The sequence below is a fragment of the Gardnerella sp. KA01002 genome (genome assembly GCF_049244015.1).
In the GTDB taxonomy this organism is placed as follows: domain Bacteria; phylum Actinomycetota; class Actinomycetes; order Actinomycetales; family Bifidobacteriaceae; genus Bifidobacterium; species Bifidobacterium vaginale.
The window spans coordinates 1614801-1672471 of sequence record NZ_CP058365.1 but is presented as its reverse complement, the minus strand read 5'-3'; the positions used below and the strand labels follow the sequence as shown (position 1 = coordinate 1672471).

49 protein-coding genes and 3 tRNA genes (2 of these 52 cut by a window edge) are annotated in these 57671 nt (G+C 39.0%); 17 read left to right on the top strand and 35 right to left on the bottom strand.

The window, feature by feature from the left end; all coding sequences use genetic code 11:
- Positions 1-956: the 3' portion of a lipase family protein gene (locus tag HXT60_RS06605; RefSeq protein WP_421791083.1), read on the top strand. 235 nt of this gene lie to the left of the window's left edge; only the last 956 of its 1191 coding nucleotides appear in the window; the start codon falls outside the window, past its left edge; the stop codon is at positions 954-956.
- Between the two features lie 562 nt (positions 957-1518).
- On the opposite strand, the gene HXT60_RS06600 is transcribed toward HXT60_RS06605, so the two are convergent.
- Both HXT60_RS06600 and HXT60_RS06595 read right to left on the bottom strand, forming a co-directional pair.
- Positions 1519-2172, bottom strand: a complete 654-nt coding sequence (locus tag HXT60_RS06600; protein WP_048653109.1) for a hypothetical protein — start codon at positions 2170-2172, stop codon at positions 1519-1521.
- 436 nt (positions 2173-2608) lie between these two features.
- On the bottom strand, positions 2609-3865 hold the full coding sequence (locus HXT60_RS06595; protein ID WP_421791081.1) for an ATP-binding protein: 1257 nt from the start codon (positions 3863-3865) through the stop codon (positions 2609-2611).
- Between the two features lie 396 nt (positions 3866-4261).
- Here HXT60_RS06595 and HXT60_RS06590 point away from each other — a divergent pair, with 396 nt between their 5' ends.
- Positions 4262-5152, top strand: a complete 891-nt coding sequence (locus tag HXT60_RS06590) for a Fic family protein (RefSeq protein ID WP_004116510.1) — start codon at positions 4262-4264, stop codon at positions 5150-5152.
- A 392-nt stretch (positions 5153-5544) separates the two neighbouring features.
- Here the strand turns inward: HXT60_RS06590 and HXT60_RS06585 are convergent, their stop codons facing one another.
- From HXT60_RS06585 to HXT60_RS06515, 15 genes are all read right to left on the bottom strand, one after another.
- A complete protein-coding gene (locus tag HXT60_RS06585; protein WP_020761573.1) occupies positions 5545-5856 on the bottom strand; it encodes a hypothetical protein in 312 nt (103 codons plus the stop codon).
- Between the two features lie 17 nt (positions 5857-5873).
- Positions 5874-6431, bottom strand: a complete 558-nt coding sequence (locus HXT60_RS06580) for a DUF2599 domain-containing protein (protein WP_248902733.1) — start codon at positions 6429-6431, stop codon at positions 5874-5876.
- A gap of 235 nt (positions 6432-6666) precedes the next feature.
- The gene (locus HXT60_RS06575) at positions 6667-6903 is read right to left on the bottom strand and encodes a hypothetical protein (protein WP_020760850.1); all 237 of its coding nucleotides are present in this window, start codon (positions 6901-6903) and stop codon (positions 6667-6669) included.
- A 516-nt stretch (positions 6904-7419) separates the two neighbouring features.
- Positions 7420-7493, bottom strand: a tRNA-Gly gene (locus tag HXT60_RS06570).
- A 74-nt stretch (positions 7494-7567) separates the two neighbouring features.
- Positions 7568-8641: a M48 family metalloprotease gene (locus HXT60_RS06565; RefSeq protein WP_013399376.1), complete on the bottom strand. Its 1074-nt coding sequence runs from the start codon at positions 8639-8641 to the stop codon at positions 7568-7570.
- 176 nt (positions 8642-8817) lie between these two features.
- On the bottom strand, positions 8818-10299 hold the full coding sequence (locus HXT60_RS06560; RefSeq protein ID WP_004116498.1) for an FAD-dependent oxidoreductase: 1482 nt from the start codon (positions 10297-10299) through the stop codon (positions 8818-8820).
- Between the two features lie 212 nt (positions 10300-10511).
- Complete coding sequence (locus HXT60_RS06555) at positions 10512-12884, bottom strand: heavy metal translocating P-type ATPase (protein ID WP_421791077.1); 2373 nt, start codon at positions 12882-12884, stop codon at positions 10512-10514.
- 273 nt (positions 12885-13157) lie between these two features.
- Positions 13158-13230: transfer RNA gene (locus HXT60_RS06550), tRNA-Ala, on the bottom strand.
- A 32-nt stretch (positions 13231-13262) separates the two neighbouring features.
- A tRNA-Ile gene (locus HXT60_RS06545) sits at positions 13263-13336 on the bottom strand.
- Positions 13337-13433: 97 nt separating this feature from the next.
- Entirely contained in the window at positions 13434-13913 is a 480-nt protein-coding gene (locus tag HXT60_RS06540; protein WP_004573592.1) for a Dps family protein, read from the bottom strand.
- 50 nt (positions 13914-13963) lie between these two features.
- Positions 13964-15265: a hemolysin family protein gene (locus HXT60_RS06535; RefSeq protein ID WP_032834318.1), complete on the bottom strand. Its 1302-nt coding sequence runs from the start codon at positions 15263-15265 to the stop codon at positions 13964-13966.
- A gap of 69 nt (positions 15266-15334) precedes the next feature.
- Entirely contained in the window at positions 15335-16165 is an 831-nt protein-coding gene (locus tag HXT60_RS06530; RefSeq protein WP_004113975.1) for a TIGR03943 family putative permease subunit, read from the bottom strand.
- Positions 16162-17283 carry a permease gene (locus HXT60_RS06525; protein WP_421791074.1) on the bottom strand — a complete coding sequence of 374 codons (1122 nt, stop codon included), beginning with the start codon at positions 17281-17283 and terminating at the stop codon, positions 16162-16164. Before HXT60_RS06525 ends, HXT60_RS06530 begins: the two co-directional genes overlap by 4 nt.
- Positions 17277-17936: a carbonic anhydrase gene (locus tag HXT60_RS06520; protein WP_415685833.1), complete on the bottom strand. Its 660-nt coding sequence runs from the start codon at positions 17934-17936 to the stop codon at positions 17277-17279. The genes HXT60_RS06525 and HXT60_RS06520 overlap by 7 nt, the downstream gene beginning before the upstream one ends.
- A 188-nt stretch (positions 17937-18124) precedes the next feature.
- A complete protein-coding gene (locus tag HXT60_RS06515) occupies positions 18125-20881 on the bottom strand; it encodes a phosphoenolpyruvate carboxylase (RefSeq protein ID WP_004113978.1) in 2757 nt (918 codons plus the stop codon).
- Between the two features lie 204 nt (positions 20882-21085).
- Between HXT60_RS06515 and HXT60_RS06510 the strand changes: the two genes are divergently transcribed.
- Positions 21086-22858 carry a threonine/serine ThrE exporter family protein gene (locus tag HXT60_RS06510; protein ID WP_421791071.1) on the top strand — a complete coding sequence of 591 codons (1773 nt, stop codon included), beginning with the start codon at positions 21086-21088 and terminating at the stop codon, positions 22856-22858.
- A 126-nt stretch (positions 22859-22984) separates the two neighbouring features.
- Here HXT60_RS06510 and trpS read toward each other — a convergent pair whose 3' ends face one another.
- Entirely contained in the window at positions 22985-24076 is a 1092-nt protein-coding gene (gene trpS / locus HXT60_RS06505; protein WP_246943469.1) for a tryptophan--tRNA ligase, read from the bottom strand.
- A 156-nt stretch (positions 24077-24232) separates the two neighbouring features.
- On the opposite strand from trpS, the gene HXT60_RS06500 reads away from it, so the two are divergent.
- Entirely contained in the window at positions 24233-24640 is a 408-nt protein-coding gene (locus HXT60_RS06500; RefSeq protein ID WP_004116478.1) for a DUF3073 domain-containing protein, read from the top strand.
- 48 nt (positions 24641-24688) lie between these two features.
- Here the strand turns inward: HXT60_RS06500 and HXT60_RS06495 are convergent, their stop codons facing one another.
- On the bottom strand, positions 24689-25138 hold the full coding sequence (locus tag HXT60_RS06495) for a sterol carrier family protein (RefSeq protein WP_004116474.1): 450 nt from the start codon (positions 25136-25138) through the stop codon (positions 24689-24691).
- A 265-nt stretch (positions 25139-25403) separates the two neighbouring features.
- On the opposite strand from HXT60_RS06495, the gene HXT60_RS06490 reads away from it, so the two are divergent.
- Complete coding sequence (locus tag HXT60_RS06490) at positions 25404-27887, top strand: glycogen/starch/alpha-glucan phosphorylase (protein ID WP_004113991.1); 2484 nt, start codon at positions 25404-25406, stop codon at positions 27885-27887.
- 200 nt (positions 27888-28087) lie between these two features.
- Here HXT60_RS06490 and HXT60_RS06485 read toward each other — a convergent pair whose 3' ends face one another.
- On the bottom strand, positions 28088-28300 hold the full coding sequence (locus HXT60_RS06485; protein WP_004113993.1) for a hypothetical protein: 213 nt from the start codon (positions 28298-28300) through the stop codon (positions 28088-28090).
- A 170-nt stretch (positions 28301-28470) separates the two neighbouring features.
- On the opposite strand from HXT60_RS06485, the gene HXT60_RS06480 reads away from it, so the two are divergent.
- On the top strand, positions 28471-29172 hold the full coding sequence (locus tag HXT60_RS06480; RefSeq protein ID WP_004116470.1) for a rhomboid family intramembrane serine protease: 702 nt from the start codon (positions 28471-28473) through the stop codon (positions 29170-29172).
- Between the two features lie 213 nt (positions 29173-29385).
- The gene (locus HXT60_RS06475) at positions 29386-30693 is read left to right on the top strand and encodes a THUMP-like domain-containing protein (RefSeq protein WP_048730949.1); all 1308 of its coding nucleotides are present in this window, start codon (positions 29386-29388) and stop codon (positions 30691-30693) included.
- 63 nt (positions 30694-30756) lie between these two features.
- Here the strand turns inward: HXT60_RS06475 and crgA are convergent, their stop codons facing one another.
- Positions 30757-31158 (bottom strand): cell division protein CrgA, encoded by a 402-nt coding sequence (gene crgA / locus HXT60_RS06470; protein ID WP_004113997.1) that lies wholly within the window; start codon positions 31156-31158, stop codon positions 30757-30759.
- Positions 31159-31234: 76 nt separating this feature from the next.
- Here crgA and HXT60_RS06465 point away from each other — a divergent pair, with 76 nt between their 5' ends.
- Positions 31235-32032, top strand: a complete 798-nt coding sequence (locus HXT60_RS06465) for a DUF881 domain-containing protein (protein WP_004113998.1) — start codon at positions 31235-31237, stop codon at positions 32030-32032.
- Positions 32033-32041: 9 nt separating this feature from the next.
- Positions 32042-33157 (top strand): class E sortase, encoded by a 1116-nt coding sequence (locus tag HXT60_RS06460; protein WP_004114002.1) that lies wholly within the window; start codon positions 32042-32044, stop codon positions 33155-33157.
- A 233-nt stretch (positions 33158-33390) separates the two neighbouring features.
- Here HXT60_RS06460 and pknB read toward each other — a convergent pair whose 3' ends face one another.
- From pknB to HXT60_RS06425, 7 genes are read right to left on the bottom strand one after another with little or no spacing between them, the layout of a single operon-like run.
- Positions 33391-35475 carry a Stk1 family PASTA domain-containing Ser/Thr kinase gene (pknB, locus tag HXT60_RS06455; RefSeq protein ID WP_004114004.1) on the bottom strand — a complete coding sequence of 695 codons (2085 nt, stop codon included), beginning with the start codon at positions 35473-35475 and terminating at the stop codon, positions 33391-33393.
- Positions 35472-36437, bottom strand: coding sequence for a serine/threonine-protein kinase (locus tag HXT60_RS06450; RefSeq protein ID WP_004114005.1), 966 nt, complete (start codon positions 36435-36437; stop codon positions 35472-35474). The genes pknB and HXT60_RS06450 overlap by 4 nt, the downstream gene beginning before the upstream one ends.
- Positions 36434-37900, bottom strand: a complete 1467-nt coding sequence (locus tag HXT60_RS06445; RefSeq protein ID WP_004573601.1) for a peptidoglycan D,D-transpeptidase FtsI family protein — start codon at positions 37898-37900, stop codon at positions 36434-36436. The genes HXT60_RS06450 and HXT60_RS06445 overlap by 4 nt, the downstream gene beginning before the upstream one ends.
- Positions 37893-39317: an FtsW/RodA/SpoVE family cell cycle protein gene (locus tag HXT60_RS06440; protein WP_016827129.1), complete on the bottom strand. Its 1425-nt coding sequence runs from the start codon at positions 39315-39317 to the stop codon at positions 37893-37895. The genes HXT60_RS06445 and HXT60_RS06440 overlap by 8 nt, the downstream gene beginning before the upstream one ends.
- On the bottom strand, positions 39314-40993 hold the full coding sequence (locus HXT60_RS06435; RefSeq protein ID WP_421791066.1) for a PP2C family protein-serine/threonine phosphatase: 1680 nt from the start codon (positions 40991-40993) through the stop codon (positions 39314-39316). Before HXT60_RS06435 ends, HXT60_RS06440 begins: the two co-directional genes overlap by 4 nt.
- Before the next feature lie 4 nt (positions 40994-40997).
- Entirely contained in the window at positions 40998-41522 is a 525-nt protein-coding gene (locus HXT60_RS06430) for an FHA domain-containing protein FhaB/FipA (protein WP_009994535.1), read from the bottom strand.
- Positions 41523-41555: 33 nt separating this feature from the next.
- Positions 41556-42248: an FhaA domain-containing protein gene (locus HXT60_RS06425; RefSeq protein ID WP_004114015.1), complete on the bottom strand. Its 693-nt coding sequence runs from the start codon at positions 42246-42248 to the stop codon at positions 41556-41558.
- A 201-nt stretch (positions 42249-42449) separates the two neighbouring features.
- Between HXT60_RS06425 and HXT60_RS06420 the strand changes: the two genes are divergently transcribed.
- Entirely contained in the window at positions 42450-43130 is a 681-nt protein-coding gene (locus HXT60_RS06420; RefSeq protein ID WP_004114017.1) for a phosphatase PAP2 family protein, read from the top strand.
- Positions 43131-43143: 13 nt separating this feature from the next.
- Positions 43144-43551, top strand: a complete 408-nt coding sequence (gene mscL / locus HXT60_RS06415) for a large conductance mechanosensitive channel protein MscL (RefSeq protein WP_421791064.1) — start codon at positions 43144-43146, stop codon at positions 43549-43551.
- Between the two features lie 91 nt (positions 43552-43642).
- On the opposite strand, the gene HXT60_RS06410 is transcribed toward mscL, so the two are convergent.
- From HXT60_RS06410 to dnaA, 7 genes are all read right to left on the bottom strand, one after another.
- A complete protein-coding gene (locus HXT60_RS06410; protein WP_020759666.1) occupies positions 43643-44134 on the bottom strand; it encodes a DUF3566 domain-containing protein in 492 nt (163 codons plus the stop codon).
- Positions 44127-46766, bottom strand: coding sequence for a DNA gyrase subunit A (gene gyrA / locus HXT60_RS06405; protein ID WP_004116461.1), 2640 nt, complete (start codon positions 46764-46766; stop codon positions 44127-44129). Before gyrA ends, HXT60_RS06410 begins: the two co-directional genes overlap by 8 nt.
- 69 nt (positions 46767-46835) lie before the next feature.
- The gene (gene gyrB / locus HXT60_RS06400; RefSeq protein ID WP_004114024.1) at positions 46836-48911 is read right to left on the bottom strand and encodes a DNA topoisomerase (ATP-hydrolyzing) subunit B; all 2076 of its coding nucleotides are present in this window, start codon (positions 48909-48911) and stop codon (positions 46836-46838) included.
- A gap of 150 nt (positions 48912-49061) precedes the next feature.
- Positions 49062-49553, bottom strand: coding sequence for a DciA family protein (locus HXT60_RS06395; RefSeq protein ID WP_020759664.1), 492 nt, complete (start codon positions 49551-49553; stop codon positions 49062-49064).
- Between the two features lie 10 nt (positions 49554-49563).
- The gene (gene recF, locus HXT60_RS06390; RefSeq protein ID WP_020760298.1) at positions 49564-50832 is read right to left on the bottom strand and encodes a DNA replication/repair protein RecF; all 1269 of its coding nucleotides are present in this window, start codon (positions 50830-50832) and stop codon (positions 49564-49566) included.
- Positions 50833-50842: 10 nt separating this feature from the next.
- Complete coding sequence (gene dnaN / locus HXT60_RS06385) at positions 50843-51961, bottom strand: DNA polymerase III subunit beta (protein WP_004114027.1); 1119 nt, start codon at positions 51959-51961, stop codon at positions 50843-50845.
- 425 nt (positions 51962-52386) lie between these two features.
- A complete protein-coding gene (dnaA, locus tag HXT60_RS06380) occupies positions 52387-53994 on the bottom strand; it encodes a chromosomal replication initiator protein DnaA (protein WP_004114028.1) in 1608 nt (535 codons plus the stop codon).
- Positions 53995-54403: 409 nt separating this feature from the next.
- Here dnaA and rpmH point away from each other — a divergent pair, with 409 nt between their 5' ends.
- From rpmH to rsmG, 6 genes are all read left to right on the top strand, one after another.
- Entirely contained in the window at positions 54404-54538 is a 135-nt protein-coding gene (gene rpmH / locus HXT60_RS06375; protein ID WP_004114029.1) for a 50S ribosomal protein L34, read from the top strand.
- Positions 54539-54558: 20 nt separating this feature from the next.
- Positions 54559-55086 (top strand): ribonuclease P protein component, encoded by a 528-nt coding sequence (rnpA, locus tag HXT60_RS06370; protein WP_421791061.1) that lies wholly within the window; start codon positions 54559-54561, stop codon positions 55084-55086.
- Positions 55087-55092: 6 nt separating this feature from the next.
- Positions 55093-55413, top strand: coding sequence for a membrane protein insertion efficiency factor YidD (yidD, locus tag HXT60_RS06365; RefSeq protein ID WP_016827106.1), 321 nt, complete (start codon positions 55093-55095; stop codon positions 55411-55413).
- On the top strand, positions 55413-56420 hold the full coding sequence (gene yidC, locus HXT60_RS06360) for a membrane protein insertase YidC (protein WP_004114035.1): 1008 nt from the start codon (positions 55413-55415) through the stop codon (positions 56418-56420). The genes yidD and yidC overlap by 1 nt, the downstream gene beginning before the upstream one ends.
- A 106-nt stretch (positions 56421-56526) precedes the next feature.
- Positions 56527-57084, top strand: coding sequence for a protein jag (locus HXT60_RS06355; protein WP_004114037.1), 558 nt, complete (start codon positions 56527-56529; stop codon positions 57082-57084).
- A gap of 116 nt (positions 57085-57200) precedes the next feature.
- On the top strand, positions 57201-57671 hold the 5' portion of the coding sequence (rsmG, locus tag HXT60_RS06350) for a 16S rRNA (guanine(527)-N(7))-methyltransferase RsmG (protein ID WP_101889967.1). Its footprint extends 240 nt past the window's final position; the window shows 471 of its 711 coding nt (coding positions 1-471); its start codon is at positions 57201-57203; its stop codon lies beyond the right edge, outside the window.

Here is a 57671-nt window from a genome sequence, read left to right as displayed (position 1 = left end):
ATTTAGATGGCGACGGCTTAACTAATAGACAAGAAATTTACACTTATACTAAAAACGGTAAAACTTATTATGGGTACAATTCTCACCCTATGATGAATGACACTGATGGCGATGGTATTCCAGATAATCAAGACAGCAATCCTCGCAGATGGGATATAAGCCCACGAGATATGACGCTATTTTCTGAACTTTCTTATCGCGATGATAGTTATATAAACAAGGTTCTTGATTACACTAAACCACTTCATGACATTTATAAGAACCGCAATGAATATCGTCTTATGCACAATGAGATAGCCCCGTTCTGGAAAGTTAAAGAAACCTACCACAATAGGGGTGGTTTTGACGCTGTCTTGTTTGAAAATGTAAGTCCTTATCCGTTCTTAGAGCAAGGAACTGTTCAAGTTCTTGCAATTCGTGGAACTTCTCAATTCAATGATTATGACGATGATTTTGCAATAGCTGTAGGTCGCAATCCAGATCAGGCTTACGATGTTGAACAACTTATTGAGCGTTATGGCAGAGAACACACTGTAAATAATCTATATATTACTGGTCATTCTCTTGGAGGCTATTTAGCTCAACGAGCTTTGATTCGTGCAGACGGTAAAGGATATTCTTGGCTTAAGAAAATCTACACTTTCAATGCTCCTCAAATTTGGGGAAATATCTTCAACCGTTGGCTTCGCACTGCAGCAAACGCAGGGAATCGTCTGACTCGCGAAGGTTATGCTGTTCATTACAAAGTAGACAACGACAGAGTTATTCGTTCTGTCGGCAATTTTGCAGGAGCTATAAGTGTTGGCAATTCTGCAGAAGGGCATGGCTCTCGAAGCTACTTTGAACCACGAATGAACAATTTCCCAGGGTTTACCGTAGGAACTAGAGGAGATATATCTGGTACTGGGCGTTGGATGGAAGAGCTTAATAATTTCTACAATGTTCGCACGTTCTAATTTATTGCTAATTGTTAATTAGTGATTTGTAATTAGCAATAGGCAACTGGTGCGTGTAATTTACTAACAATAAACTAAGCGCTGACTTACAAAATGTGTATTAACGCATAAATAAGTCAGCGCTTTTTATGTTGATTAATCCAATATATGGGTTATAGGCCAAAACTGTGTAAGAAATCATGTCTTAGGCCTTGCGATACAAGCGTTTTGCAGCAATCGAATCTGGGCTATTCTTTACTTGCACAATCACTCTAAAACAAAAATATCCAAATACTTAGCGCATTGAGCAACAAAACACAGAAAAGAAAAAGGCTTGTTAGAAACCTAACAAGCCTTTAAAACTAAAGAACAGAATCCCGTCCCTAGCGGAAAACCATCTCTAGCAACAAGCATTAAGCACTCGCAAGCAGAATAAAGAACCTACACGGTAAGAAAAGGAAATTTCGGCAAACCGAGCAAACTCTAAACCTGTGTGCAAGCTGCAGCACAAAACACGCGCCGCCGCCTAACGCAAGCCTATTTTTTACACGCGCACCAGCGAACACCAGTGCGCGCGCAATGCTTAGTGACGAGCCTTGCGAACAACAGCACCCATACCAGCAAGCATAGAAGCAGCCAAAGCAGTCAAAGCAACACCAACACCAGTAGTAGGCAACTTCTTACCGCCATCCTTCTTCTTCTCAACCACAGTGGTCTTAGCACCAGCAGCAGCATTAGCGCCAGCCTGGCCAGCAGCCTGACCTGGCTTAGCACCTGGCTTGCCTGGCTGAACTGTTGCATCCTTAGAAGCCTCAACTGGCTTTGTGCCCTGAGGATTCTTTGGATCAGCTTCAGATGGAGCAGGCTTAGCGTCATTCAATTCCTTCTGAGCTTTCTCAAGCTTCTCCTGAGCTTCGCTCAATTCCTTCTGAGCTTTCTCTACAGCAGCCTTCTTCTTTGCACCATCAGTATCATCAGCATAGGCAGCTGTCTGAGCATCATTTGCTGCCTTTGTCTTCTCTGCAACAGTAGCCTCAGCTTCTGCAACAGCAGCCTCGAGCTTCAAGATCTCAGCTTTAGTATAAGTCTTAGCAGCCTTCTTCTGAGTAGTACCCCAAGAACCGTCATCATTCAATCCAACATTAAAATCAAATGCCATTGCTGGGGTTGCCATTGCAAAGCCAGCGAGCAAAGTTGCGCCAGCAGCGAAAGCGGCGATAGCCTTCTTATTCATCATTTTATTTCCTTTCTTCTTCTCCTCTGCGTTAGGGGCGCAGAGAAAAATTTGCTCCACAATCCACAACATATGGATAGTGGTTTAAACACCAGCCAAAACTAGGAGCAGCTAGCGTTTGCTTATTAACATACCCCCCCCCGTTTAAAAAAGTCAAGAGGCAACCACACAAAACAAACAGAAAAAAATAATGTCACACACAAACTAATCCACAATTAAGCAACACTCATCGTAAAATTTGTGGATAAACAACACTTAAACCGTAAAAATACGCATTTCAAGGTTTTTGAAGAATTTTCCCAGGTTTTTTTAAGGAAAGGCTTTTCGCGCGTGTCGCACAACAAACGCACTACAAGGTTGCGCAAAATCGAGAATCTCGGTGATGAAAATCACGCTTTGAAGGAGCCAACGCGGATTATTCCCCAAGACTTATGCAATATCACTCAAACGCATCGCATTCCCACAGAGCGCTTAACGGTATTGCCCACAAATTATCCTCCCACTGCATAATTTTTTGACCCATGTAAACAACATATCCGCGCTTAAATTCAGGTTTTTGCGAAAGAGCTACAAGTCCCTTAAAATCGTTACGATTCACCATGCTAGAGCTTTTTACTTCCACTCCAACCAGATTTCCACGGAAGCTTAGCACAAGGTCAACCTCTTTAGGGCTGCTACCAGGTTCACGCCAGTAGAAGCAATCTGGATGCGTTTTAGACCATTGCACAGCAGGCATAATCTGATTTACAACAAAACTTTCTAGCAGATTCCCATACATAACGGGATCTTCCAAAGGATTATGACCCTTACTAATCATTGTTTGAATGCTTAAAGACGTATCGACTGGGTGTATTTTGGCTCTAGTAAAAGTCTGGCGATTGGGCGCAGTTTTTATATTCGGTAGATAATTTATTAAGAATCTACGCAAGAATACACTAACGTAACGCTCAATGGTTCGCCTATCTAAAGCAAGATCTTGACCTATTGAACTCGTATTAAGAATCCCGCCAGGCATACATAACAACTTATTAAGTATGCTAACAGCCATGCTTCTGTCTAATCGTTCTCCTGGAAGAATGGTATCTCCCAACACTGCAAGAATATCGTTTGAAACAAGCTTTTCTCGCTCCCAAGCCTCGTAAGAATCATACGATTGCTGATATTCTGGGAATCCTCCTGCAGCCATAATTTTATATACTTCTTCTCTGCTTATTTCTTTTTCATATTTAAGATTTGGATTACTTTCTATAAGACTATCTACAATATTTCTACTATTTTGAGTAATTTCACACTGCGTAAGAGGACTCATTGTAAAGTGCTGAGCGCGTCTAGCAAGAGGATCTTGACCATCTAGTACATTGCGATTTATAAGTGCACTACCTGTTAAAACATATTGCAAACTGTTTTCCGTTGAATTATCGACTATTTCTTTTATTGCAAGAGGCAAATTTGGCAGTCTTTGCGCTTCGTCAATAACAACTGGAGTACTAAGATTTTTTAACCAACCATATAAATCTGTTGAAGCAAGCGCAAACGTATTTTCATCCGCAAGGCTCACGTATGAGAATCCTTTAGACACAAGCTGACGCTTTGACATCATAGTTTTTCCCACAGCTCTTGCGCCTTCAAGAATCACGACTTTTCGTTTTGATTGAAGAATAGAATCAGCAATTGGTCTAGGAAAATAAGCGCTCATAAATATAAGTATACACAAAAACGTATTTTTTGTACATTCAATGTACAATTTTTTATACATCCAATGTACAAAAAATACAATTTATACATCTTTTGTCTAAATATCACACACAGAATTCAGACTGAAATCAAGGGTCCAAAACGCCAAAAGTGTGTAAAAAAAAAATAAACTCATAGCCCTTGTTGCAGTGAGGCTTATAGCGTATCAAATGTGCTTATTCTTTACTTGCAAAATCATTCTAAACAAAGATATCCCAATATTTAACACAGCTTCACGTTACTGGTTTTATCAATCACTATTGTTCCGATAAATTAAATATGTTATTCCGATACAGTTTATATTATTCCGATAAAACGTTAAAATATAATAAAATGCAACAATGATTAAGGGTATTTTATGTATATAACAGTAAACCAAGCTGCTGAAAAATGGGGCATATCAGATAGAAGAGTAAGAATTCTATGCTCCGAAGGAAAAATTCCAGGAGCATATCGGGAAGGAAGATCCTGGAAAATACCACATGACGCATCAAAGCCAACCGACGGAAGATATAAAATTAGTGAATCTCTAATTCCAATCATAAAAACTAAATTAGAAACCCTTAAAACAAGAAGACCCTTAACTGAGGGAGAATTAGAAAGACTTAATGAAGAATTTCTAATAGAATATACATATAACTCAAATGCAATTGAGGGAAATACTTTAACACTGCGCGAAACAGACATGGTTCTTAGAGGGCTTACTGTTGATCAAAAATCATTAAAAGAGCACCTAGAAGTTATTGGACACAAAGAAGCCTTTGATTACGTAAAGCAGCTTGTTAGCGAAAATAAGCAGATAAATGAAAAAGTTATAAAAGACATACATTATTTAGTTTTAGCCAATAAGAGAAAAGATAGAGGCGTTTATAGAAAAGTTCCCGTTCGAATTATGGGATCTACACATGAGCCACCACAACCATATTTAATCGCTTCAAAAATGGAAGAATTATTGAAAAAATACAAAAACAGCGATGAAGATATTGTTACTAAACTTGCTCGTTTTCATATAGAATTCGAAAGCATTCATCCTTTTATTGATGGAAATGGAAGAACAGGAAGACTGCTGGTCAATTTGGAGTTGATGAAAGCAGGGTACCCACCAATAGATATAAAATTTACTGATCGCTTGAAATATTATGAAGCTTTTGATGAGTATCACGCAAAGCATAACGTGTCTGCCATGGCAAACTTGTTTGCAAGATATTTAAATCAAAGACTTGATTTGTATTTGTCTATTTTAGAGTAATGGTCATTTTTAATTAAAGCTACGCGCAATTGTCTTTACTGTTATTCTCTCAGATAGTTGACTGAATTATTGACAGTACTGTGGTCGAATCTCCGACTTGGTCACAGATTCTGTTTGACCTATAACTCAAATGCATTGCGTTGTAAGCGCGCGATTATAAAATTTGTATACACAAAAAACATATTTTTTGTACATTCAATGTACAATTTTTTATACATCCAATGTACAAAAAATACGATTTATGCATCTTTTGTCTAATATCACACACACTTCAGACTGAAATCAACAAATCACAATCAAACCAAACACAACATATAACAAACATAGCCTTCTGAATTTTAATTAAACTCAGGAGGCTATTATTATTTGATAAACTGTTTAATCTAGTTATTTTACATAGCTATTTTTTTACTCTTAAAAATAGCTATAGCAGCAATACTTACAACAAGAACAGCAAGAACAATCAATGGCGCCGTGAAATAATTTGTGTAGAACTCACGCACATCAATGTCTACAGAATTGATAGTCGCAGCATAAGATATATACGACAATACGCCTAATACAACATCAATAATTGCATACGCATATGCGTTTTTATACAATTCTTTAACTGACTTGCTGCTTTTAACCCAAAGCATTACAGACAAAACCAAACCTATTAACATTGATGCAACAGCAACAAGTGCAAACAACATATCTAACATAAGACCCTCCTATTTTCTCAATTACATGTTATTGGATTAAAATGCTCTCTTGATGGTTCTAAATTATATGGAACTTTTAGCTTTCCATATCCTACATGACACTTAAACTGTCCGAGCATTGATTCATCTGCCCAAGGATACTTCCTCCACTCTTTGTCATTGCCAAATCTACTCTTTACCGTTTCCCAAGCCTTAGGACCAGTGGCATGAGCGGCGTGAGGAACAGTAACCCAATCTGTTGGCATTAAAGACAAAGAAACTAGCCCAGATCTGTTAATCCACTTGCCACTAGAAAACCACCTATTACTCCAAGTTGATGACTTACTTTCAGACATAAAACTATATGATGGATTGTAATTCGCCCTCAAATAAGCTATAACATCTTCTCTACTATGACCATAAATATTCTGTTTTGGATCATTCACCCAACTATCAATTTGTGAAGACGTCATTCCAGTTTCATTAAACAAACTTGCATCATTTTTATTTATACTATTTCCACTAGCAGCAGGTATAGCAAACAACATAGAAATAGCTAGTATTGATGAGCTGATTATAAAACTACATTTTTTCATAAAACCTCCTAACATCATGTATATGCTGCCATAGCATGTACAATATAATTCTAATTTAACTAAGATTTTCGTGTCAATACTAAAATATGTTGAGTAAAGTAGACAATTGTTAATGCTTTAGCATATCTATCATAATAATCAATCATTAATTGGAAAATCGTCATAATAAACATATACGACTTCAAAAAGCCATAGAATACCTGAACACATAGGCTCCAAATTCTAAACATTTTCATTAGATTTTATTCTTTGATAGCGCCTCCAACATTTTCTTTCTTTTTTGCAATGCAGATAAAATAGTAAAAAATACAAGAGAAAAAACAAATAGAACTAGAAATATTAAAGTTAATATCCATGGGTTTTGTAATCCAAATCCCACCATAATAAACCCTGAACTTGTTTCATGCGCATCAAAAAACACACTACCAAAAAGGCCCAGATGACGACCCATCTCACTACCTTTTGTAAACATAAGTATACAATTCAGTACATAAATCCAAAGATGTACCAGGTTGAAAATTATCTGTGGGTTTACCAGAAGCAAAATCAATAATGCGTGCCGAATACCAGTACCCCGAAAGTCGGTAGTAGTTACGTGTCGAAAGCACGTGAGTCGCCTGTGCAACATTTTTAATCTCCATGCCACGTGAGCATAAAAGAGCTACCTGATCAGTATAACTTTTATAAGGCTTAATCGGTTTACTGGTCACAACTCCTCCCGACGAAAAGGACCAGCCCTGGACTCCCACCGAAGTGGGTAGCGGAACTGGTCTTGTTGTTTACTATGATAACACGCGTACCAGTCAAGTGCTTATAAAACCTGTCGACATGTGAGAAAATACTCAGCAGACACAATACCTACGAATGTGGTTGGGAATCAATTCTCAAGAAATCCAGCCCTCCTACTCACACGACTAGAGGTCTGAACTGTTGGTATGAGCATGATGCATCAGCGTATACGCCCTCATATTCCACTTATACATCACGGTGGAGCGGACAACGGGAATCGAACCCGCCTCTGAAGCTTGGGAAGCTTCCATTCTACCGATGAACTATGTCCGCATGTTCGGCTGCTGGCGATTAATACCTTCAAATGACTCGATTAATCAATCTAGACAACAAACCATATAAGGATATCATGCTCCGCTTACGGCTACAACTCCACTAGGGAATCTTCTCCCATATCGGATGTTGAATACAGATTCAGACTTATCAAATTCATCTGATTTTGCAGCAGCTTCATTTTCATAAGACATTTCCGCATACCCAGAATACTCAGCATTATCCTCTTGCGACTTAGCCATTAGTCTCAAGAAGTTAACTCGCTCTTTAACAGCTGACTGATGAGAAAACATCTTCAATAATTTTGATTTATCATCTTCAAATGGATTTACAATCATCAGCGAAGACATTGCCTGCAATCCATCGGCTCTACTCATCTCATGTATTTTTGCACCGTAAGAAATTTTATTTAGAGCAGAAGCCAAAGCTGCAGGATCTCCCGTAAGCATTCCAGCGCTTTTATCTGCGTCAAATTCGCGGCTTCTAGAAACCACCAGCTTAATCATCAATGCTCCAACTGGCACAAAAATCACATTTAAAACTTGACCAACAATCTTTAACACTGGGCAACGGCTTTTAGAAGATTCTGATCTAACAGCAAACTCACTATCAGCAGTATGCTTCTTTTTGGAATACGTAAGAACATAGCCAACATAAGTCATAATTGTCGCAATAGCTGAAGCAATAGTGGAATTCAAAATATCATGATTATAAATATGAATCAGCTCATGACTTACAACTCCACGCAACTCACGCTCGTTCAGAATGTTTAAGAGTCCACGCGTACAACAAATAACAGCATGTCTTTCACTGCGACCAATTGCAAAAACATTAGGACTATCCATTGGAGCAACGTAAAGATGCGGCATCGGTCTTTCGATTCTCGCAGAAATCTCGCGAACAATACCATACAAGACTGGCTCTTCATCTTCACTGACTTCTATAGCATTCACCATGCGAATTGCGAGCTTGCTAGAAAGCCAATACGCGCACACACTGAGAATTATTCCTAAAACTACAAACCAAATCAGCATAGGCAAGCGCAATCCACAGGCAGCCCAAATTAAGGCAAGAATCAACCAGATTACTGAGAACAGTGCTGCTGTTTTCAGATAATTGCGGCATCGCATTCCTATATTGCTGAACATGTTTACGATTCTAATAATCGGAACTGTAATTTTGCTGAATGAAAACTGTATATTTATAATTAATATGTTTAAGATTAATGCTAATTAGTGTATTTAAGATTTATAATCTGTTAACAAGTGGTCACTAAACGTTTTGCAAATGTGCATAACGTAAGCGACCACTAAAAATTAACAAACTATTGTTGATGATTCGCTATATCTATAAGCATTTGCTTAGATACAACTTTTTTGCGAGCGCGATTTTCTGCCATACCAGATTCAACTTCAAAATCGTCAACTCTTTTCCACCCATCAAAATCAACTACATCCACGCCTCTGGAAGCGAGAAGATTTTCGATAGATTTAGGCTCTCTATCTATTGCCAATCTGCCAGGAAGTGCGGATTCACATTCTTCGAGCGAGCTTTTTGATAAATCTTCCAACATATTTGCCACTATTTGCAAAGCGTCTGACTTTGTGGAACCAATTAATCCAACAGGTCCTCGCTTAGCCCAGCCAGTTGCATACAAGCGTGGACGCACAACATCACCATCTGGATCAGTTACTATGCGACCATCTTTATTCGCAAGAAGAGTTTTGTTCTCATCGTAAGCAACGCCAGAAACCTTAGCAGGCTTATATCCAATCGCATGGTAAACCGCTTGAACAGGGTATTCTTCAAACTCTCCAGTACGAGTCATTTTCCCGTCCGCGCTTGTAACTGTACGCTCTACTCGAATAGCGCACACTCGCCCATCTTCTCCCAGAATTTCAACTGGATCAGAATTGAAGTGAATAATATAGCGTCGATTTGCAGGATTGCCTTCAAAGTCAACGTTTCCACTATCTTCCATATCTTCGCTCAAATCGCGTATAGCAAAAAGTTCTTCTACCATTTGACGAGTCAATTTGTCTTTTCCAGCAACATCAATCGTTTCGTCATCCAAGTCAAAATCGTTTTCATTTACAACTATTTGCACGCCAGAAAGCTTTTCCATCTCACGCAATTCTTGCACAGAGAATTTAGCTTGAGCAACGCCTCGTCGAATAAACAAGTGCAATGTTTTAGCCTGGTTTTTAAGCAAACCATTGTAAACGTCGTCGGAAATGTCCGTGTGTTCTCTAAGATAATTCGCGTCTCGCAAAAGCTCGCGCGCAACATCCATAGCAACGTTTCCGCCACCAATAACAGCCACTTCGCTTGCATCAAGCGGCCACGTGCGCTCACTGGTAGGATATCCGTCGTACCATTCCACAAATTTTGCAGCGCCATACACGCCGTTTAACGATGCTCCTGGAATACTAAGCGGCTTATCTTCTACAGCGCCCGTAGCAAACAGAATTGCATCGTAGCGAGGCAATAAATCTTCTAGCGTAATATCTTTGCCAAATTCAACATTCGCATACAAGTGAATATTTGGATTATCAAGCGTTTTAGCCAAAGCATCTGCAATGAATTTTATGCTCGGATGGTCTGGCGCAACTCCATATCGAACCAGCCCGAATGGAACTGGTAGTTTTTCAAATAAATCGATTCTAGCGCTCGTACCTAATCCCATTTCGTCACCCAATTTTTTAAGCTGACGAAGAAAAATATCTGACGAGTATATTCCAGCAGGCCCCGCGCCAATAACTGCGATTCGCAATTCGCTCGCATCCGCATTATAATTCGTTTCCATAAAATTTCCCCATATTGAGTATTTCAAGCATTCTTAAGCATTTTTGAACTCTTTTGTAAACTGTTTTATAAGTCGCTTCCTTAAATGCTCCACTACTTAGACTAGCGCCTTGACTCATTCAAGAAAAGACCAAAGTGAATATTGTCACTTATATACATTTTTGCTTATGCGTGCTTGTAACTTGTGACTTATGCACATATGCACATTTACTCTTACGCGCGCTTTCCTTTCAACGCTGTAAGCGCCCATAAAATTGACACAACATCAATCATCTCTTGCATCATAGCTCCAAGAACCGCAGGAATCAGCCCAAAAGCCGCCGCAATCATGCTTATAACAGCTAATCCAATTCCCAACATAACAGCTTGAACCATAACACGCTTCGTGTGTTTTGCAACACTTACAGCGTTTGCTACAGCATAAATGTTGTTGTTCATAATCACAACTTGCGCGCACTCCGAAGCCGCTGTATCGGTGCCATCAGTCAAAGCCACACCAATGTTTGCTGCAGCCAAAACTGGTGCATCGTTTACGCCATCTCCAACCATCATCGTTATGCTACATTTTTGTGTTTTTCCGCCAGAAAAGTCGAAAGCATCCGTGCTCAGTAAGCTTGTGCTACCTTCCGAATACTTATTATCTGCATTAACACTATCCGTATTCTTATAGTGCTGTTTTACGCACTCAAGCTTGTCTTCTGGAAGCAAATTCGCTTTAACATGCTCGATTCCAACGCTTTTTGCTATTGTTTGAGCTGCTTGCAGACCATCTCCAGTAAGCATGCTTATTGAACGAACACCAAGTTTTCTGAGTTTTTGAATCGTAGATTTTGCATTTTCTCGAGGCACGTCTTTTAGAACGATTCGCCCAACAAGTTTGCCATCAAAAGAAACGTATGTCGCCATTTCGTCGGCAGAAAGCTCTTCAAAATTGCTTTCTATTTTTGATATATTTTCTACATTTGCACGTTTGGCTTTATCTTCGGTTGCTGGCGACTTATCCTCGGGATTGCCAGCTGACGCCTGCAAAACGTATTTTTTGCGACCTACTCTAACGTTTACACCATCCACACTTGCGCATATACCTTGACCAGCAGTTTCTTTAACACCGCTTATAACTGGGTATTCACGCACGCTTGGAAGCTGCGGAACGGCAGATGGATGAGTGTTTTGCCAAAGATCCGATCCAGCTTTTGCAATTCCTCCTGCAAGAATGTGCTGTGAGTATGTTTCCAGAACACCAGCAAACATTAGTATCCTATTTTGCAACCCACTATTTTCTTGATTTTCCTGATTTTCGCTATTTTGATGATTCGCTAAATCCACTCTAACAACTTGAGGCTGTTTAACAGTAAGCGTTCCCGTTTTGTCAAAGAACACATCTGTTACTCGGCTTAGCTGCTCTAAAACATCTTGGCTTTTTACCACAATACCAAGTTTTGCAAGTCTTCCTGTTCCTGCCATAAACGCCACTGGAACAGCTATCAAGAGCGGGCAAGGAGTAGCTAGCACCAAAACTTGCGCAAATCTTAAAGCCTGACCAGATGCAGCCCAAGCAACGCCTGCAATAACAAATGAAAGCACAGTAAAAGGCACAGAAAGCATATCCGCAAATCGTACTACTGCAGCTTTAGAAGATCTTGCAGATTCAACCAACTTCATGATTTTTTGATATTGCGAATTTTGCGATAACTTAGTTACGCGCATAATCAACACAACACCGCCATTTACGCATCCAGACAACACTTGCGCGCCAGCAAACACTTCACGCGGAAGCGACTCGCCATTTATTGCGCTTGTGTCTAGAACAGCGGAACCGCTTAAAAGCTCACCGTCTACAGGAACTGTTTCTCCTGGAAGAACAACTATTACATTGCCGATTTTTAGATCTTCAACTGGAACTGTTTTGTATCTTTGTAATTGGCTAGAAGACTTTACCTCTTGCAATATTGGGCATTCTTTAGAGTTATTGTGACATTTTTTACACGATTCACAACTAGTAAAATCTTTATGTTCTTGCAATGCCTCTAGCGAAGATTCATCGCTGACTTTTCTAAAATGACTATGATCAAGCAGAGCACATTGCTCACAAGATTCACCGCACACTATTCCAGGAAGTGTCATTAAATGCGCGGTTTGAGGAGACGCATTTACTAAAAGAGATAGATTTTTCTGCGCTGCATCTTGCGCAAAGTCTTCGATTGCTTCGCCTGTAAACACCATTACAACAATCAAATAACTTGCCCAAAATTCGCCTATACAAAGCGTTGCAAGCAATGCAACAAACGCAAGCAAGTCAATTCCAAGTGTGCCATGCATTAAATCATCAATCATACTTAAAAGCGACTTAACACATGTATATAAAACTAAACATGTTATTATACTTTGCCCGATTGTAAGGCTTATTTGCACATTAAAATCAAAATTTATCAATGAAAATAGGTAATTTAACGTCTTGCTTATAGCTTTGCAAAAATCGAGTATAAAAGTCAGATTGCTAGAATAAAACGCCGCAATAAACGGGAATAAAACTAAAACTATTACTAATTGAGGAGCACGACGGCAATACGATAAAAGTTTACGCATACACTTTCCTTACGCTGATCAGGTTAACTGCGCTAAACGCTGCTAACACACGATTTCACGCCTTGTTAACCCATTGAGCATCCACTTAAGCATGCGCAATACACGGCGTAAAGATATCTATATTCATTTATTGGTATTCAGTTTAGCAAAACACCTTGATGAGAAACATTCTCATATAACAAAATGCGCGCAAGAACAAGAAACACACGAAAGAAGACGATAATACGAATATATGAAAAAAGGTTTCTAGCGATTGGCTAGAAACCCTATTTGTGGAGCTAAGGAGACTCGAACTCCTGACCCTCTGCTTGCAAAGCAGATGCGCTACCAGCTGCGCCATAGCCCCATTGGAGAAAAAGAACAAAATGCTCAATTTCGTGGGCCCGGGAGGACTTGAACCTCCGACCTCATCCTTATCAGGGATGCGCTCTAACCACCTGAGCTACGGGCCCAACTTGTATGTCGAAAACATACAAGTAGTTAGATTAGCACATGAAACAAAAATGTCAAATAGCAAATCTAAGCGTGTCGCAAAATTATTCTACAAAATTACTCTAAATGACTGCGCATAAACCACTGGAACTTTTCAAGCTGCTGAACATGATCTTGAATAATATTAGAGCTAACAATATCAAGATCATCAAGCTGAGAAATTGCCTTACGATCATCTGCAATCATATCGTTGTAATACTCAATTAATGCTTGCAAATACTCTTTGGTGGACTTTCTACCGCTAAGAGCAAAACGCTTCCAAGTGCGCGAAGCTACAACATCGTCTGCGCGACCAAGTGGAGATCCACCAAGCGTTGCAATTCGCTCAGCTGTTTCATCGGCTTGAGCTAAAACTTCTGCAACCTGAGGATCAAGCATTTCATGAACCGCAATAAAGTCTGGACCCGTAACATTCCAATGTGCATGCTTTAAGACTAAAGCAGCTTCCTGCTCATGGCTTAAGCGATTCTGCAAAATATCGATTGCTTTCTCACTAGCCGATTCATCAAGACCTGGAACAATATGAGTTAAAGCCATATTAGTATCCTCCATTTTTTGTTTATTTTTGTTTAATTTTATTCAAATCTTTAATTTACTTCGGTTTTTCTGACTTCAATCGTAGCTATTCTACGCCCATCAACCTCCGTAACTGTCATATCGTAGCCATCCGCATCGTGCAAAATAGCTCCAACCTTGCCCATTGAGCCAGTGTGAGCAAGGAAATAGCCTGCAACAGTTTCATAAGGTCCATCCTCTAGCTCAATTCCAGTCACATCTGCGAAATCTTCTATAGTCATTCCACCGTCAACTGTAGCAACCCCGTTTACAAACACAGTAGCTTTACTATCACGCTTCAAATCTGACTCGTCTGGCAAATCGTATTCATCTCTAATATCTCCAACCAATTCCTCGGTCATGTCTTCAAGAGTCACGATGCCATCCGTTCCGCCATACTCGTCAATAACAACAGCAAGATGTATTCCGCGTTTTCTAAGCAGCTCCAAGCTTGGAAGCAATTTAGACGTTCCAGGAAGACTTATTCCTTCTCGAGTTACATCTGCAACTGTTTTAGCATTAGGATCTCTAACATCTAACAAATCGCGTACATGCACAAATCCAATAACATCGTCAAAATCTTTGCCTGTTACAGGATATCTAGAATATGGCAATTCTCTAATTTTTGCAGCAGCTTCTTCAAGACTTAAAGATCCGTCCAAAAACTCAACGTCTGCACGAGGACGCATAACTTCGGCAACAATCGTTTCAGAAGCATCAAAAACATCGTCTAAAATTGTTCGCTCATCTTGGCTAAGCTTTTTATTCGAGTTAACTAAAACACGTAGCTCTTCGTCGGAAACTTCACTTTCCTTTTCGTTTGGATCGAATCCAAGAAGTCTCACAAAACCGTTGGTGTTCTTAGCAATCAACCATATTAAAGGCTTGCATATTTTGGAGAATATATCTACTGCTGGAACAACTGCTCGAGCGATTTGCTCAGAGCGCTGCATTGCTATTCTCTTTGGCACAAGTTCAGAAATTACTATTGAAAAATACGATATTATAAGCGTTAAAACAATAGTCGTTAATGGTCCAGCAACATGATCTGGAACTCCCCAAGACTTTACAATTGGCACAATATGAGGCGCGATTGCAGATTCGCCAAAAGACGCCGAAAGAAATCCCGAAAGCGTAACTCCGATTTGAAGAGTGGAAAGAAAAGTGTTTGGATCTCGAGCTATTTTTGCAACTCTTTCCCCACGAGCATCCTGCGTTTCCATGCGGTCTAATTGCGACGATCGCAAATTAACAAGCGCAAGTTCGGTTGCTGCAAATATGGAACCAAACAAAAGGAACACAACAATGAGTGCAATGTTAAAACCCAACGACATACTTGCTATCTTAGTTGAATTTAACATATATAAAAAGCTTTGTGCTTAATATCGGAATAATATACACAATCAGGTTCTATAAAAATAACCGGATGGAGCTTTACTTATCTCTTTAATGGATTCAACTTTAAGAACCACACCTTTGTGTGAATATCCACTAACACCAATATTCCCAAGTGAGATATTAGCTTTTACAATCACCCATTGGTGATTTTTAAATCGTAAGTTTTTAGAAAAATCTGCAACAAACCCAAACGGAGACATATCTAGAATGCAGCAAGACATAAATTGTCTAGATATGCGAACCTGATTTTTAGAAAGCGTGTTTTCTCGACTTATAAAACCTTTTACCACAATTTCATATCCCTGGTATTTCTCTAAATTATGGTCAATTTCGTCATACCAATTTCCAAAATCATCGTCTGAAATAATAATTTTTTTATTAGCTACGTCTAGTCCTCTTAAAGTTTTTTTATTATTTTTACGATTAGACGCGATTGCTATTGCGCGCCCAGAGGCGTACTCGTCAAAACCTGCAGACTTTGTAAAACCTTGATCTAATGCTGATTTTGACATTTGAAGTGGAATTAAAATCACGAGCATTGGAATTATTAGGGAAACAAGAATGCGTTTAGAATCTTTTGCAAAAACTGGAATAATACCAAAAAGCGAGCAAATTCCCAAAACAAAAAGCAAAATCGCAGCAAAAATAAGGTATACGAATGCGCGCGGAGTGGTAAGGATTGTGTAGCATCCGCTTAATGCGCTCCACATTAGTGTGGCTGAAAAGCAAATCAAACACAACGATTGCGCAATATGAGCAAAAGTAATTTTATGCTTAGTTTGCTTGCAATCTGCATTATTACAATCAACATTGCATACAACATTTACACTACTCATAGCATCACACCCCATGCAAGGTGAACAAGAAGCGCTGCGAGTAAGCAAATAACAACAATAGTTGCTGTTAGACGTATCACAAATTTCCCTTTAAAATCTTCAATAAGCATAAGAGTGTTTTTTATGTCTAGCATTGGCCCAAAAAGCAGAAAAACAATTACTGAACTCATTGGAAGAGAAGCAGCCAAAGAGCGCGCAATTACTGCGTCGGAGCTTGAACATAAGGAGCTTGCGTATGCTATTAGCATCATTGCTGGAATCGCCACAAAAACTGTTGTTGTGTTTATTTTTGATGCAGGATCTGCGCCAAGCCAAACGCGAATAATCGAAGCTACAGTTGTTCCAAACAATATTATTGGCATTAATCGCATAAAATCCGCATAGACGTGATGAGCATAAATTTTTAAATGATCTTTAAAACTTATTAAAGGCCCAACATTATTGTCAAAATCACATGAATCACATGTTGATCCACATGATTTTATGAAAAATTTTTCCCTTAAAACTTGTGATTTTACAGGAAAAATCACAAAACTAATTCCCACTAAAAGAGCCACACCAACACCCAAAGCCACTCGAGTCACAGCAACTGCTGGAACGTCCGCAAATGCGTACCAAGTAGCCCAAATAGAAACAGGATTTACCACTGGCACAGCGCACAAAAACGTTACAGCACAAGGCAATGGCAGCTTTCGCGCAACAAGACGAGAAAAAGTTGGAACAACAACACAATCACATACTGGCACACAGACTCCAGCAAGAATTGCAGCCAAAAAGCCGTTTGCAATAGACTTTGGAGCGTGTTTTTCAATAAAATCTTCCGTAACCCATGTTTCTACAGCAGCAGAAACAAGAACACCAATTAACGTAAAGGGAACAGCTTGCAAAAGTAGCCCAGCAACACCCCTAATAACAGTGTTTACAGGCATCCAAGGGTAGCGCAATTGCAACGCAGGGACCATGGCAATAATAAGAGCCGCAAAAGGCACTCCTGCAATCAAAAAAAGATAGTTTGCAGAATTTGCTTGTTTTGCTTTACTTGCTTTACTTGCTTTACTTGCTTTACTTGCTTTTTCTACTTGGCTCGTTGTCTTTGCTTCAGTTTCTGTTTTTAGCATGACAACACTTCCACCAAGCCGTCACTCATTCGATACCTTGCTCCAACAAGCATCAAAGCGTCTTTGAAAACAGCTTCGCGAATTATTTGTGATTTTTCGCAAATTTCAGCCAAAATATTAGACACGTGAATACGTTCAATATCATCTGTATCTAAATTTTCCTCAACACCTGCGAGCGCAGCAGGCCCTAAAGAACGTAGCAATATTGACTCGCTCGACTCAATTATTTCGCTTGTTTTATCTTCGCCGTATTCAGAAACCAGCTTTTGCACGTTCGGCAAAACAGCCTGTACGGCGCCGCAATGCTCATGCCCAAGCACAACCAACACTTTTACTCCCAAATCACTTACAGCGTATTCTAGCGAAGCTATTACGGCATCATCCAACACTTCTCCAGCTGTGCGAACAGAAAAAATATCGCCCAAACCGGCGTCGAATATAAATTCTGGAGCAACTCGCGAATCTGCGCACGAAAGCACAACAGCTCCAGGGTGCTGACCGTCAATAAGTTTCATGCGCGATTCTGAATTTACGCCTGCATGCGCTGAATTGCCGTCTGCAAATTTGCGATTCCCTGCAAGCATTGCGCTTAATACCGATGTAGCTAAAACTGAATCTTCATTAGCAAAATCTTCGCTGACTTCTTCTTGCATTATTACCTCCTACACTGGCATTGGCAATATTTTCAGTTGCTTAAAGTTTAAAATTTTTGACTTAGAATATATTGTATCTTTCGTAGTAAATAAGAATTTTGTTTAAGAATATAAGCCTATTATCAAAAAGGCTCCCGTATTGCAATTCGCAAATACGAGAGCCTTCTTGATTCAGTAATTTATTAAAATCATCCAGTGTTTTGCAAGCCTGCAGCAACACCAGAAACAGTGCAGAGAATCAGGTAGATGAACTCTGCTTGCTGACTTTCGCTAAGCTCTTCTTTATCTACCTTGTTGCGCAGCTTATGCAAAGCAAGTGACTGAATTACAGAAAGCGCGTCCACGTAAGGCGAGCGCACGCGAATCGCTTGACCAAGCACATGACGATGTTGCAGCGGCCACTTGTCACCAACAATTTGCAAAACCCACTTGCGCGTAAGCTGCATTTCCGAAAGCACTTTATCGCTTAAATCTTCGCGATCTCCAAGGCTTAGATACATGCGAGCAATTCGCTCGTCTGTTTTAGCCAAAGACATCTCAATATTGTCAATAAAAGTACTAAACAGCGGCCATTCTTCGTAAGCTCTGCGCAAAGTTTCCAAGTCGCCAAACTTTTCGCAAGCTGTACCCAAGCCGTACCACGCTGCCAAGTTGATTCGAGCTTGCGCCCAAGAGAAAACCCACGGGATTGTGCGCAAATCGTCCAAAGACTTTGCACCAAGACCGCGCTTTGCAGGGCGAGATCCGATTGGGAGCAAACCAATCTCACTAAGCGGAGTAACGGTTGAGAACCAAGGCGTAAAGTCATCTGTTTGAAGCAAATCAATAAAACGATTATGCGCTGCAACATCAAGCTTTTGAGCCATATCCGCATACTTATGAGTCATTTCCGTGTTGGTTTTCTCAACGCTTGGAGCAGATTGAAGCAAAGTTGCTGCAGCTACTGATTCCAAGTGACGAATGGCAAGAATTGGGTTTCCGTAGCGAGCAAAAATAACCTCACCTTGTTCAGTAAGCTTAAATCGGCAATTTACTGAACCAACTGGTTGAGCAAGAACAGCACGGTTTGCAGGACCACCGCCTCGTCCAACAGCTCCTCCTCTGCCGTGGAATAGTGTCAAATCAATGTCATGATCTTTAGCCCACTGTGCAATACGTTCTTGAGCAGAATGTAATGCAAGTGTTGCAGAAGTAGGACCTGCGTCTTTGGAAGAATCGGAGTAGCCGAGCATAACTTCCATCTTGCGACCAGTAGCCTTCAGTCTAGCCTGAACTTCTGGAATCTTAATGATTTCCTCAAGAACATTAACCGAATTCTGCAAATCTTCTAGCTGCTCAAAAAGTGGTATCACGTCAATTGTTGGAGCATCCTGTGGATGCGCAAACGCAAGGCGATTAAGCTCAAATACATCGCGAACATGCTGAGCAGACTTTGCAAACGAAATAATGTAACGGCGAGCCGCTCGCATTCCATTTCGCTTTTGAATTGCTCCAAGCGCGCGGAATGTGTCTAGAACTTCGCGAGTCATTGGCTGAAGCGGTCCACGCTCCCCGTGCAAACCATGTTCGCGAATATCTTCCAATGCGCGCGAATGCACGAGCGAATGCTGACGGAACTCCATCTCCACCATGTGGAATCCAAAGGTTTGCGCCTGCCAGATCAAATCCTGCAATGGTCCATATGCTGCTCGAGCATCTCCAGCCTCAGCAAGCGAACGTTGCACTATCCGCAAATCTTCAATGAACTCTTCGCAAGAATGATACATCAAGTCTGTATTGCGGCTAATCGTGTGGTGTAGTCGATCTGCCATCACAAGCATAACGGCTCTATGCGGCTCGCTGTTAGATACGTCGGACGCGTTTTCAGTGAGCTGCTCGCTCATTTCCCTCTGGCGGTTCCAAAGTTCCAGCAGCTCAACGCTTGGAGGCGTTGTGCGTGTTTCCATAGTCAGGCATTTGCCAACTTCGCGCGTGCGTTCTTCCAGCGCTTTCAAAACGTGGTTGCTAAACTTGCTCGCAACCTGCCTACTTACCTTTGCTGTAACGTTTGGATTTCCGTCTCTATCGGATCCAATCCAGCTTCCTGGGTGGAAGAATGCTGGGCATCGCGGTGGCACTAATCCAGCTTTTTTGCCCAAAAGCCAATCGTCAAATCTGCGATAAACCAACGGAATTGTGTTGAATAATGTTGCGTCGAATATATCGAGTATTGTGTCTGCTTCTTCAACTGGTGTTGGTTTTTTAAGAGCAATAGGCGAGGTGCGGAGCAATGCGTCTATCTCGTTGTATAGACGCCTGTAGTTTTCGCGCTTATCTGATCCTCCTAGCCTATTGTGTTTGCTCAGAAGCTTTGATATTCTGCGGATTTTACCAGCTACAGCTTTTCGTCTCGCTTCGGTTGGATGCGCTGTGAAAACTGGATGGAATTCAAGCTTATTTAGCAGTTCCTTAGCTTGCGCAGGGCTCATCTCCGTGAGCAACTTGTGGTATGCGCATGTTAGCTCGTTAACTGGGTCTACGGGATTAGATTCTTCTACTTCGCATTCGCGTTGGTGCAGCACGGAGACCCTGTAGTTTTCTTCGCACAGGTTTGCTAAGTGGAAGTATGTAGCAAACGCACGCGCAAGAAGCTGCATATCTGGCAAATCCATGCCGTTGATTTTTTCTACAGCTTTGTTTAGCCCGTCGTCTTCTGTTCCTTGTGCATCAACCATTTGTGCGAAGTGTGCTGCGCTTGCGTCTACTGCGTTTAATCGCACTTCGTCGAATACGGTTAAAAGTTTTTCATCAAATTCGCCTAATACATCGCGCAGAATATGTAAGCATAAATCCATGTCTTGCTTAAGCGATGCTGGCAGTTCGCGCTCTTCAGGTCCTTTTCTTCCTAGTCCAGACGTAACTATTGTTGCGTCTGCTGGAGTAACCTGTTGATTTTGAGTTGTCATCAGACCTCCTTGTGCTAGTCATAAGGTTGCTTGGTCATTTGACTTCCGCGGCTCCTCCGCGGTTATTTAGGTCAAAAGTTGCAAGCCCACAGCCTTTGTTCCCAGCGAGATTCCAAAATAATTGTGAACCGACCTTAGGACTGATTTTTTCTATAAATTTCTTATATAAATTTTATAGGCTACGCGCTGCGTATACTAAAAATTGTGAGCATAGAAGAGAATAACGCTGATAGTAATTCAAACAGTAATATAGGCAATACTCCACAAATACTTCCGACTGGTCATATAGTAGGAAAACCTTCTGGAAGATTCCAAACGCACGCAATTCCGCTAGATATGGAAGATGTTGAGCGCGATTGGGATAAACCAGTTACGGAAGCTGGGATTGCCGCAAAATCCAGCATTATTATTCGAGTTGGTGCTCTTGGCTTAGGCGCTGGTACTGGAAGCTACCGAGTCCGTGAGCTTATGCATAGAATTGGCGAACCTATGGGTGTAAATGTTCGCGCAGATGTTAATTTAACAGACATTGAGGCTACTTGCACAGATAAGCATGAGCGCATTACCGAAGTTGTTGACCTTCCTACTACGGGCGTAAATACGGAGAGAATTTGGCTTCTCGAACATTTTGCAGATTGGTTTAACGTTAAACTTGGAAACGATTCCTTATACCATTCAAAGGCAGCTGTTTCTAAGGAGTTGGTGGACACTCTTCAAGCTAGCAGCAATGAGAATGCGATTGTTCAAACAGCTAAGCAGTCGGAGGAGCACGCTGCAAAAGTCGAAGAAAAAATGGCAATTCAAGAGGCGATTCTCAAAGAAAAACCTCGTGGAATTTTTGCGCTTCAACCAGAAAGAACGTATGCTGAGCATTTTTCTCACGTTCAAAATGTCAAAAATGTTCAAAATTCTCAAAATAATTTGAATTTAGATCTTAAAAACAATCCGCATAATTCCAATAATCCAAATAATGCTGGCGACTTTTCCGCGCCGCTTACTGTTCGTCAAGTTCACGACCGTCTCGATTTAATTAAAAATCGTAAGCCTCTTTATAAGCCTTGGTTTGCGGGTCTTGCGTCTGCTGTGGCATGCGCATCCTTCGCATTTTTGCTCGGCGGCGGCGCTTACGATATGCTTGGTGCTTTTATTGGAGCTGGCATTGGTCATTATGTTAGAAGACGCATGTTTATGCATCATCTAAACCAATTTGTTGTAACGTTTATTGCTGTTGCTGTTGGCGCTTTGAGTTGCATTGCTTCTCTTCGACTTGTTGGATGTTTTGATCCTGCTGCTTTGCACCACAATACAGCTTATATTGGCTCTGTTTTGTTTGTAATTCCAGGTTTTCCTCTTATTACAGGCGGCTTGGATATTGCTAAAATTGATTTTCCTTCTGGCATTCAGCGACTTTGCTACACAATGGCGATTATTCTAATGGGCACTCTTGCTGGCTGGATGGTTGCAAGCCTTGTTCAACTTAATCCCCAAGGCTTTACTCCACTGGGCTTAAATCCTTGGCTTAATGCTGTTCTTAGAATGATTACAGCGTTTGCAGGCGTGTGGGGATTCTCCGTTCTGTTTAATTCTCCTCAAAGAATGTGTTTCGTTGCTGGAATAATCGGCGCGATTACCGATACTTTGCGCTTAACTATGGCTGATTTTGGTATTGCTGCAGAAATCGCAGCATTTACTGGCGCTTTGCTTGCTGGTCTTTTGGCTTCTGCTTGGCGATCTGTAGTTCATAGAGGTTGGGCGCCTCAATATTTGGGCTATCCGCGTATTGGTCTTACTGTTCCATCTATTGTGATTATGATTCCTGGACTTTATATGTATCGTGCAATGTTTTATCTTGGGCAGTTTAATACTCTTCCTGCTTTAGATTGGACTTTCCGCGCTTTTATGGTGATTATTTGCTTGCCATTAGGACTTGCTGTTGCGCGAGTTATAACAGATAAAAGCTGGCGATACGACATTTAGTCATATCGAAAATAAACAAAATAGTGTAAACCTAAACAAAAACGCCCAGCGACTACTGGGCGTTTTATTTATATGCAATCAAGCAAGAATTAATCAGATTTAATTATCGCTAATCAACATTGCTAATCAATACTTCATATTCATTGCTTCTCGCACTTGATCAAGTGTTTCTTGCGCAATCGCAGCAGCTCGTGCATTTCCATCGTGCAAAATATCTCTCACAGCGTCCATATCTTTTGCCAATTCCGCACGACGCTCGCGGTGTGGAGCAAGGAAGTTGTTTACAGATTCAATAACATACGCTTTTAGTGCTCCTGCACCTGCGTCACCAATTTCTTGCGCAATATCTTTTGGATCTCTGCCAGTAACCAATCCAGCGGTAGTTAAAAGAGCAGAAACCTGTGGGCGAGCCACTGGGTCGAATGTAATTCGACGCTCAGAATCAGTTGGGCTTTTCTTAATCAGCTTCGCTGTTTCTTCTGCAGTTGCGCCCAGCATAATCGAGTTTCCGTAAGACTTACTCATTTTGCGTCCGTCTAATCCTGGGATTTCTGGCGTATCCGAAAGAATCGCAGCTGGCTCTGGGAAAACAGGATTCTTCTTTGCATAACGCTCGTTAAATCTGCGAGCAATCGTGCGCGTAATCTCAATGTGTGGCAAATTATCTTTTCCAATTGGCACAACATTTGCTTTACAAAACAGAATATCGCAAGCTTGATGCACTGGGTACGTAAGCAAAAGTCCTGTTAAAGCATGACCCGAAGCCTCCATTTCGGCTTTAACAGTAGGATTTCTATGCAATTCGGCTTCTGTAACTAAAGACAAAAATGGCAGCATAAGCTGATTTTCTGCAGGAACAGCGGAGTGTGTAAAAATCATTGTTTTCTTAGGATCAATTCCAGCAGCCATATAATCAAGAACAAGATTTAGTACATTATCTTCTACGTGTTCAACAGTGTCTCTATCTGTAATCACCTGATAGTCTGCAATAATCACGTTTGTGTTTACGCCAAGATTTTGCATTGCGACACGCTCACGTATCGAACCGAAGTAGTGTCCTAAATGAAGTCTTCCTGTCGGCCTATCTCCTGTAAGCATTGTAAAGGAGCTAGGATTTGCTTTTAGCTTCTCAAGCGTTGCGTCTGAACGTTTTTGAGCTGCTACAAAGCTTGCACTTATTTCATTTCCAGCTGCCGTAACTTGTGCTTCTTCTGACATTTCTAACTCCTTACGCACGCGATTTTTCTTGCGATTTTTAAGCCTAAAAATATGGCTTTTATCGTAAAAGTCCACTCAGACAATATACTCGGTTGCGGCACAGTGGTACGCTCTTGTGTGATGAATTGATTGTTTCGGTAAATTAGAGGGGGTCAGATGGGCCGCGGACGACAGAAGGCAAAGCAACAGAAAATTGCCCGTAAGCTCAAATACCTGACGACCGATACGGATTATGACGAGCTTGCTAAGGAGCTTAATACTCACGAGCCTGGTCAGGGATCCTTCGATCCGTTTGAATCTGATAATTATGATGAATCTAAAGATTATCTTGATAAGGAAGAAGATTCGTCTGATTTTGCTGATGATAGCGATTCTAAAGACGCTAATGAAGAGCAAGACTCGTGCGATTCTATTCCTTGCAACGATGACGATTTAGACGATTACGCTAAGTGGGCTGCTGAAGCAGCTGCGTCTGCAGCTAATAAAGATAAATCGTCCGGCAATTCTGGCACGATCCACCACCATATTCCTATGCCTATGCCGAATTTTATGCATAAGAAGTAATTTAAAAATAATAAACAAGTAATTGTTGAATTAAATTGTTGAATTAAATTATTCTCGTGCAAGAGATTTTGTGAGTTCGGGCAGCAGATTGCTTAGGTTATCTCGCTCTCCAATTGCACTTATATTGCCAATTTGCTGCTCGTAATTCCATTTTGTTATTCCACAGGAAAGCCGCAACCAAACATCTGGGTCTAGTTCTATAACATCAGGCGGCGTTAGATTGTGTGGATCTGATTGTGGACCTTCTAGGATTTTTATAGCTCCCCAGGGCGCTACTCTTACCTCTACAGCAAATCCAGGCGCTATTGATTCCAAAACATAAAGAGAATACCTAACAGCCATTGCTTCATCATCTCTACTAACTTCAAGAATTTTGCTGTTAATACATGTGAAATTTTCCTTATCTTGCAAAGATTTCACATACGCCTTCGCCTTATTTTCCCATAATTTAAATGATTCTTTAGCGCGATTTATATCTTTTTCTCTTATAACTGTCATATTTGAATTATCTCATGAATTACATGACTATTGTTTGTGATTTTGGTAGCGTTTTATCAAAGTCTGATAAAAGTTTAATAAAAGTCATATTGTGAATAATTCTTAATAAGTGTTTGGGGTTGTGATATCATCAACAATGAAAACGTGTGCATTGCCGCGTACCGTCTTGTTAAGTGCAATTTGGCGCGGCTACAACCAACATAATCAAGGGTTGCTATTCGCACATTTTAGGTAAATATATTATTCACGGCACAAGGAGTCAAATATGACTAAACACGTCGCGCCGAAAGCCAAGACAACTGCGGCGACATTTGCCAAAGAACTTCAAGAACATCTGAAGTACACTCAAGGTGTCACGCCAGAACAGGCCACTACGGCTGATGTGTATGTTGCCGCTGCTACCGCGGTCCGTCGCCACTTGATGGACTCTTGGATGCAGACCCAGCATGACATGATTAACGGCAACACCAAGGCTGTGGGCTATTTGAGCGCAGAGTTCTTGATGGGCAAGCAGCTTGAGAACGCTTTGCTTAACGCTGGTCTTACTGACCAGTTCAACAAGGCTGTAACTAAGCTTGGTTTCGATCCAAAAGCTGTTATCGATGCTGAGTATGAGCCAGGTTTAGGTAACGGCGGTTTGGGTCGTCTCGCAGCCTGCTTCATCGATTCGCTCGCCTCTATCGGCGTGCCAGCATTTGGCTACGGCATCCAGTATCGTTACGGAATTTTTAAGCAGCGCTTCGACGAAGATGGTAAGCAGGTAGAAACCCCTGATTACTGGCTTAGCAACGAAGAGCCATGGGGTCATATCGATTACGGTCGAGATCAGCGCGTTAACTTCGGCGGCGAAGTTGTTGAAGAAAACGGTAAGCGCGTTTGGAAACCAGCTTGGTCTGTTCGCGCAGTTCCAGTTGATTACATGGTTCCAGGATACAACTCTGGTCGCGTAAACACTCTTCGCTTGTGGACTGCAAAGTCTTACGACGAATTTGATTTGCTCACCTTCAACAAGTCTGAGTACTTGGATGCTGTTAAGCCACAGGTTGCAGCAGAAAACATTTCTAAGATTCTTTACCCAGAAGATTCCACTCCAGAAGGCAAGGCTTTGCGTCTTGAGCAGCAGTACTTCTTCGTAGCTGCTTCTATTCATGATGCTATCCGCGTATTCTATCCAGGTCAGGATAAGCCGGATCTCACCACCTTCCCAAGCAAGATCAACTTCCAGTTGAACGATACTCACCCAGTTATCGGTATTCCAGAGCTTATGCGCGTTCTTATGGACGAGTACGGCTACGATTGGAACACCGCTTGGGGCATTACCACCAAGACCTTCAACTACACTTGCCACACGCTTCTTCCAGAAGCTTTGGAAGTTTGGCCAGCAAAGCTTATTGGCGAACTTTTGCCACGCCACCTTGAGATTATTCAAGGCATTAGCGAGCAGTTCCGCAATGAGCTTCGCGGTAAAGGCGTTGCTGAGGATCAGGTTGAGCGCATGCGTATCGCTACCGACGCTGACGAAAATGGCGAAGGTGCTGTAGTTCGCATGGCTTACTTGGCTACCTACGGTGGTTCTTATGTTAACGGTGTTGCTGAGCTTCACTCTGAGTTGTTGAAGGATGTCACTTTGAAGGACTTCTCCAGCGTTTACCCAGATAAGTTCAAGAACGTTACTAACGGCGTAACTCCTCGTCGCTTTGTGCGCTTGAGCAACCCACGCATGTCTGCCCTTATTACTGAGGGCTTGGGCACCGACGCATGGCAGGGTGATTTGGAGCTTCTTGAAGGTTTGAAGCCATTGGCTGACGATCCAGCATTCGTTAAGAAGTTTGCTGAAGTTAAGAAGCAGAACAAGCTTGCCTTTGTTGATTTTGCAAAGCACAAGTATGGCTTTGAAATCAACCCAGATACTATGTTTAACACCATTGTTAAGCGTTTGCACGAGTACAAGCGCCAGTCCATGAAGATCCTCCAGGTTATCTCCACATACGCTGGAATCAAGAATGGCACAATCGACGTAGACAAGATGCTTCCACGCACCGTGTTCTTCGGCGCTAAGTCCGCTCCAGGCTATGCTATGGCAAAGCTCACCATTCAGCTCATTAACAATGTTGCTCGCGTGGTAAACAACGATCCAGCATGCAAGGGCAAGCTCGCAGTGTTCTTCCCAGAGAACTACAACATTGAACTTGCTATGAACTTGATTCCTGCCACCGATTTGGATGAGCAGATTTCTCAGGCCGGTAAGGAAGCTTCCGGTACTGGTAACATGAAGTTCGCTTTGAACGGTGCTTTGACTGTTGGTACTCTCGACGGTGCAAACGTTGAGATTCGTGAACGCGTTGGCGCTGAGAACTTCTTCCTCTTTGGTATGACTGTTGACGAGGTTGAGAAGCTCTATGCTGAAGGCTACGATCACGGCGACTCCCGCAAGTACTACGAGTCTGATCCTCGATTGAAGACTGCTGTAGACATGGTTGCTGACGGCACATTCTCCAATGGTGACAAGAGCGCGTATGAGCCACTCGTTAATGATTGGCTTACTCACGATTACTTCATGGCAATGGCTGACTTTAGCTCTTACATGGATATTCAAGCTCAAATTGAGGAAACTTACCGCGATCCTATGAAGTGGGCTCGCATGGCAGTTTTGAACGTAGCCAACTCTGGTTACTTCTCTTCTGATCGCTCTATCGAAGATTACCTCGATCGCATTTGGCACACTGGTGCTCTTCCAACTGCTGAATAATTATGTAAAAGCATTTTAAAAATTGCTTTAATAAAAAGGCTGTGACTAGCGTTTGTTGGTCACAGCCTTTTTTATTTATAAAAATAATTAAAAATAAATATCAAAATAAAAAAAAAATAAGGTGTGAAACTATGCACTATAAGTGCAGAACTTCACACCTTATATAGCTAAAAATCTGAGTATAAGAATTTTAATTCTATCTAAGCCTCAACTGGCTTAGCTACTTCAGATTCTTCCTTATCTGTTTTTTCAGCACCTAAATCGATTGGTGAAGAGCTGTTCTCCCATGGCTGCTCCCATGGATCATAATCAGGATTATGCTGCTTGTATACATACAATGCTGCAATACCTGCGAGCAGTGCTCCAAAGAGCAGTGCAAAGAACTTCCAACCGCCAGAGGACCTGTTCTCCATGATGGCTCCTTTCGTCAAGCTGACCTGCTCGTCCAAGTCAACAATTTATATCGAGTTTCACTCGCGTACTCACTATCATAGTGATTTTTTTCAATACTCGCATCTTTTTTATCATATAGATTGGTTACAAATATTTAAACTTTGTGTATGCGATTAGATAATGTTATTTTATGAACAATTTTGATGTAAAAAATATTATTAGGCGTTTTAAGATTAATTGCAAAAGCGCTACATATTCACTCATTTATATTTGTGTGTTTGTTTGGCTTGTTGAAATTATTCTTCATACTTTTTCGCCAAACTTGTATCAAGTACTTATTGAGAATACAGCATTTTCTCCATTTTTGATTAAAAAATCTATTTGGACTTGGTTTACATCTATGTTTGTCCATTCTCCTGGATTTAGCCACATATTTTTCAACATGCTCTGCTTATATTCTCTCGGAATAGAATTAGAGAAATTCTTTGGCAGGTGGAAGTTCTTCTTCCTATATGCCATTTCAGGACTAGGAGGATGCGTTGCAACCCTACTTTACTGCAGAATGACGGGAAACTGGTTCTTGTCGGCTTATGGTGCATCAGGTGCAATTATGGGGCTTATAGGGGCACTTCTTGTAGCTCAATGGAGACTCGGTGAAAATACTCGAGGAACTTTGATATGGATTGCTTTAACTCTAGCTATGCCTATTATTATTCCAAATATTGCTTGGCAGGCTCATGTTGGTGGTCTTATCACTGGAACAATTTTGGCTACTTTGCTTGGAGTTAATAATCCGATTCTTAAAAAAGCATCTTTTAATGAGCGTTTTGCTATATATTCTTTACTGATTCTTATTGTGCTCCTATCTATTTGCATGTTATGCATATGCTAATCAACTTTAAATTACACGTATGTAGTTCTCCACAATTGTGGACACAAAAGTGGATAACTTGGGTATAACATGGGAATATCTGCTCATGTTATCCACAATGTTGTACACAAACGTTGATAACTCAGTCTTTTAAAACCTGTTAACAAGTGCATAAAAGTTATCCACATTTTTTATAAATTGTGATTTTCTCCAATCTTAATAAGAAATAAAATTATGCAATCTAAATTCAATCATCCAAAACATCTAGATCCACAAAGCCAAGAAACACTTGATTTTATTAAGGAAAATCAAGCTGCTAACCCTAAAGATGCTGCTTTAAAAGCATCTAATAATCCCAAAATCAATGTTTTATTTGCCGTTAATCAAATAAGCGGAAAACAGATTGCAAAAACAAAACTGCCTAATTGGTATATGAATAAACAAGTAATATATCCATCTCACATTTCGATGGAACAATGTTCATCGCAAGCAACCGCACAATATAAGGCGCAGATAGTTCATAATCTTATAAAAGATAATAACTTAAACAAGTCTAACACTACACTAATTGATTTAACTGGCGGATTTGGCGTAGATTGCGCAATAATGAGCAAAGAATTCAGTGAATCTATTTGCGCAGAAAAACAAGAAGAATTATCTGCTATTAGCCAGCACAATATGATTGTAATGGGATTAAAAAATGTTCATTGCGTAAATTGCACAAGCTCTGAAGTATTAAATAACGTAAATTCAGCTACCATTATTTACATTGATCCCGCAAGACGCGACCAAAAAGGATCCAGAACATACGCTATAGAAGATTGCACTCCGAATGTTATAAACCTAAAGTCACAGATGCTAGATGCTTCAAAATTTGTGATTATAAAACTATCCCCAATGCTTGATTGGAGAAAAGCTATATGTGATTTTAACGGAAACGTTAGTCAGGTACACATAATTTCTCACAACAATGAATGCAAAGAATTACTTTTAGTATTGGACGCAAATTTACATAACATTATTGAGATTCATTGCGTTAACAATGAAAATATTACTGTTTTTTGCGCAAAATATGATTCGTCTTTACACAAGGTTGAAGAATCTTACGAGATTTCAAATAATGTCACAAATGTTATGGAAAATTGGAGAAATTTAGCTAAATATGTTTATGAGCCAAACGCATCTATTATGAAAGCAGGATGCTTCAATCTCTTAGTACAAAAATATGGTGTTTATCAAATAGCAAGCAACAGCCACATTTTTATTTCAGAAAATTGTAACTCTGATTTTCCTGGAAAAATTTGGAAAATAGAAGGAGTCTGCAGCATGAATAAAAAAGAAATCAAGCAAATTATTTCAGACTTAGAGTACGCGAATATAGCCACGTACAATTTTCCAATTAGTGTTAATGATTTGAAGAAAAAACTTAAATTAAAAGATGGTGGTACAACTAGAATTCTGGCTACTACGGATAGTAAAAACCAGCACGTAATTATTAGAGCAAGTCAAGTAACAGATAAACAGATAATATACAATAAATAAATTAATGGCTGCGCACTCATGCACGCAGCCATTAATCAAGATTTAAAAAGTTCTATTAACTTTTTATCTCCAGCACATTGTCATTAAGAATCCAGCCATAACCAAGCATGCTGCAATCAAAAGATTAAATGCTCCAATTCCAGGAATTGGTAGAGAAGGATTCAGGTAGTAAACAACCGCCCAGAACAAACCAACAATCATAAGCGTGCAGAAAAGCGGAACAAACCAACCAGCATTAGCCTTTGTTCCTTTAATTGACTCTTCAACTCTACGAGTATTTTCTTCTTGACGCTTCATCATTCGCTGTATCTGCGGAGACAAAGAATCTTTGTCCGCAGTCGCATTCAGCACAGCTTCAACCTGCTCCATAGGCACGCCATACAAATCTTCTTTAGAAGATTCTTTTGCTTCGCCAGCATCGGCAGATGAAGCAGCATTCAATGTGTTTAATTCTTCGTCAGCCATAACAGTAACTCTCCAATCAATCGGCTACACGCTATAATAATAGTTACACTCGAACGCAATAAGAAGACTGGATGCTATGGCTAGACAAACAGGTAAACACAGCGCTAAAAAATCGCTGTTAGGAAGCATTGCTGTGGCATTAGCTATCTCTTTTACAGGATATTTATTTATTACTAACTTGCGTATTAATCGTACAGCGTTTGTTACATCAGACACCGGTCAGATGGTAGAAAGAAATTCTCAAAGAGCAAAAAGCTTAAGAGAAGATGTTAAAGAGCTAGATTCACAGGTAAATCTTCTAAACAAAACTTTAACGAATAATACAAATGATGCAGATTCTTCCGACGATACTGGTGCTAGCACAATACTCCCAGCAATACAGGGACCTGGAATTAGTGTTACACTAAACGATTCACCACTGTGGAAAACAGCCGTAAACGGGTCTGGAAGCTCCGCAAACATAAATGACTACGTAATACACCAACAAGACATAGAAGCGGTGGTAAATGCCCTTTGGAGAGGCGGAGCAGAGGCAATAACAATCCAAGACCAACGCATACTATTCAATTCTGCTGTTGTTTGTATCGGAAATGTGCTTATGCTACAAGGTCATCAGTACTCGCCACCGTATAGAATATCTGCTATTGGCTCAATCGAAGACATGGTAGATGCGCTGGATGACTCTCCAGCAATTCGAACATATAAAGACTATGTCAGCGGTTTTGGGTTGGGATGGAAAGTGGAAAAAAAGAGTAATCTAAAATTCGCAGAATCTTCTGCACTTTTACAGCCGCTACGATATGCTTCGGTTCCAAAAGATGCCGATTTTATTAGTAGTAATATTTCGCCACAACACCATTCCAACAGGCAATAAAGGAGTAACATGAAGCGTTCTAACAATATGCACGAACGTAGCGAAACTAAACACGGCAAAACCAGTATTATCTGGCAAGCAGTTGGTGTTGTAGGAGAACTTCTTATTTCTTTCGCTGTTATTTGTGCACTGTATATTGTCTGGCAGATGTGGTGGACGGGTGCACAAGCTGAACATATACAAGTTGAAACACGTCAATCTGTTTCTTGGACAAACCCTGCTGCTGGTCCTAAAACAAAAATTGCTCTTCCTCAAGTAGACAATCCTCCTAAATTACAGGGCGTCAAACACGGAGATCTTCTAGCGCGAATCTATATTCCACGCTTCGGTGATCAATGGGAGCGTAATGTTATTGAAGGTGTAGATATGGAGATACTTAATCGTCGAGGATTAGGTCATTATCCTAAAACTGAGTTGCCTGGAGAAATCGGAAACATTACAATTATTGGTCACCGCAATGGTTATGGTCAGCCTCTTGCGGATGTTGATAGGTTCCAAAAGGGAGATTCTATTATTCTTCGAACTAAAGATTATTGGTTCGTTTACAAATACATTACTCACAAGATTGTTAGACCAGAACAGGTTGAGGTTCTTGACCCAGATCCAATAAACCATAGTAAAGAGCCAAAGAAACGCATGATCACCATTATTACATGCGAACCTAAGTTCTCTACACCTAAGTTCCGCTTTGTTAGCTTTGGAGAGCTTGACTATTGGGCTAAAGTTTCTGACGGTATTCCAAAAGAGCTTTCTACTTTAGATGAAAACGGAAAAGTTAAGTTTGTTAATAACGAGCAACAATCTTTGATCTCTCATCTCGATTCGCTTGTTCCGCTTATGATTGGCGCGCTGATAGTTTATTTGATTATCTTTGCTGCTGGAGCTATTGCATGGCAGTGGCCATTAAGACGCGAGATTAAAGCAGGTCTAAAGCCAAAGCCTGAATTCAGCATCTTTGGCGGACTCATGAGGCTACAGCCTGGAATTCTTCCAGTGAGATTAATTCTCTCCTTAATTATCTACCTAATATGCATTATGATACTTATGCAATGGGTATACCCGTTTGTTTCGGCAAATATACCATTCTTAAGAGAAATGTCTGCATACACAGCAACGCCTTACTAAAGGGTAAGTAGATAATAAGTAAGTAGATAAGATTAATAAATAATAAAAATCAGGGTTAGGATGATTTCTTAACCCTGATTTTTTCGTATAAGATTAGATAATCTACTTTTGGTTTATGTACAAGAACTAACTAAAACACGTGGACATTAAGCATGCACTTAATTAACATATGCATTTAATTAATATAAAAAGCCAGTAAGCTTATTAAACTTACTGGCTTTATGCTTTGCTTTTTACAAACCTGTATCTGTTGTTGTAGTAGATGTAGATGGGGCTTCAGTAGAAGGTTTATTCAAATCTAATCCCGTACCTGGCTTTGTAAGGTCCGATGAAGGAGTAGCAGATTTCACAGTCAAAGTGATTGTTGAACCTTTGTCAATCTTTGCTCCTTCTTTTTCAGACATTCCAGTAACTATGTCATCATCTTTAGCTGATGCATCAGATGCAACAACCTTAAAGCCTTTTGCTTCCAATACTTGTTTAGCCTGCTTGAAAGTTACAGTGCCAACAGCCAAACGAGGAACTTCAACTTTAGGCTTTCCTTTAGAAACATATACTGTTACAGAGCTATGAGGCTTTACTGCAGCACCAGAAGATGGGTTCATCTTGGTCACAGTTCCTTCAGATGCAGTATCAGATTCTTCCTCAACAACATTTACAGTAAAACCAAGATTTTGCAATTCGCTTGTTACAACATCCTTAGATTGTCCAACTAAACCATCAGGGATCTTTGTAAGACCAGAAGAAATGTATAAGGTAACCATAGACCCCTTGTCTGCAAACGAATCTGCAGAAGGATCTGTACGAGTAACATGATTCTTCTTAACTTCCGTGCTATCTTCTACACGAACATTAGATATCTTAAATCCAGCACGTTCAAGAGCTTTACGTGCTACATCTTGCGATTTACCAGTAACATCTGGAATCTTAGTAGACTGTGGACCTACAGAGAACCATACGCTTACTCTAGATCCTGAAGAAACTTTAGCTCCACCTTTAGGAAGCTGTTTTGTAAAAGTTCCTTCTGGTTGAGAAGATTTATCATCTTCCAAAATATCTGGGATAAGACCAAGAGCTCGCAACTTTTCGCGAGCGGCATCCTGCGTTGTTGTTTCTGTAAATGTAGGAACTACAACTTCTCCAGCAAGTTTACTGCGATTCAAAACAAATAAAATTCCAGCAACAATAATTGCGCAAACTACAGCAGATATAACGGAAGTAATAACAATTCTCTTGCTTCTTTTTGCTCTATTAGCTGCAAGCTGCGCTGCTCTAGTGTTATAACCAGTATTTTGAGTATAAGGCTCAAATTGACCTGTAATAGCACCAAAGCTTTGAGTTGATGCGGTATCAGCATTGTTCATTGCTTGTGTTGCAGCATTCTGCTCAGCCTGCTTTCTAGCACGCATATTAGCCAAATCCGTCAGAGGATTAAATGCTGCAGCAACAGGAACACCACCATTCATAAAAGCCAATATGTCATTTTTAAATTCTGCGGCAGTTGCATACCTATTCTGACGGTCCTTCGCCATTGCTTTGGCACAAATCTTATCCCACATAACAGGAAGACCAGGAACAAGCGTACTTAATGGCGTTGCAACCTCAGACACATGCTGATACGCAATTGCAACAGCTGAATCACCTGTAAAAGGAGGTCTACCAGTTAGCATCTCATATAAAACACAGCCAGCAGAATATAAGTCAGATCTCATATCTACTTGTTCTCCACGAGCCTGTTCAGGAGACAAGTATTGAGCAGTTCCAACCACACCCTGTGATTGTGTCATTGTTGTTGCAGAATCGTCCAATGCCCTAGCGATTCCAAAATCCATAACTTTAACAATGCCCTGCTCGGAAATCATAATATTTCCAGGCTTAATATCCCTATGAATCACACCCATTCTGTGCGAATACTCAAGAGCATTAAGAACTCCGAGCATAACCTGCTCAGAGTCTCTTTGACTCAAAGCACCATTCATTTTAAGAATATCGCGTAAAGTTTTACCCTTAACATATTCCATAACAAGATATGGCAGATGCTCTTCTACACCATTGTCATCTTCTACAGATTCTTCTCCAGAATCATAAATATTAACTATGTTAGGATTGTTCATCTGAGCAATTGAATGTGCCTCTCTGCGGAATCTAGATAAGAAAATCTCATCATTTGCCAGATCAGAACGCATAATTTTAACCGCAACAGTACGACCAAGACGTTTATCTTCTGCGATTCTCACCTCGGCCATTCCGCCACGACCAATTAATTCACCTAATTGATACCGTCCATTCGCTAATGAGGTAGGCATTGTGTTACTCATTGCTGCTCCTTGCGGTTGTTATTGTTTAAAATGTTAATAATATTCACTTGAGTTTTTGGAACACTTCTCACGCTACGAGCAGGACGCTGAACAGCGGAAGAAGGTATTGAGTTTTTATTATTAAATGCTGTTTGTTGATCTAAAAGTCTTCTTTCTATTTTTGAAAGAACTTTTGACACTACTAGAGCATCTTTAGGTCTGTCTTTTGGATTTTTAGAAAGCATTGACATTACAAACTGTCTTAATTGGATATCAACACTATCTGGAAGAGGTGGAACAGGATCGTTAACATGAGCTGCTGCAATATCTACAGGCGTAGCTCCAGTAAATGGTCTGTGTCCACAAAGTCCTTCGTAAGCAACAACTCCGAGAGAATATATGTCAGATTGAGCAGTAGCTTGTTCTCCTTGAGCTTGTTCTGGAGAAATATATTGAGCCGTTCCTACTACCATTCCATCCTGAGTTATTTGTTCTTGATCACTAGAATAAGAAACACCAAAATCTGTTATTTTTACACTTCCAGTATCAGAAACCATAATGTTTGCTGGTTTAACGTCTCTGTGTATAACACCATGAGAATGAGCTACAAAAAGACCTCTAGCTGTTTGAATAAGAATAGGAAGCAAACGAGTTGGTTCCACAGTTTTTTCTTTATGATACAAATCTGCTAAAGATTTACTAGGCACATACTCCATAATCAGGAAGCCAATACCATCATGCTCATAATAATCAAATAATGCCGCAATATTAGGATGCGCTAAATTGGCTGAATTATGTGCTTCTGCGCGAAGTCTACGCAATTTAGCTTCAACATTGTTAGTGTCTGTTCTAAGAGCTTTAATTGCTACAATTCTGCCAAGCTGTATGTCAAAACCTTTCCATACTTCGCCCATACCGCCTTGTGCAAGACGTCTATCTAACCTATATCGATGATGAACTAACTGTCCTTCAACAAGTTTCATTGCTTAAGAGCCTCCTTCATCACCTGCTTCATAATAGGTCCTGCAGTATAAGTTCCATATGTGTTCGCATTATGAACTACTACTGCTATAGCTATTTTAGGGTCTTCTGCTGGGGCAAATCCAATTACCCACCCATTTGCAGACTGATTTTTTACACCAATCTGCGCTGTTCCAGTTTTTGCTGCAACATGGATATTTGGTAGAGAAAGATTTGAATTTTCTTTAACTACTACACTTTGCATCATACTATTAAGTTTTGCAGCTGTCTGTGCACTAATAGCTTGGCTCATAACAGTAGGACTTGTTTGCGATATAACAGACAAATCACTAGATCTTACGCAATCAACCAAAGTTGGTTTCATAAGAGTTCCATTATTAGCTATAGCCGACGCAATCATAGCATTTTGAAGCGTAGTAATCTTTGCATCTCCTTGACCTATAGATTCTAGAGCTAATTTATCTTGAGATGGTTTAGTAGAAAGTAATGATGTTACTACTCTCATAGGGAAACCAGTTGAATCTGATCCATCTAAAGTAAATGAGCTAAAGAATCCAAATTTCTTAGCTTGCTTTATTATTGCGTCAGACCCTAACGATATTCCTAACTGCGCAAAAGCAGTATTTGAAGAATAAGCCAAAGCATCTTCAAATGATATTTGTCCGTTAACTCCATTTGCGGGAACAACAACATTTGTTAAATGTGTTCGAGTTCCAGGAAGAGTGTAGCTTGATCCAGCTGGAATCTGAGTATTTAAATCATATTTTCCAGATTCTAACGCTGCAGCAGCAATAAGTGTTTTTAAAGTAGATCCTGGTGCATATAGTTCAGAAATGGAACGATTAAGCATCGGATTATAAATATTAGATATAAGATCCTTGTAAGACCTATTTACAGAAGAAACATTGTGAGAAGCAAGAAGGGAAGGATTGTAACTTGGAGTGCTAACCATTGCTAGTATTCGTCCAGTTTTTGGCTCTATAGCAACTAAAGCACCTTCTTTATTTTTTAGTAGATTATATGCAAGAGTCTGAAGCTTAGTGTTAATAGATGTTTCTATTGAAGCACCCCTATTTTCTGCTCCAGTAAACAATGACTTAAACTTTTGAAGGAATAAAGCATCTGACTGTCCACTTAAAAGCTCATTCCTTGACGCTTCTATTCCTCTATCAGCTCTTTGACTTATTGAATAATATCCTGTAATCGGAGCATAAACTTCACCATTGAAATATGAGCGCTGATAAACAAAAGCATCTTTAGATGGATCAGATTTTGCTAATACTGTTCCATCAGACGCAAGTATTGCTCCTCTAGGAGACCCAAATTCATGGTATAGTGCTCGTCTATTTCTAGGATCTGAATTTAACTCGTTTGCTTTTATAGAAGTTATATAAGTACTAGAAACACAAAGTATTACGAATAATATTATTACTGCAGTAAAAAGCTCTTTTAAACATTTATTCATAACTTTCACCTCCATCTTCTTTAAGATCAGAGGCTTTATTTTCTCTCTCCCTAAGTTCTCGTTCTCTTAATGCAGCTAAAGCTTCGTATTGGAAAGTATCAGACATAACAGCAGTTTCAGGCTTATTTGCAGCATTAGAGATAACAATCAAAATAGCAGCAAGCAAATAATTTGCCACTAATGATGATCCTCCAGCAGCCATATATGGCATTGTTAAACCAGTTAAAGGAATTACAAGAGTAATACCTCCAACAACAGTAAAAACTTGGAAAGCCATTGTAAAAACTAAACCAGATGCAAGGAGTTTTCCAAAACCATCCTTGATTTTCATTGCCGTTATCATACCAGAAGCAATAATAATCAAGTAAAGCATTAATACTATGAACAACCCAGTCAATCCTAATTCTTCACCCACTGAAGCGTAAATAAAATCAGAATTAGCAAGAGGTGTCAAAGATGGGTGACCTTGCCCTAATCCTGTTCCTGTAACACCACCAGCTGCCAATCCAAATAATCCTGTAACAATCTGAGCAGAACCACCTGGGAATCTATTGTAAATAACTGGATCATACGGATTAAGCCAAGCATCTACTCTATACTGCACGTGAGCAAATAATTTAACAGCTACAAAGCATCCAATCATGAATGCTATAAATCCAATTGCAAGCCAACCTTTTCTGCCTGTAGCAACATACAACATAGAAACAAACATTGCGAAGAACATTAAAGATGTTCCTAAATCATGTTGTACAACAAGAACGCACATTGATGCAGCCCAAACAAGTGCAATAGGACCCATGTCTTTAAATCGCGGAAGATGCACGCCTAAAATCTTTTTTCCGCCAACAGCAAGCCTGTCTCTATGGTCAAACAAATATGCTGCAAAGAAGAATGCTAAGAATAACTTTGCAAATTCTCCAGGTTGAAGAGTGTGGTTACCAAAACCAATCCATATTCTTGCTCCGCCAATTTCCTTACCAACTATAGGAAGCATTGGAGATAGTAACAATATAAGACCTATTATCATACTTACGTACGAGAAGCGTCTAAGTATTCTGTAATCTTCAAGAACAAGCACAAAAATTATTGACAAAACAAGAGCAACACAAACCCATATAAGCTGTTTCATAGCAATATCTGTATTGTGCTGTTTATCTATCCTAGCAATCATTACTGTGCCGATAGTTGTAAGCAGAAGCATACATGGCAATATAACTTGACTACAATAAGGTTTTTTTACTATTAAAACTCCCCATAGAACCAAGTATAAGGCTGTTGTAAAAGTAAGCATTCCAATATAATCTGCTGGAATATATCCATTAATCCTCAAAAACATCTGCAAAAATGCTAATGAAGATATAATTATGGAAAACAGAAGTAGAGAAATTTGTTTAATTCTAATACTCAACATATTCATGAGGTTTTACCCCCTGAACCAGAGTCTGAATTTACAACTCCACTATTATTGCCATCTTTATCGTCTAAACTAGATTTAGTACTTTTTTGTTTATTACTGTGTTTTTCAATTTCTCTAGCACGCATTTCACGTCTTATTAATTTTGCGTGTCCTCTAGCTTCTTTAAGACTGCTAAAACTTATTCCTTCATCGAGCTGATCTTGCCAAGATTTATCTAGTTTTTTTACTCTAATATCTGTTTCTTCGATCTGATGAGAAAGTTCTAAACCAAAAATATTTGTAGGAACACCTTGGTAAATAACTACTCTATCGTTACCTTTACCAATGTAATACTGCTTTTGAGTCCACGAATATACAAGATATGCTCCAGAAGCAGCAATAGCGCATACTACAAGTATTGCGAAAGCAACTCCTATTCTCATCCATCTTTTTCTAATCTTATTTGCTTTATGCGCTTCAGCTTGTTCTCTTTTTACAGCTCTAGCAACATCTGGATCTCTAGGATCAGTTGAGATTCTTCCATTCTTCTTTTTTACAATAGGAATCTCATTTGTATCTGTAGACCTAAGTTCTTCTTCATTTCTTAAGTGAGAAGGCTGAACTAAACGAGTTGTTTCAACTTTTTCAACATCTTTTTCACTCGACTTTTCACCATCTTGTATAAGAGCAGCGGCTCTTTGAGCAGGTGAATTTTTACCTTCTCTCAACACGGGTGTGGAAGATACTGCCTTATTAACAATATCTGCTATCGATTCCAAATCCTTACTTGCAGCACCGCCAATCAATGGTGTTTGGTGAGGTAAATCAAAAGCATCTGCGTCTAGTGCCAAAGTCGCATCTGCAATAACAGCTGTGGCATTATCTGTACTTCCAGCTTTAAGAGCCATTGAAACAAGTTTTTGAGCACATTCTTCTTGATTAGATACACTGCTCATAACTTCTTGAATAGTGGAATCTTCTAATACTCCACATACTCCATCTGAACAAAGCAACCAGCGATCTGAAGGATGAGCTAATCGAATTGCCATATCTGGGCGTGGATCAATATCAAAATCACCCAATACTCGCATAACAACATTGCGTTGTGGATGATTTCTTGCTTCTTCTGGAGTAATATGACCAGTATCAATTAAATGTTGAACATAACTATGGTCACAAGTCATTCTTATAAGATGATTATCTCGCAACAAGTAGGCTCTAGAATCACCTAAATGTGCAAGAACCCAGTATCCGTTTACTAAAGAAACAGCTGTTACTGTCGTTCCCATGCCAGCAAGTCGTCTTTCACGCTTTGCTTTTCCAACAATCGCGTCGTGAGCTGCCATGATTGATGTTTCCATCATAGAAGAAACAACTTTTACATTATTTGGTCTTGAATCCTGCTCAATATGAGCTAAAGATCTTATTGCAATAGTGGACGCTGTATCTCCACCAGCATGACCACCCATACCGTCACAAATAGATGCTAAACGCTCTCCTGCGAACGCTGAGTCTTGATTATTACTACGAACTGTACCAACATCACTAACAGCCGTGGAATACATAAACAACGCTTTATCAATAAATGAAGCTTTATTAAAATTATTTTCTTTATCTTGATTAGTGTTTTTATTATTTAAAGAATTATATACAGTATCGGAATTTCTACTATCAATGTCTGAATCTAATTGTGTCATATAATCACCTCAATTCAAACATTGTTGCGCCAATTCGCACAGAAGTGCGTGGTTGCAAAACGACTGGTTCATTAACTCTATTATGACCAATCATAGTTCCATTAGTACTGCCCAAATCTTCGAGTACCCAAGATTTTACAGATTGATTAAAGTAAACACGAGCATGATGAGACGATACAAATTCGTCATTTAAAACTACAGTATTGTTTGCAGATCTTCCAAGAGTTACACCAGATGGTTCAAGAGGGAAGGATGAACCAGCCAAAGGACCATCAATAATAACAAGTAAAGTAGGATTTTCTGAAAGTTTATTAGATTCTTCATTCCTAGAAACTATATTATTTTGATTATTTTCACTACTTGAATTATTTGGCTTACGACGATACTTAGTCTTAAAAGAACGAGACTTTTTAGGACTAAAAATCTCAATATCTCTACGAAGAGAACGAACAGCAAACCACACGAATACCCACAAAAGTACTAAGAAACTGTACTTAAGTATAGCAAAAGTTAACTCGGTTAATATCATGCGCGTACTCGTATCTCTTTATATATTCGTCTATTACTCCTGATCTTGTGATGAAGCCCAATAGAAAATACGAGTACGTCCGATAGTTATAGTATTTCCATCTAAAAGTGTTGCTGCTGGAGTTTGATGTCCTTCAACATAAGTTCCATTAGTAGAACCAAGATCTCTAGCAATAACACCATCAGGCGTAATATCTATTCCAAGATGTCGACGAGAAATACCAGGATCGTCAATAACAATATCGCAGCCAGATCCTCTGCCTAATATAGTGCGATCCTTTGTTAACAAATATCTATTTCCATTAATTTCAAGCATTGGATGATTTTCTGACTGCTCTTGAGTTGTTACAGGAACAGCATTTCCTGGAACAGAGTCAGAAATCAAATTGAAATTACCTTTAGCAAGATCTGTGTCTTCTTCAAAAATAACTGCAACAGGCCCAACAAATGCATAATGCTGGCTTTTTGCATATTGTGTAAGATTATCTGCAAGCTCGTTAGCTAAAGCTTCACTACCAAGCTGATCAAAATCTGGCGTACTAAGTTTAAAATGATATTCATTCGGAGCAACTGTACGATCGCGATCAATTGGCATAGATTGATTATCAATCTCTCGCTCTAATGCACTGGAAAGATCAACAGGCTGCAAGTCTTTAGAGCCGAATTTTGCGAAGACCCCGTTCATTGCACCTTCAACGCTCTTCTCAAGTCGGTCAAGCATGCTCATTGTAAACCCTTTCTATCTTTTCCTCATATTACTCGTCACCTCGTACGGTGTTCAACTTATTACATTCGTATATTAATACTTGTTTTAATCAATATTCTTTTATATTACAAAATCATCCATCAAATCATCCATTTAAATAAATAAACACGCATACTCATAATACATATTTATCATATATATTTCTAAGTGTAATCTTTAACTATGAATCAAAAAAATCAGTTTTATGACTTTTGGCAAAAAATAGTAGATAATAAAAAGTCTTCTATTGTTTTACTTCTTGCCATTTTAATCCCTTGCATTGGTAAAGGGGTGCTTGTTATGAGTGAGGAAAGATCTTTAGAAACAGGCATAGTTGCATTTTTCCACAATTATTCCCCATCTTTCATAATGTCTATTTCAAAGATTCTCGCAATAATTTTTTCTACAAAATGTTGCATAGTCATACTTCTTGTTTTATCTATTATTTCTTACTTTATTAAAAGAAATTGGCGTATAACTCTTACACAACTTGTTATTTCTCTTTTGCCTATGGTTTATATTTTTGCAATTAAATTCATAGTTCATAGACCTAGGCCTTTTATTGGAGTAAAGGTTAAACTTCCACCAGATCCAAGTTTTCCAAGTGGTCATACTGCAGCAGCTGTTGCGATTTGCGCTATGATTCTTATGATTCTTTATGTATCTAATAAATCATTGTTAAAACTTGGCTTGATAATAAGCATTGTTGTTGTTGTAATAGTGGCTCTTTCTAGGCTTGTTGTTGCAGCTCACTTCCCTACTGACGTTATAACTTCTGCAATAATGTATCCAATATTAGTTATGTATAATCTTGATTTCTTTAAAAACAGTAGTTTTATTAATAGAAAAATATTAAAAAGATAAAGGTAAATAAACAATGTTTAATGGTTTTAAAAAATTTATTGCTCGTGGCAGCGTTATCGACATGGCAGTCGGTGTTGTTATGGGCGGTGCTGTTACAGCAGTTGTTAATTCAATAGTTAAAAATATTATTAATCCTCTTATAGCAATAATTTTTGGAAAACCAGATTTAAATGGTGTTCTAACAATAACAATAAATGGTGCAACTATTTCGTTTGGTGCTGTTATTGGATCTGTATTAAATTTCCTTATTATTGCTGTAGCTGTTTACTTTTTCATAGTTTTGCCTATTAATAAATTGAGAGAAATGGGTGTTAATTTCTTAAATATTGAAAAAGAAAAAACAGATGAAGAAAAACGCAAGGAACGTGAAGAAAAAATGATTAAAGTATTGGAAGATATTAGAGATTCTGTTTCTAAGTAAAAATGCTTTGATTTTAATTTAAAAATTCCCCCGCTAGTCTAAATAAGATTAACGGGGGAATTTTTGATTATTTTATTTTAACTCACTTATTTTAATCATCGCCAAGAGTTAGATGGATTCCACCAACTAATGAACCAACAACGTTATATAGCAAAGCACCAATTGCAGAAAGTAGTGTTAAAATAACTATTTCCACAACAGAAAGAATTGTTACAGCACTTAAAATTGTTGGAAGAGAGAATACATCAGCAAGATTAAAACCGTTGCTATTCAAACCTGTTGATGAAACAATCTGAGTTACTTGATCAAAAACACCAACCATGTTTAGAAATAGCCAAACTAATCCTGCTGCAATTACTTGAATTATTCCTCCAGCTACGCTAAGAAGAAAAGTAACTTTTGCAACAGACCACGCATCTACCCTAACTAAGGAAAGACTCATTCTTCTAGCACGCGGCTGACTAGTTTTTCTCTTGGTATAACCATTAGATTCAAAACTAGCTGTTCCACCAATTGTTCTTGGAGAATTAGTGTTAGGTTCGCCATTAACTTTGCTATTGGACGTTTCAAAATCCTCACTCATCTAAGTTCCTTCTGCTAGTATTTTCTTCTACTTCTTCATTCTTATTTTCACTTTCATCATCTCTTTCCTCATTACGAGCTATAGAGATGATTTCGTCACCCTTATCTGGCTTAGCTAAAGTCACACCCTGAGTTGTTCTACCAGTGCGCTTAACTTCGTTAACATCAGAGCGAATTACCTTACCAGACTTCATAATTGCCATTACTTGATCTGTTTCTTCAACGATCAAGGCACCAACCAAAGAACCGCGACCTTCTGCAAGTTGAACAGCTTTAACACCGTATCCGTTTCTTCCTTGCAAACGATACTCTTCAATAGCGGTTCTCTTAGCAAAACCTTCATTAGTAACAACGAGAAGATCTTTACTTGTTTCTACAGATACAACATCCATATCAAGTAATTCGTCGCCTTCTCTAAATCGCATGCCTTGAACGCCTGCAGTTTGGCGGCCCATTGGTCGAAGTTGCTCATCATCTGCTCTAAACTTCAAGCTCATTCCAAGCTTAGAAACAAGAATAATGTCATCTTCTGAATTGCACAAAGCTGCACCAATCAACTCATCAGCAGGTTCGCCTGTTTCTTCATTAGTCATTAGTCGAACAGCAATCAAACCACCTTGACGTGGAGAATCATATTCTTGTAAAGCAGTTTTCTTAACTTTTCCAGAACGAGTTGCCAAAACCAAATACTTCGCTACATCATAATTTGGAATTGATAACACTGCTTGAATTGTTTCTCCAGGAGTAAATTGAAGCAAATTAGCAACATGCTGTCCTTTAGAATCTCTTGATCCTTCTGGAAGCTCATATGCTTTAATGCGATAAACGCGTCCGCGATTAGTAAAGAACAACAACCAATTGTGTGTAGAAGTTAAGAAGAAGTGATCTACAACATCATCTTCACGAAGCTTTGCACCCTTAATGCCTTTGCCTCCGCGGTGCTGAGCACGATACTCGTCTGCTTTTGTGCGCTTAATATAGCCTGCACGAGTTACTGTAACAACAACATTTTCTTCGGCAATAAGATCTTCAACATTCATTTCTCCCGAGAATGGAAGAATCTTAGTTCTACGCTCATCACCATACTTAGCAACAATTTCATCAAGCTCATCGCCAACAATTTTGCGCTGGCGCTCTGGGCTTGCAAGAATATCGTTGTAATCTTCAATCTTGCGCATTAATTCTTCATGCTCGTCAAGAATCTTTTGACGTTCCAAAGCTGCAAGTCTACGAAGTTGCATTGCAAGAATAGCATCTGCTTGAACATCATCAACATCAAGCAAATTCATCAAACCAGTACGAGCAGAATCAACATCTTTAGAAGATCTAATTAAAGCCACAACTTCATCGATCATATCCAAAGCTTTCAAATAGCCTTGCAAAATATGATCTCGCTCTTCTGCCTCACGCTTTAAGTAGCGTGTACGCCTATCAATAACTTCAAGCTGATGACTTACCCAATGACGAATAAACGCGTCTAAACTCAAAGTGCGCGGCACACCATCAACCAAAGCAAGCATGTTAGCGCCGAAAGTTTGCTGAAGCTGCGAATGCTTATACAAGTTGTTCAAAACAACTTTTGGAACAGCATCTCGCTTAAGAACAAGCACTAAACGCTGACCAGTACGGCCAGACGTTTCATCGCGCATATCTGCAATGCCTTGAATCTTTCCATCTCGCACAGCTTCCCTAATAGAAGCAGCTAAGCGATCAGGATTAACTTGGTATGGAAGCTCGGTGACAACCAAGCACATACGTCCCTTAATTTCCTCGGTATTAACTACTGCTCGCATTGTAATTAATCCGCGGCCTGTACGGTAAGCTTGCTCAATTCCCTTGTGACCTAAGATCGTTGCTCCAGTAGGGAAATCAGGTCCTTTAATTCTCTGAATTAAAGCTTCAAGAAGTTCGGAATTGCTAGCAGCTGGGTGATCTAATGCCCAATGTACGCCATCTGCAACCTCACGCATATTATGAGGCGGAATATTTGTTGCCATACCAACAGCAATACCAGCAGAACCATTAACTAAAAGATTCGGGAAACGAGCTGGCAAAACTGTTGGTTCTTGAGTTTTACCATCGTAGTTTGGCAAGAAATCAACAGTATCTTTGTCAATATCTCGAACCATTTCCATAGCAAGAGGCGCCATACGGCATTCCGTATAACGCATTGCTGCTGCAGGATCATCACCTGGGGAACCAAAGTTTCCTTGACCATCAACAAGCATGTATCTCATTGACCAAGATTGAGCCATACGAACCAAAGTGTCATAGATAGCAGAATCACCATGAGGATGATACTTACCCATAACGTCGCCAACAACGCGAGAGCACTTGTTGTACCCTCTATCTGGCCTATAGCCGCCATCATACATAGCGTAAATAACACGACGATGCACTGGTTTTAAGCCATCTCGAACATCTGGTAAAGCGCGCTCAACAATAACAGAAAGTGCATAAGCAAGATATGATTCGCGCATTTCCTGCTGCAAATCCATGTGCTTTACGCGAGCACCTTTCATTAAGCCGTAATCAGTATTATCTGATTCTTGCGGACTTTGTGGTTCCATAGACCCATCAGGCAACTGATCTCTATATTCACCATCATTAGCGGCGTTTATTTCGTCTACCACTGCTATTCCTTCTTATTTATATTTTAAAGTTTATTTTGCTTTATTTTTACGTTGATTTATTAACTATTTTTAAGCATCAATAAATCTTGCATCATGAGCATTACGTTGAATAAAGAGCCTACGAGGTTCCACTTCGTCTCCCATAAGCATTGAGAATGTCTCATCAGCTCGAGCAGCATCTTCAATATGAATTTGCTTTAAGATTCTGTGTTCAGGGTCCATCGTTGTTTCCCACAGCTCCTGATAGCTCATCTCACCCAAGCCCTTGTATCGCTGAATACCTTCGCCTTTAGGAAGTTGTCTGCCTGCAGCTTTACCTTCTGCAAGAACTCGATCACGCTCAGCATCGGTATAAACAAAGTCATGTGCTCCCTTGCTCCACTTCAAACGGTAAAGAGGCGGCATAGCAACATAAACGTATCCTGCTGTAATCATTGGACGCATATAGCGGAAGAACAGTGTTAAATTCAATGTAGCAATATGAGCGCCGTCAACATCAGCATCAGCCATAATAATGACTTTGTGATATCGAACCTTACTTAAATCGAAGTCTTCACCATAACCGCCTCCAACAGCAGTTATTAAGGATTCAATAGTTTCCGACTTCATCATTCGATCAATTGAAGCGCGCTCAGTATTCAAAATCTTACCGCGCAAAGGCAAAATCGCTTGAGTAATAGGATCTCGTCCTTGAATTGCGGAGCCACCTGCGGAATCACCCTCAACTATAAACAGCTCGCATTCTTCTGGATTATTAGACTGGCAATCCTTCAATTTATCTGGCATTCCAGCAGTTTCAAAGATTGACTTTCTACGCGTATTTTCGCGAGCTTTCTTAGCTGCAATACGTGCACGAGAAGCTTCAATTGCTTTTTGAATAATGTTCTTTGCTTCACTTGGATGAGCGTCGAACCAATCTCCAAGCTTTTCAGTCATTACTCGCTGAACAAAGGTTTTAGCTTCAGAATTGCCAAGCTTGGTTTTAGTCTGACCTTCAAACTGTGGAGTTGTAAGCTTTACTGAAACAACTGCTGTTAATCCTTCTCGAACATCGTCACCAGAAAGATTAGTATCTTTTTCTTTTAAGATATTCTTTTCTCGAGCATAACGATTTACAAGAGATGTAAGTGCAGCTCGGAATCCTTCTTCGTGAGTACCACCTTCAGTAGTTGAAATAGTGTTAGCAAAAGTGTGAACTGCTTCCGAATATGCAACAGTCCATTGCATAGCAATTTCGGCAGAAATACCAATTTCAAGATCTTCCGCCTCAAAATCAATAACATCTGGCTCTACAGGAACAGCTTTTCGAGATTTAACCAAATAGTCAACGTAATCTTTGATTCCGTGATCATACTTGTAGCTAACGCTTTGATGCTTTTCTTCACTAGTTGATTCATTTTCTCCTGTGACTTCGTCCCCTGCTTCATCAGGCTTGCGCAAATCAGTTAAAGAGATCTTCAATCCTTTGTTTAAGAAAGCCATCTGCTGGAATCTAGATCGCAAAGTTTCAAAATCGTATGTAGTTGTTTCAAAAATAGCACCATCTGGCCAGAATGTTACGGATGTACCAGTAGATTCACCTTCTTCCATTGGCTTTCCTTTTTCCAATGGTGCTGTTGGATGCTGATCTACATACGTTTGAGTCCAATGGAACCCTTGACGACGAACTTCAATTTCTACGCGTGTAGAAAGTGCGTTAACAACGGATATACCAACGCCATGCAAACCACCAGAAACGGCGTATCCGCCGCCGCCAAACTTTCCACCAGCATGAAGCTTAGTCATAACCGTTTCAACACCAGAAACGCCTTCTCCTGGTACTTCGTCAACTGGAATGCCTCTACCATCATCTACAACTTTTATTGCATTGTCTGGCAATATTGTCACTTCAATGTGAGAAGCATAACCAGCCAAAGCCTCATCAACCGAATTATCTACAATCTCGTATACAAGGTGGTGTAAGCCTCTTGGACCAGTTGAACCAATGTACATACCTGGTCTGATTCGAACTGCTTCTAATCCTTCAAGAACGCGAAGATCGCTAGCATCATAATGTTCAGGAGAAAGTGAATCATCAAGCTGAGCGTCATCGAGTTTATGTTCTTCAACAGAATTTTCCATTGAATTATCTTCAGTGTTTAACACTTTAGATCCCTTCCCGTATTACCTCATGCCAAGAGGCATTTACGAGGTCGATACACGCTAGAAAGCACAAAAAAGGGGTTTCTAGCGATTTAACTATATTACATAACATTCTACACATGCATAATGACCGCTCTTTATTAAGAGCCGTTATTAGTGATTCTTAATATTAAACCTACTATTTATTGATTTTTTGCCTGTTTTTTGCAAAGATGGACCAACTATTTTGACTTCTTTAATATTAATATTTTTTGAATATTCAAATATTTTTTTCTCAAGCATAGGTTTGCAGTAGCTAAGTTGTGTATACCAAACGTTTGATTTTGTTCTAACTATTAAAATACCGTCTTTTATTTGATCTATATAACAATTTAAAGATGCACTTTTACCAACTATTTTCCACCAATCTTCTCGCATTCTTGCTATAGCAAGCGGCTCATTCCAATGTTTTTTATTAGCAAAATTACCTAGCAACGAATACAGATTTTGTGGATCCCTACCAGGTTTTCCAAAACTTTCCCAAGATTTATAAGCATTTTGCTCGTTTATTGTTTTCTTTTCTCCCCTTTTTTCTATAGGAGAAAAAACAATCTCAGGAAGCTTTCTAGTGTCTAATTTTAATAATTTATTTACGGGAATTTTCATTATTTTCCCCTTAACTATTAGAATTATTCTCGATATTATTTTTTCGATTATTAATAATATCTTTTAGTAGATCTTTATGATTAGAGTCAAGATTATTATTAAAGAAATTTTCATCTTGATTATTATTTTTTTCTACTATTTTAGATATATCAATAAATGATTCTTCTGAAAGATTCTCATCTTTTGGTATATCACTTAAGGATGCAACTGTAATAAAAACTTGTTCTTGTTCTTTTGCAAACTCTAAAATTTGTTTTCTTCTAGATTCATCTAATTGTGAAAAAACATCATCCAAAATAACTATTGGTTTTTGATTATTTTTTTCTTCTAAAGTCTTAAATAAAGCCATTTTTAAAGCTAATGCTAGAGTCCATGATTCACCATTAGAAGCAAATTCTTTTGCAGGATGATTATTTATTAATATTGTAAAATCATCTCTATGAGGACCTATTAGGTTGTATCCTCTAGCAACTTCCCCAGCATAAATTCGTTGAAAATGCTCGCTTATAGCTTTTTGCGGAAAATAATCTTCTTTTGATTCAACTTCTAACTCTTCAAAAGACGGATTATATTGTATCGAAGCAAAATTAGAAGATCGGGAAAGTTTATCTACTATTTTAGGAAAAATTTCATTTAACAAATTTATTATTTTTTTTCGATTTTTTGTAAGAATTATTCCTGATTCAATGAATTTACCCGTCCATATTTCCAAATCAGATATAGGATTATATCCATTTGTTGAACTAGCTAAATTATTATTAGATAGACTTTTAAGAAGATATGCACGTTGTTTTGCAATATGATTATATTCTTGTAAAACTTGTAAATAATTTGGTATTAATAGTGCTCCAGCTTGATCTATAAAAGTCCTACGAATATTAGGATCTGAAAAAATCAAATTTTGATCTCTTGGAGTGAAAGAAATGGATTTAACTAATCCAATTATGTCCTTCATATACAATGATTTTCCACTATTAATTCTTGCTCTGTTAGCTCCTTTTGAATTAATCGTAAGCTCATATGTAGTTTCATCTAAATTATTATTATCAAAATTTTTAGTATTAAGTCGTATGGTAGCACAACTGTTATTGCACTCTATCAGTGGCATCAAAGATGATATTCTATGACTTGTTCCAGTAGATATAACTTCTATAGCTTCAACAATATTAGTTTTACCTAAACCATTTGAGCCAAATAGAACATTAATTTTTGGAGAAAAGTCTAATACACAACTACTCCAAGAACGAAAATGATCTAGTACAAGTCTTGAAACATACATTTATTTATCTTTAAGGATGCATTGGAACAACAAGATATCTGTAATTCATAGACTCATCGCCATCAGCTTCCTGCTGACCATTAAATTCAACAGGCTTAACTGCAGATGTGATTTTTGCATGAACAAATGGCTCGCTTATAGCGCTTAAACCTTCAATTAAATAATTAGGATTAAAAGCAACTATAATATCTTGACCGTCCATGTCTATATCGATAAGTTCTTTTGCTTGAGATTCTGAATCATTTCCAGCACTTAAAGTTAATTCATCCCCAGAGAAAGACATGTAAATAGGAGCATCTTTTTCTGCAACAAGTGCAACTCGCTTAATAGCATTAATAAGCATTGTTCGATTAATAATTGCATGAATAGGATATTCATCAACAAAAAGTCGATCTACAGAAGGAAATTCTCCATCAATTAGTTGAGAAGTACTTACTCTACCAGAATTTTCAAAACCAAGAATAGATGGTTCTTTATCATTTAGGTTTACAATAACATTTTGATGTTCATCTATTGATCGAGAAATATCTCTAAGAATGCTTCCTTTGATTAGGGTAGAAGTATTTATGTCAGAATGTTCTGGTGTCCACTTAAAAGTTGATCTTGCAAGGCGATATCTGTCTGTAGCAGTGAAAGTAACAGAATCATCTTCAAAATGAGCATGAATTCCAGTCAAAACAGGTCTATCTTCTTCTCTTGAAACAGCCACAGAAGCTTGTACTACTGCCTGAACAAAAGTAGGAGCATCTACCTGACCAAGTTTTTCAGGAATTTGTGGTAAATCAGGATATTCTCCTTCAGGCATTAGTTGGAGTGTGAAAGTTGATTTTCCAGAAGAAATAGTAAGAGTAGTTTCATTAGAGGATAAATAGGTTTTTTCTGATGGTAAAGATTTAGTTATATCTGCCATCAATTTGCCTAATACGAGTACACTACCCTGCTCATCTATTCCAGCTTCAACATGATGTCTGCTAGAGAGCTGATAGTTAAAAGCAGAAAGTTGAAGAATTCCATCTTTTGCTTCTAGTTTTAGTCCTGCAAGAATAGGATTAGCTGGTCTAGAATCTATGACTCTAGTTGTCCAAGCTACTGCATCAGCAAAAGAAGCGGAATTAACTTCAACTTTCATTTTTCCTCATTTCTGTTTAAATCTGTGTTTTATTCTATATCATGCTGCCAATTAAAAATCATATTTTATGAAAGTTAGTTGAGTAAGTAATTAAGTATGAATATTAGATAAAAATAAAATAGTAAAAGTAATAAAGGTTGTTAACATGTGGATAAAGTTAAAGAACTGCTGATTTAGAGCCTTTATCCACAATTTAAAAATGTTGACAACACAAAGAGAAGTATGTGCATAAATGCTAAAGTTATCCACATAATTTTCTAGTTTTTATCTTATTAACATTTTTATCGTAGTTAAAAACATTTTATTCACTTTTTAAACGGCGTTTTCCACCAGTTATTCGCACCTTTTGCCCACATTTGTTACTAACTATGTGGATAACTTTATTTACTTTAATAAACAAATTATGAATAAACTTGTGCAAAACTCTATTTTTTGGAAGGATTTTGTTTCAAACGAACAGTCAATTCCATAACATAGTTATAAATTTCTTGCTTTTCCTGCATTTCGCCACTAATTCTGGTATAAGCATGCATAACAGTGGTATGATCTCTTCCACCAAAAACTTCTCCAATATCAACCAAGCTCATGCTAGTCATTTCTCTAGCTAAATACATTGCAATTTGACGAGCTAAAGCAACATTTTTAGTTCTTGATCTTCCAACCATCTCATCAAAAGTCATATGGAAATATTGAGCAACCTGACCGATAATATCTGTTGGTCTAACTTCAATATCGGATGCAAAAAAGTCCTGTAAAGCTTGCTCAGCTAAAGCCTTACTAACTGGTTGGTTACTAAGAGAAGCAACCGCCGTAACACGAGTTAAAGCGCCTTCAAGTTCGCGAATATTTTCAGTAAAACGTTCCGCAATAAGATCCAAAACATCACTAGGAACATTGGACCCATTCATAGAAGCCATCATTCGTAAAATAGCAATACGAGTTTCTAAATCAGGCGGTTTAATATCTACTGTTAAACCAGATTCAAATCTAGAAATAAGTCTAGATTCAAATCCTCTAAGATTTTTAGGAGCAACATCAGAAGCTATTACGATTCTTTTATTAGCCTGATATAAAGCGTTAAAAGTATGGAAAAATTGTTCAAGAGTTGCTTCTTTACCACCTAAAAATTGAATATCATCGATTAGTAGAACGTCAACTTCGCGGTATCTTCTATTAAAGTTAGCAATCTGACCTTGATTTTGACTTGTATTTTGTAAAGCCTCAATAAATTCATTAGTAAACTCTTCGCTTGTAATATATCGAACTTTAAGGGAAGAATCTTTAACAAGCGCATAATTTCCAATTGCGTTAAGCAAATGTGTTTTGCCAAGACCAGATCCACCGTAAATACACAAAGGATTAAAATCGCGTCCTGAGCCTTCTGCAACTGCCAATGCTACTGTGCGAGCAAAACGATTGGAATCGCCAGGAACAAACGTGTCAAAAGTGGCATAAGTATTCAAATGAGTTGTTGGATCTCTATTAACTGATGCAGGTATATTTGTCTGCTTTTGATTAATAGATTGCACATTGAGATTTGTATTTTGCATGGTTTTCAAACCAGTTGCGTAATCAAAATCTTTCTGTACAGGAATTGAATCATAAGAATCGTCCAAAAAAGATTCAACTTTTTTAGGATCAGAAGAATCATTAGAATCTGACGAATCAGAATTATTATTTGTAGTATTATCTAGCGATTGAGAAGTTTTTGAAGTATTACTTACATTTTGTAAAGTATTGTTATTCTCTTTCTCACTATTTTGGATAATTTTAAATGCTGGAAACATGTCTTTTCCAGTACAAATTTTCAAAGAAGTTAGCAGAGCAGAACTAAGTTCGTTTTGCAGAGCTTGCTGAGTCTCAATATTAGAAACGCATAAAACAATTGTTGTTCCAAAAATAGCTTCAGGTTTTACACTCTCAAACCAACTTTTATCCCGATTGCTTAGAAGTGCATTATGGCGCAACACGGCGAGAGTATTAGACCATACTATGGCGGCTTGAGCACTAGGATCCTCAAAGGCTTCAGACATGTTACACCCCCAATCAAAAGTAATTTCCTTTTCGCATTAACAACTCAGTGTATTTTTTTAATACACATTTATGTGTGAAAAGAGTGCTAGTAGAATATGTTTACTCCGACCCTAAGAAGTTATCCACAGCCTAGCGTGTTGAAAATACTTGTATGTTAATAACATGTGTGTAATTTGTGGATAATGTAAAACTTAGTAATCCACATTTTCCAACGATTTTAAGACGAATTATTTACGTTTTTTAATAGATTTATAAAGTTATTTAGAGAATAAGAATTATTCTAAAAGTCCTATTTAGAACACGATAATTAATAAAATTTTAGCTCTTGGTGAGGGGTGATAGTAATTTGGTATAGCTTGACTCATACGGAGCCATGCTTTTGCATGGCTAAATACAGGAGCGTTAGTTATGAAGAGGACATTCCAGCCTAACAACCGTCGTCGTCACATGAAGCACGGCTTCCGCGTCCGCATGCGTACGCGTGCTGGTCGCGCAGTGATTAACCGTCGTCGTGCCAAGGGCCGCAAGACACTTTCTGCCTGAGCTGGGACGCGTCGTAAAGCATGGATAGGCTGAAAGGCCATCGCGATTTTGTTGCGGTGCTCAAAAAACGACGCAAAGTGTGTTCACGGGATATAGTCGCGCATTATGATATGCGTGTATGTGTAACCGTATTAGACGCGCTTAACGAAGACAGAAAAGTAAGTCCAGATGATATTGCCACGGGTTTTGAAAACACTCCCGCGGCATTTTGTGATACCTTAAAGCAACCTCAAAAAAATGATGTTGCTTTAAGGTTAGGTCTTGCTGTATCTAAATCAGTTGGAAAAGCTGTTATTCGAAATAAGGTAAAACGACGTTTTAGGGTAATAGCAAAAGAGCACGAGTCGTTGCTTCCATATGGTTGCGATGTAGTATTGCGTGCAAAACCTACTGCTGCACAATCTTCGTTTGATTCGTTGAATGAGCAAATCAAAAAGATTTTCGGCAAAATAGCTAAAAATCTTCAAGATCAAAATCAATTAATGCAAACTATGTGCTTAAAAACTAGCGAAGATAGTGATAGTAAAGCAAGCTCGCAGGAGCAGTGATGAATCATGAGCGGTAGAAATAGTGTTGTAGCGAATTTGATTATAAAAGCGATTCGCTGGTATCAACGCGTGATTTCTGCCAAAAGACCTGCTTGCTGTCGTTATTATCCAACGTGCTCAAGATACGCTATAGAAGCCGTTAGCCGCTATGGGGCGTTTAAGGGTGGTATTCTAGCCGTTTTACGTCTGTTGCGCTGTAGACCATGGACTAGCTGCAGTATTGACGACGTACCACGAAAATATTCAATTTTTTATCGTTGCGCCTGGTCTAAAGCGCATGAAGAGCCACGGTTAACTCCCTTGGCTGACGAAGACAAGGATAACTAATGTTTAATCAAGATCATTTCTTACTTGATAACGGAATTTGGGGATGGTTTTATAAAATCCTCACGCCAGTTGAATGGCTTATGACTCAAGTAATGTCACTTTTCCACAAGCTATTTGTTCTTATTGGGATGAATGAAATTGGATTCTCTTGGGTACTTTCAATCGTTTTTCTTGTGCTTGTTGTGCACGCGTGCATATTCCCTGCCTTTATAAAAAGCATTAAAGGTATGCGCAATATGCAAGCAATCGCTCCTAAAATGAAGAAAATTCAGCAAAAGTATAAGGGTAAAAGCGATCCTGCTAGCAAAGAAGCCATGCAGCGAGAAATGATGAAGCTGTATCAAGAAAACAACGCAAATCCTGCAGGAAGCTGCCTGCCAATGATGATTCAAGGTCCAGCGTTTATGAGTATTTGGTACACGCTTTCCGTTATACCATTTATTGCTAGAGGCAAGCATACTGCTCTTGGTGCTTTTGATGTTGCTACAGCACAGCAATTTGTTAAAACTCATGTGTTTGGCGTTGGTGTTTCCGACACGTTTATGACGGTTCAAGCTGGCGGGAAAGTTGTTATTGTAATCTTTGTTATATTGATGTGTGCTGCAATGTGGTACATGCAATTTAACAATATTCGTAAGAATCTTCCGCCAGAATCGAAGCAGGGTCCCCAGTATACGATGCAAAAACTTATGATGTGGGGATTCCCATTAATCTACGTTTTCTCTGCATTCGCTCTTCCATTTGCAATGCTTGTTTATTGGCTTGTAAACAACATTATGAATATGCTTCGCTCTATTTGGCAGGTATATGCTTTCCCAACTCCAGGTTCTCCAGCTGCGGAGGAAAAAGAAAAACGAGATTATAAGAATGAATCCGAACGTCGTAAACGTGAAGGATTGCCTTCTATTGAAGAAGAAAAGCTTCAAAAAGCTCGCGAAGAAGCTAAGCGTAGAGAAGCCGAAGGGTTTCAACGTAAGCAGCCTACGCGTAAGCGAAAAAATAAATAGATAAAAATATGTGAATAAACAAGTAGGTAATTTTGGATTTATCTTCAGTTACACTTGTAAACAGAATTGTGATTCTTGACATTTATTGCAATTAAGGAGTATGTAAATGGCGCAAGACGAAACTAGAAGCATTGACCAGCTCAATGAGGAAGCTGATATAGCTGCCGATTACTTAGAAGGACTTCTAGATATTGCTGATTATGAGGGCGATATTGAAATGGGTGTTCGTAACAATAGACCGATGATTCAGATTGTTGCGGATGATGATTCCGATATTAAGCATTTGATTGGCAGGGATGGAGAAGTTGTTGACGCATTGCAGCAGCTTAGCCGATTAGCTATTCAACAAAAAACTGGTGAGAGATCTCATTTAATTGTTGATGTTGATGGATTCCTTAAGCGTAAGCGTCAGCATTTGCGTGATATTGCTTTGGATGCTGTTGATGAGGTTCGTGAGACTGGGGATCCAGTTGAATTGAAGCCGATGAATTCATTTGAACGTAAAGTAATTCATGACACTGTGCGAGATGAGGGTCTGCGTTCTAGGTCTCATGGAGAAGAACCACATCGTTATGTAACCGTTTATATGCCTGTAAGTGCAGTTGAAGACGAAGATCTTGATGATATAGCTGTTGACGTAGATGAAGAGTATATAGAAGACTGATTTAAGATTTTGCAATTTTCATGATTGCACGAGGCTGTTGAAACACTATAAAAGTAACACAATGAAACAAAAAATGTTTTATTGTGTTACTTTTTATTTGATAAGCGCGGGGAAGTATGGAAGAAAATTTAAATAAAGATAATAGCGATAATACTCAAGAGACAATTGATGAATTAGAAAATTCACCATTGCTAAGCGAAGTTTTAGGTGATGCTCTTGATAAATGTAAGATGTTTCACGTGAAACTTCAAAAAGAGGGCTTGCTGAGAGGATTAGTTGGACCTAGAGATATGAGTATTCTCTGGGAAAGACATATATTAAATTCTGCAGCTGTTGTTCCTTTTATTAAGGAAGCTATTAAAAAGTCTAAGAAAAAATCTATAGCAGACGTAGGAAGTGGTGGTGGATTCCCTGGTATTGTTATAGCAGCATGTTTGCCTGATTGTGATGTAACATTAATTGAACCTATGGAAAGACGCGTTCTTTGGCTAAAAGAATGTGTAGAACTTATGGGATTAGACAATGTCACTATTTTTCACGGAAGATCAGATGAAATTATTGAAAAAATAAAATCTCATGATATATCA

What these genes read in the sequence shown, in the direction of transcription:
- HXT60_RS06600 (WP_048653109.1), bottom strand. Translation starts at nt 2,172, where the DNA reads ATGATGAATAAGAAGGCTATCGCCGCTTTCGCTGCTGGCGCAACTTTG.
- HXT60_RS06595 (WP_421791081.1), bottom strand. Translation starts at nt 3,865, where the DNA reads ATGAGCGCTTATTTTCCTAGACCAATTGCTGATTCTATTCTTCAATCA.
- HXT60_RS06590 (WP_004116510.1), top strand. Translation starts at nt 4,262, where the DNA reads ATGTATATAACAGTAAACCAAGCTGCTGAAAAATGGGGCATATCAGAT.
- HXT60_RS06585 (WP_020761573.1), bottom strand. Translation starts at nt 5,856, where the DNA reads ATGTTAGATATGTTGTTTGCACTTGTTGCTGTTGCATCAATGTTAATA.
- HXT60_RS06580 (WP_248902733.1), bottom strand. Translation starts at nt 6,431, where the DNA reads ATGAAAAAATGTAGTTTTATAATCAGCTCATCAATACTAGCTATTTCT.
- HXT60_RS06575 (WP_020760850.1), bottom strand. Translation starts at nt 6,903, where the DNA reads ATGTTTACAAAAGGTAGTGAGATGGGTCGTCATCTGGGCCTTTTTGGT.
- HXT60_RS06565 (WP_013399376.1), bottom strand. Translation starts at nt 8,641, where the DNA reads ATGTTCAGCAATATAGGAATGCGATGCCGCAATTATCTGAAAACAGCA.
- HXT60_RS06560 (WP_004116498.1), bottom strand. Translation starts at nt 10,299, where the DNA reads ATGGAAACGAATTATAATGCGGATGCGAGCGAATTGCGAATCGCAGTT.
- HXT60_RS06555 (WP_421791077.1), bottom strand. Translation starts at nt 12,884, where the DNA reads ATGCGTAAACTTTTATCGTATTGCCGTCGTGCTCCTCAATTAGTAATA.
- HXT60_RS06540 (WP_004573592.1), bottom strand. Translation starts at nt 13,913, where the DNA reads ATGGCTTTAACTCATATTGTTCCAGGTCTTGATGAATCGGCTAGTGAG.
- HXT60_RS06535 (WP_032834318.1), bottom strand. Translation starts at nt 15,265, where the DNA reads ATGTCGTTGGGTTTTAACATTGCACTCATTGTTGTGTTCCTTTTGTTT.
- HXT60_RS06530 (WP_004113975.1), bottom strand. Translation starts at nt 16,165, where the DNA reads ATGAGTAGTGTAAATGTTGTATGCAATGTTGATTGTAATAATGCAGAT.
- HXT60_RS06525 (WP_421791074.1), bottom strand. Translation starts at nt 17,283, where the DNA reads ATGCTAAAAACAGAAACTGAAGCAAAGACAACGAGCCAAGTAGAAAAA.
- HXT60_RS06520 (WP_415685833.1), bottom strand. Translation starts at nt 17,936, where the DNA reads ATGCAAGAAGAAGTCAGCGAAGATTTTGCTAATGAAGATTCAGTTTTA.
- HXT60_RS06515 (WP_004113978.1), bottom strand. Translation starts at nt 20,881, where the DNA reads ATGACAACTCAAAATCAACAGGTTACTCCAGCAGACGCAACAATAGTT.
- trpS (WP_246943469.1), bottom strand. Translation starts at nt 24,076, where the DNA reads ATGTCAGAAGAAGCACAAGTTACGGCAGCTGGAAATGAAATAAGTGCA.
- HXT60_RS06500 (WP_004116478.1), top strand. Translation starts at nt 24,233, where the DNA reads ATGGGCCGCGGACGACAGAAGGCAAAGCAACAGAAAATTGCCCGTAAG.
- HXT60_RS06495 (WP_004116474.1), bottom strand. Translation starts at nt 25,138, where the DNA reads ATGACAGTTATAAGAGAAAAAGATATAAATCGCGCTAAAGAATCATTT.
- HXT60_RS06490 (WP_004113991.1), top strand. Translation starts at nt 25,404, where the DNA reads ATGACTAAACACGTCGCGCCGAAAGCCAAGACAACTGCGGCGACATTT.
- HXT60_RS06485 (WP_004113993.1), bottom strand. Translation starts at nt 28,300, where the DNA reads ATGGAGAACAGGTCCTCTGGCGGTTGGAAGTTCTTTGCACTGCTCTTT.
- HXT60_RS06480 (WP_004116470.1), top strand. Translation starts at nt 28,471, where the DNA reads ATGAACAATTTTGATGTAAAAAATATTATTAGGCGTTTTAAGATTAAT.
- HXT60_RS06475 (WP_048730949.1), top strand. Translation starts at nt 29,386, where the DNA reads ATGCAATCTAAATTCAATCATCCAAAACATCTAGATCCACAAAGCCAA.
- crgA (WP_004113997.1), bottom strand. Translation starts at nt 31,158, where the DNA reads ATGGCTGACGAAGAATTAAACACATTGAATGCTGCTTCATCTGCCGAT.
- HXT60_RS06465 (WP_004113998.1), top strand. Translation starts at nt 31,235, where the DNA reads ATGGCTAGACAAACAGGTAAACACAGCGCTAAAAAATCGCTGTTAGGA.
- HXT60_RS06460 (WP_004114002.1), top strand. Translation starts at nt 32,042, where the DNA reads ATGAAGCGTTCTAACAATATGCACGAACGTAGCGAAACTAAACACGGC.
- pknB (WP_004114004.1), bottom strand. Translation starts at nt 35,475, where the DNA reads ATGAGTAACACAATGCCTACCTCATTAGCGAATGGACGGTATCAATTA.
- HXT60_RS06450 (WP_004114005.1), bottom strand. Translation starts at nt 36,437, where the DNA reads ATGAAACTTGTTGAAGGACAGTTAGTTCATCATCGATATAGGTTAGAT.
- HXT60_RS06445 (WP_004573601.1), bottom strand. Translation starts at nt 37,900, where the DNA reads ATGAATAAATGTTTAAAAGAGCTTTTTACTGCAGTAATAATATTATTC.
- HXT60_RS06440 (WP_016827129.1), bottom strand. Translation starts at nt 39,317, where the DNA reads ATGAATATGTTGAGTATTAGAATTAAACAAATTTCTCTACTTCTGTTT.
- HXT60_RS06435 (WP_421791066.1), bottom strand. Translation starts at nt 40,993, where the DNA reads ATGACACAATTAGATTCAGACATTGATAGTAGAAATTCCGATACTGTA.
- HXT60_RS06430 (WP_009994535.1), bottom strand. Translation starts at nt 41,522, where the DNA reads ATGATATTAACCGAGTTAACTTTTGCTATACTTAAGTACAGTTTCTTA.
- HXT60_RS06425 (WP_004114015.1), bottom strand. Translation starts at nt 42,248, where the DNA reads ATGAGCATGCTTGACCGACTTGAGAAGAGCGTTGAAGGTGCAATGAAC.
- HXT60_RS06420 (WP_004114017.1), top strand. Translation starts at nt 42,450, where the DNA reads ATGAATCAAAAAAATCAGTTTTATGACTTTTGGCAAAAAATAGTAGAT.
- mscL (WP_421791064.1), top strand. Translation starts at nt 43,144, where the DNA reads ATGTTTAATGGTTTTAAAAAATTTATTGCTCGTGGCAGCGTTATCGAC.
- HXT60_RS06410 (WP_020759666.1), bottom strand. Translation starts at nt 44,134, where the DNA reads ATGAGTGAGGATTTTGAAACGTCCAATAGCAAAGTTAATGGCGAACCT.
- HXT60_RS06395 (WP_020759664.1), bottom strand. Translation starts at nt 49,553, where the DNA reads ATGAAAATTCCCGTAAATAAATTATTAAAATTAGACACTAGAAAGCTT.
- recF (WP_020760298.1), bottom strand. Translation starts at nt 50,832, where the DNA reads ATGTATGTTTCAAGACTTGTACTAGATCATTTTCGTTCTTGGAGTAGT.
- dnaN (WP_004114027.1), bottom strand. Translation starts at nt 51,961, where the DNA reads ATGAAAGTTGAAGTTAATTCCGCTTCTTTTGCTGATGCAGTAGCTTGG.
- dnaA (WP_004114028.1), bottom strand. Translation starts at nt 53,994, where the DNA reads ATGTCTGAAGCCTTTGAGGATCCTAGTGCTCAAGCCGCCATAGTATGG.
- rpmH (WP_004114029.1), top strand. Translation starts at nt 54,404, where the DNA reads ATGAAGAGGACATTCCAGCCTAACAACCGTCGTCGTCACATGAAGCAC.
- rnpA (WP_421791061.1), top strand. Translation starts at nt 54,559, where the DNA reads ATGGATAGGCTGAAAGGCCATCGCGATTTTGTTGCGGTGCTCAAAAAA.
- yidD (WP_016827106.1), top strand. Translation starts at nt 55,093, where the DNA reads ATGAGCGGTAGAAATAGTGTTGTAGCGAATTTGATTATAAAAGCGATT.
- yidC (WP_004114035.1), top strand. Translation starts at nt 55,413, where the DNA reads ATGTTTAATCAAGATCATTTCTTACTTGATAACGGAATTTGGGGATGG.
- HXT60_RS06355 (WP_004114037.1), top strand. Translation starts at nt 56,527, where the DNA reads ATGGCGCAAGACGAAACTAGAAGCATTGACCAGCTCAATGAGGAAGCT.